The sequence below is a fragment of the Flavobacterium subsaxonicum WB 4.1-42 = DSM 21790 genome (assembly GCF_000422725.1).
GTDB lineage: Bacteria > Bacteroidota > Bacteroidia > Flavobacteriales > Flavobacteriaceae > Flavobacterium > Flavobacterium subsaxonicum.
In genome coordinates this window covers 280573-338243 of record NZ_KE383909.1, presented here as the reverse complement: position 1 = coordinate 338243, position 57671 = coordinate 280573, and the positions used below count along the sequence as shown (strand labels likewise).

The following is a 57671-nucleotide window of genomic DNA, read 5'->3' as shown; positions in this document are numbered from 1 at the left end:
CTAATGGTTCATTTTGCTTTTTTGATTTCTCACGTCTGATTTTTACCAGGCGGTCATATAGATATATACCGGCTAAGATCCCATGGTCAATCTTTCCGTTGTTGCTGCGATACCTGAAATATAGAGAAATAAGGCCATGTAATTTTTCATCAGCACCATCCGGTGCCACATCTAATATGCTGTGCTCAATATTATAATGTGCCAACAAGCCGTTCAGGTCATCAAGCATGGGATGATTTTGCGGGTTGTCTTCGATTTCCATTGCAAAATCATGGAACAGCACTGCCAGAAACCACAGCAATGGAAACAGGGGATAATTTAACTTTGACCTGCGGGCATTTAAAAGATGTGTCTTTAGGATTGTATTTTCCCTTATTAGGATACCAAAAAAGAAAACGGAATTGGTATGGAAAGCCCTTTCATCATAGAGCATACCTGGGCCAAATTGCTGCAGTACCTCATCTTTACCGGAAAGCCGGTAATATCTCTTTATAAAATCCTGATGGGTGTAGGCCGAATTTATGTCCGCTGCAAATGGGCCATTCAGGCCGCCAGGCTGCCTGAAAGCATCATAATAATCCCATACGGAGTTGTCAAGATTCCTGTAAGCGTCTAGTAGAGTTTTCATATCTATTTAAAAAGCCTGTCAATAATTTCTTTTATTTCCTGTGAATCAATTCCACCGTCAGGCTTATCCCTTGTCAGGATAAGCTGTATATCAGCTTGGGGATTTGTAGTATATTCAACAATTCCGGCCCTCTCATACCATTCTTTTTTCCGTTGCCATTTGCTGCGGTAACCATCATCGGTGAGCATCCCCAGATGTTCCCAGTAATAGACAATCCCGCTGTCCTTATCCTCCACAATAAAATCAGGATGTATCATGATACCCCTATCGTCGGTAACCGCTGATTCATAGACATACTGAATGTCATTGTGATATAGTTTATCAGCAATGATGACTTCTGATTTCGAGATCATAAACTCACCCTTTTCAGAAACCTGGACATATCTGGAATCGTAATATTTCTTTTTGATTTCTTTCAGCTTTGGCACCTCAAAAAGGTCGGTCAGCCTTCTGCCCGATTCAGAATATTCACCGGTCGTATACTTTCGGTAATCCTTGAAATCTCCCTGATGAAGTATAACCACACGGCTCTCCTGCCTGGTAAGGGCGGTATAGAAAAGTTCGCGTGATAAAATCGGACAAGGATTGGGAAGTATGAAAAGCACTGTATTGAAACCACTTCCCTGGGATTTATGAACCGTTATGGTATAGGCAAGCTCAAGGTTGAGATCTTTACCTTCACCGAAATCGCTTTCCTGAAACTGGTATGCATAACCTGGCTGTGATGAAAATGCTATGTTGAGGGGCCGTGGGGATTCATAACCCCACTTACCATATTTACCGACATGAATGCCGATCTCCCCGTTAGCAATATATTTTAATGCTTCATCGTTTTTAGGATAGGTTTTGTGCCAGTGTTTGTCAAGACGGATATTTCTGGTGTTGATGACCTTGTCGCCATATACAATCATATCGTCACCTACAGGTTTGTTCATTTTCCTCTGCCAACCCGGATTGATTGCCTTCTCTTTGGTATTGCCACGGAAATAATCCTGAATAATCTGGTTGACTGCCTTGGTACCGTAACCTGTAGTGCGGAGCGGTGAAATAATCTGCCAGTTTTCAATTTTTTTTGCCGACTCGATATCAAATGCCATCCAATCGTTATTTTCATAAGGCTTAGTTCCTCCTAGCGAGAAGTCAAAATTAAGCCTGTCACTGTCCGTCTCGATCCCTTCAACCGTAAGCAGATTGCGGATTTCCGAGTTTGTAACCTCAATAATCATATCCCTGAGATGCTGCGGGCTCTGCCATTCCACAAAGCGGATGTTATCCCACTCGCAAGAGCTGTTCTCCGCTATCTCTTTAAAAATATCATTATCATTTTTCTTGATCTCATCATCGCTGAACCATTTGGCCAGGCGGATATCAAGCCTGTCGGGTTCTTGCTGTGGAATTTCACCATTTTCTGATTGTCTGAAAATAACATCCAGCTCTGCAGTGCCCTTACCTTGAGACCTCAGGTATTCCACAATATCAGCAAATGGGCGCCCCGCTCCTATTGGAGGCAGCTGTCGGTAATCACCAACAAAAATCAGGCGTTCCACCCCGGTCAGTGCATCCAGTACCGCGGCAACCTGCTCTTCGGTCAGCATAGAGGATTCATCAATTATGACGGTCTCATAATGCTGCTGTTCCGCCTTGGGATTTAAATGATACCTGCCGGTGGCAGGATTGTATCGGTCAGCCCTGATAAGGAATTGTGCCAGCGTCTTGGCGTCCTTACCCATTTTTACCCTTGCCTTTCCTGTAGGGGCCAGTTTAAGTACCGCTCCCGATTTTATAAACGGCTGGTCACACAGTACCTTCAGTAGCGTAGTTTTACCTGTACCTGCCGGGCCTATTAGTACAGATACTTTCGAATTGGACAAGACTTCCAATGCAGCGGCTTTTTCACTACGAGCTTTAAGGTCTTTTTCTATATGCCATTTAGGAAGACCTGCATCCGGTCTCTCTATTGCCATGTCTATAATACCTTTCCAGTCCAATACAATTGAAGGATTGATATACCTTCGGATTCTTTTGCTCACAAAACCGCTGATTTTCTGTTTTATTTCAGTCATCCTGGTTAGCTTGAAATAATAACTGGAGCTGTCTTGATCCAAAGTACATCTTTGTATTTCGCCAGCAAGGAATTCCTCCACAGCTTTAAGATTTCTCAGTGACGGATTACAGGCAGGTTTAACGGGCTGTTCATCAAAACGGGTCACCAGCTGCTCATCAGCCAGCAATGTGTGGCCATCCAGACAGGCCTGTTCAAGTATCTTTATTCCATAAGCTCTTATCCTGCGCTGGTCAAGAGGATCAGAAATATCAAAATACTGCGGAACAGGCAATAAACCTGACTCCCCCTGTGTAAAGACAGCTTTGTCAATAATCGATATATCAAATACCATTTCTTCCAGCCTTGATTTCTCGTATAGCAGATAAGGGTTTTTTATGTATTCTCGCTGTTCATGCTCTTTTGCATCAATCACACTGTTTACCTGTCCAGACGAAAGGTTCATCCTGCTGAGCATTTCTAGAAAGTCTTTCTCTTCATGGCTCAATGCCTTATATGTAGCCTTTACGGTTTCGCTCACTATTGGATACCTGTTGAGCCTTAGGAATGATGAGTCTCCGTCAAAAAGTTTTCTCACGTAATCCAATGGATTTTGAACTACTTTCATCTCGCTGTCCCTTACCAGATGGTCTATCTCCCAGGCTATTCCTTGTCCTCCCTGCACTTTTAAGCCTTCAAGCACTTTGCCGAGCCCTGGATAAGGCCCTCTCAACTTCCAAAGCCTGCTGATTTCCTTATCGATCCATTCAAGCTGTCCGCTGTAATCGTTAAATAGAAGAAATGATGCCATCTTTTTCAGTTTTTCCGCCAGAAGAAGCAGGCACTCAATTGCAGAATCGTTGGATACCCATTCTGATCCGTATGAAAACTCCTCGAATGATGGGGCAAAAGCTATGTATTCTGAAACTGAAATTTCCGGATTTCCGGCAGCAGCTGTAAAAAAATCTTGATAAGGCAGCAGAAACCCATTGGCATACCCTTCACGTATCGAGTGGAATACAGGTCTCTCCCACAGGGTGCTCCTGAAACTTTCTGGCAGCAGCTCGCCATACTCATATTCTGTAAGTGAACCTATTTCCGTTACATATCCTACTCCGATAAGAACCCGAGATGTGCTCTCTACAAACGGTATGTTTTTGGCATATATAAAGACAAGCGATTCATTGGGTACAATAGGACTTGCAAATTTATCAAGAAGAGCCCTCTGATTGTCAATATGCTGTACCCAGGTATTCTCAAAACCAAGGGAAGGCTCTTTTTGGGGATCGTACCTCAATCCAAACTCAATTGCTTTTTTTGATGTGTTATCTTCCCTGTTCTTCTGCATCCAGCTATAAGGTATCACCGAAAAACTGTAACCAGGATAACGTAACGCAGTTTCCCTGTAATGCCCGTAAAAAGCAGCATTATTAGGATTGTAGCTATAGGGATGTTTTACTTTTCGCTCTATAGTATGGGCGGACATGAAATGTACTTTTTCAGCCACACACGGAGGAAGCCTGTCCTGGGCAAGTTCATGAATCCACTGACCGGCTATTTCATTTTCAAAATCCGGATCTTTGTTCTCGCTTATTCTTGGAAGAAAGGCGCATGATCCGTTTTCTCGGGGATGACTGCATACGCGTCCGTTCCAGGCGCTGTCATGCCATGGGATCCTAACCGATAGATGCTGTACTGGTATATCCATTACTGTATTTTTTGCTATGTATATTAATTAAAGCTCTGTCCCACCAATTTCACCCGTAAGGTATCGGTCAAGCTGCCTGCGCTCTGCATAATCCAGCGGAAGACCATTAAGAAGGCTGTAAACAAGTTCCGAAGGATAGATAAACCATGTTGGATATCCTGTTGAGCAGGGATTACCTTTGGCTCCCCAGAACCATCGGATCCCAAGGCTTGGTTTGCTATCCCAATCCAAAGCCACAATAGCATAACGTTCCGCCGTGTGTGTAAAAACTACCTTGTAGGGGCCTCCCACAGACCTTCTTGGTGAAGACAGCTTTAAGACTGCACTATCATCTTCTATCGGAAATTTTTCACCTGCCATCTCTTCTTTATTTTATTCGGTTAGTATGCTTCTTCTGTTTGTTCTTCTTCTATCGATACTCCTTCTGTCCACTGTTCTAATATATCTTCATCTACATCAAATTCTCCTGTCCTGTCATCTATATACTGTGGAATGCCTTCCTTTCCGTCGGGGCGCATAGGAAGCGGCTGCATGACCATTTTATAAAAAGGCTTCCTTATGCGCGGCGATTTGGCCTTATCATTGAAATTATCAATCGTTACGCGCTCCCACTGATCAGTTTCAGCCGTCAGATCTTCATGGGTATAAAAAGTCAGTGTACTGATGAATTCATCTGTAACATCCATTCCGAACCTGCTGTAAAACTCTTTTATATCACTGTTTGGATCGTCCAGTTCCGGCTCGTTTGGTGGGTTATTGCCTCCGTTTCCGTCGTTTCTTCTTTTAAACATATGATGCCATGGTTTTCCAGGAGATGGATGGAAATCACTGAAATTGATGGTGCTCTTGGCAAGAATCGCGGCAGGGATTTTTTCAGCAGACAGATAAGAACACCCGTACAAATGTTCTATTTCACCTGCTTCAATGTAGGGGCTGCCAAAAGTGTAATTATACAGCAGGTACAATGGAAGGCGGCTTCTACATTCTACAGCATAGTTATTCAGCAGGTCAATCTGCACTCCGGTTTCGTTTCTATGGTGAAAAGCATTATAGGTGCCATTTAATTCCCGTACATGGGGATCAAGGATCTTCGCCTGCATTGGGATTTTCAGAAAACCTGTCCCAACCTGCAGTCCCATCAGCAGGTCCGCTCCCTTTGTACTTTCGTTTTTTGCTTCATAAATGTCAACCAGTTTCTGTCCTGTCTCTATTTCAAATTTGAGGATTTCATATACCAGGTTTTGTGTAATTGTTACTTCATAAACCCTGAGAAAACTTTTGGTGAAATATTTCTTTACAAATCCAATTCTGTTATAGGTTTCTGTACTGACAAATTTGATAAGTTCCTCTGATGATCTTAGAATACGAGCATTTTTCCGATATTCCACGGCTTCTTTTTCGAACATTAGTAGGTGTGTTTTAGTAATCCGGTAAATATATTAATTGTAAGAATAGGTTCAACAAGTATTTCTACGCATTTAAGAACTTAAACATAACGAAATAATCTTATCCCAATTCGAAAAGGGATAAATGGACAAGCGAAGTTATCGAACGGGCACAAGCTGCGCGCGCATAAAGGCCGTTGGCCACCCTTCGGAACTTATAGCGCTCCGCTTGCCCCCGCACACTTCAGAGCGGCTTTCTTTTTTTCCCTTTTTTCTTTTGAAAAATGCTTTTGCAGGGGTTGAAGAGGATGTAGTAAGATTGTTTCATTTAAAACTTTACATCATGGACATTACCCTAGCCATTTTATTATTTCCTTATTATTCATAATGTTTCAAATACAAATTTGTGCTTATATAAAATTAATTAAACAGTAAAATTAAACCGCTATATTTAATCATACTACAGTACTATTTTAATAAGGCAGAAGGCAAAGTTAAAGTCATAACATAGACCTGGACTTCATACTTAAGTAGAAAAAAAATAAGAATTTGTGAGCAATAATGGTACATTTTCGCTAACTATTTGCTAAAGAAGTATTAGATATAATGCCGAGAATTGCATGAAAATCCTGCCTGATATCCAAAACAAAGCACAAAATCGAAAGTGAAAATTCTGGATTTTATATAGTCGGAAAATAGAGCAACTTTTTCTTTAGTGAAAAATACCTACTATTGGGTATTGCAATCACAAGATAAAAGGATAAATTTCGCGTCCTATATAAATTTATAAGCGTATGATTGTCAATACCGACGCAACCCCCAGTTGGTCAGGATATATATTCCAAGGAGAGGTCGCTTTATGCCGTGCCATTGAATCTATTAATAATATTGTTGGACCTATCCCTGACGATTATTACCTTAGGTTGGAAGAAGATGAAGATTTTTCCCTTCAAACAAATGAAATTGAAGTTTTTCAGGTGAAGGCTTATTTAGATCCCAAGGCAGATAAGATTAGTAAGTATAAAAAAGTTATTGAAGAGCTCATTAATAAATACTATTATCATAAGCGTGTGATAGCGGACCCTTCTGATGGGCGAAAAAGAATACACCAGTACTATCCAAGAATTCGAAAAAAGCCTATTAAATGTACGCTATTGACGGATAAGATCATAGCTGATTTTAATCCGGGGCTATCAAATTTTGAGGCAAAGTATAGTGCAGCCACAAACTTCACATGCATACAGGGAGTATACACTGTTTCCAACATCTATCAAAAACTCAGCGACGCTATTAGGATATCTTGTGCAAATCCTACCCTAACCGATGATGATATAGCAGCTAAAGTTAGCCACTGCTGTCTAAACATTGCAAAGATTGTTAAAGAGCGGCATGCCAGTAAGAGGAAGGAAAAGATAGACTTTAAAGAAATTAAACAATGGATTGATGCACCATTGGCGTTTTCAGAGGATCTATGTTGGTATGAAATTTCTAAACTGTTCTTAAAATTCCTATCTGAAGACTTAGATGCATATGATTTGGATCAGGCGGACCAATTAGCTGAATTTTCTAAAATCCAATCAGCAATAGTAGAACTTGAAAAATTACCTTATAAAGATCTTATATTGTTAATCAAATTTTATACGACACCACATAAGGCACTTGATAAAAATAACCTACGCCAAAGTTTTGGTGGTTTTTTAGAGGGTGCAGCAGTAAAATCTGTTGTCCTCAAAGCCTTAAGAAATTTAATAGAACAACCTTTTTACAAGCACCTTCAATATACCAAAATTAGTGTCAGTGGAGAACAGAATCGATACCAACTGCTCAATCATAACAGTGAGTTTGATAATTCAGCTCCGCAACAAATTAAGTTTCAGCAGCATTGTGAAGAATTTTACAAACACCCTAATACTTTGGATGTAGACCTATATGTTACACGACATCTCACACATACGGAAGAACAAATAAAATCAAAAGTTGTCAATATTTTAGATCCTAATGCAACACCCGAAGAATTAAAAAGACGTTTGTTCGGATTTATAACTATCGATGAAACCATTAATGAAATAAATACATGAAAACCATCATAAATCGCCTAATTAGCGAAGCCGGGCTAGAATTCATTAACGTAGATCCAAAATTAGATTTTGCCTATTATGAGGAAAAGGATGATTTTTTTCTTTTATTGTTTTATAACTACCAAGACATTCTTCAAATTACGGATAATAATATACGAGTTTTGGAATATGCATTAAATACTTTAGTTGTAAATACGAAAGAATCTGAAATACTTTCGCGATTTAAAGAACGGAATATCAATTATAATCTATCAATTATATTATTTGTTGACCTGGATACAGAATATCCTTTACTATTCCAGGAATTTAATAAAGCTGAAGAGAATTATATTAATGCAAAAAAATATATACTTCCCTACCATGGCGACGTGCTGGCCAATTTGAAGGAAAGAATTAGTGAAACAGATAATGTTGCTCAAACATTAAATGAGCTTGCTATTAGTCACAGCGATGCTATATCCCAAATCGAAGAGCAATGGTATGACCTGCTACTTAACCTATTTATCAAAATTCCATTTTTAAACTATAAGCCAGCAGATCACAGCCTTGCTATTGATAGCCTTTCAGATTCGATCAGTGAAACCTTAAGTCAAAGAGAGGCTTCACTCCTTGCAATAATTAATGACTCAAACATTGCAGCTGTTACCGATATAGAAAACTTTGCATTCAACAAAAATATGATTGACAATGGAACAATATAAAATTTCAAGCCTTACAATAAAGAATTTTAAATGTTTTGATGAAATCATTTTCGATTTAGACACTAACAATCTTATTGTACTTGATGGCCCAAACGGATATGGTAAGACTACCGCTTTTGAAGCACTAGAAATATTATTGACCAAGACACCTCGAAGATTGGCAAAAGTTAAGTTGGACAAAAGATATAAGTACAAAAATAGTCCAATTCATAAATTGGAAAATATTCCCATTGAGATATCCGCTGTCTTTTATTCCGAAAATGATCAGCCCCTAGTATTGAAAAGAGTAATTCCGGCGGCAAGCACCACTGAATCAAAAAGAAACAATGTTGGTCAAATATTTACCGATTCAGTATTGTACATAAATGACAAAGAGTCAACCGAGCAAGCACTTGAAGTAGCATTAGGTTTTTCAAACCTACAAAATCTGTTTAATGTTTTAAACTATATTGAGCAGGACGAAAATACTTACTTTCTAAAAGAAGATCCAAAAGATCGCTATAAGGCGCTTATCACGCTACTCGGAGGCAATGAAGAAAGAGTTTTACATGATAAGACCATTGAATTTTGCAGAAAAATCATTGAGAAGATTGGGCAGATTAATAATGAAATTTCGCAAATCAGTATCCGTAATATAGATGTTCTGAATAATGAAATTGCAGAGGTGCAATATAAACTCCTTATAGAATCTTTACCAACTGCTTTGCCATGGGATAACACAAAAGTTAACAATACCGACCTAGACATACACAATTCCTACCTCACAGAAATCTCCAAGATTGAAAATCTATATAAAAGCAGATACAGTGTCGAAGCAGCACTACAACTCCATAGGTTAAACAGATTTCTTAATGATGCTTCAATTCTGCAGTCCATCACTGAAAACTATTGGAGCATTACCAATTTTACAGTCCTTGAAGGGGAAGACACTAAGCGGAAAGATAATCAAACACATATCACAGAGTATTCGTCTATAATTACTCTAATAAATGATAATGATTATTCAGGCCTATTAACAAATAAATATCTTTTTGAATTAGAGACGAAGACTGCTAAGCCCGGAATTGATTTTCCACTTTTCTTGGTAAAACTCAGGCTTATAGTTGCTCAAAAGGATAGCTTAACAGCACAAAATTTAATCTTATCAGATCTAAAAGACAAGCGTGAGAGCCTCAATAAACTAATACATGAACACCGACCTTTAATTAAGCTTGATGATGGTCAATGCCCAACATGTGGATACGACTGGATAAGCAGCCAAGAACTTATAAATCATATCGCAGCTACTGAAGCTAAGATATTTGAATCTTACATAGCAGATAACACAAAGCTGGAGGAGATGAAATCCGAGTTACTCACCGTTTTTTTAAATACGGTAAAATCATTTGCCCAAGATCAGATAGAAAGATTAAACACAGAGAATAGCTCACTTATCGACAGTTCAAGGTTTGCAATTCTTAGTCAAAACTATACAAGATTAAGCAGTCTGATAGGCAATCTAATTTCAACAGTAGCTCCCACAGTACAACAAAATATTGCAAATCTGGTGAATATCCGTGTATTGGAAGACAGTGAGCAGACGGCAGCCCAACTAACTCACCTACTTGAGCGCGAAAAACCTCAAATTGACAGCACTATTAATATCGACGAAATCATTACAGATTTTAATCTTTACTTTTCCGGTAACAAGGAATTACTTGAAAAGCTTACTACTGAAGACTTCATCCATAAACGCCAATATATTCAATTTCAATATTATGATGCTCTCAACAAAAGTCTTCAAAGCCTTCTTCAACGTAAAGATAAGTTAGAAGATCTTTATAATGAAGTAAATGCCATTGTGCAAAAGATAGATGCTAAAATTAGATTATATACAAAAAGTATAGTTGAAAAAATAAGTATTCCTTTCTACATTTATACTGGCAAAATTCTACAAAATCATACTTTGGGTTCTGGTTTACTTCTAATTCTTGATATAAACAAAGAAAGCTCACAGATTTATATAAGGCCAAAATATCGCGATCAGGAAGTTACTTATACATTATCATCCGGGCAATTAGCCGCAACTGTAATTTCATTAATGCTGGTTCTAAATAAAGTTTTTAATAATTCTAAACTGGGCACTATTCTAATTGACGATCCTCTTCAGACATTAGATGAAATAAACTCGCATTCGCTTGTAGAACTACTTAAATACAATTTTAGCAATCAACAAATAATATTATCGACACATGAAGACCGTTACTCTCAATTTATACAATACAAGTTCAACAAATTTAATTTATCAAACAAAAGCCTAAGGCTTAAAGATTTGATATGATTAATTGTAACATTGTAGAAACTTATGATTTTTAGATAACAGCAGAAAACTTGCCCGTATGTAAAGAACTTATACAAAATATTGCCATTGGGGTAGGTAGGAGGTCTAATCAGCATTAAGTGAGATTGACTATATCTAAAACATATCATTTCCAATTTCTAATTTGTCCTGACGTCAAATGAATGTTTGTTTGTGCTACTGTGCGTTATTTGTTCAAAAATTGGTTCGATTCCCGACGAAAATTCACATATATGTACGATTTATTTTTCTCAAAAACGTTAAAAATTTTAACCAGCTGATTTTTAACACCTCTAATTTTTGTCACTTTTGAAATAAACATTTGAATAGCTAGGTTTTAACGGGTTTACTGAAATAAGTTCGAATCCCATCGTTCATAAATTTATTTTTGCCGAAAATAATATTTTCATTATTTTTGCAATCTAATTACATGATTATAACGTTCATATAAAATCAGTTAGCTTCTTAAAACAGGGCTAAAAAGTATAAATAAATCTTCAAAATCAGGGTGCTTTGTTATTGTGGCAAAATCGTGGCACAACCTTGATTAGAGATTTGAAAATGCAGCATTGGCGCGGGTTTCGGGCGTTACGTTCGAATCCTACTCTAAAACCCCACAAGTAAAACCACTGAGAAATCGGTGGTTTTTTTGTTTTATACCTGTTCAGGATATCCAAATTTTTCTGGTAGTGAAACTTAAAACCTTTAGGTTTTGTTTGCTGTGGTAAGTGTATCCATTTCCGGCACTGCCACTTCTTTTTTAAGCTGCTCTATAAAATAAGAATGGGTAAGCCCGGTGCGGTTTACAAAAGCACTTGCAAAATGCTGTGTGGTGCTAAAGCCGGCTTCTTCGGCCAGGGCCTTGTAGGTGTAATTTCTAAAGTGCGGGGCCGTTTTAAGCCGGCCTACAATGTAATCTATCCGCAGGTCGTTAATATAGTCTATGTACTTTTTGTTTTTGTAATGCAGTATAATTTTAGACGTATATTTTGTATTAGAATCTATTAGAGCCGCAAGCTTAACCTGTGTAAGATCTTTATCTAAAAATTTGTGTTCTTTTTCAAACTGTGCCAGGTTATCGAGTACCGCATTTACCACATCCGGATTTATATCGAGCAGGTTTTCTGTTTTTTGCTTCGTTACAGGCTCGTTACCACCACCTGCAGGGTTCATTAACTCGGTAAACTTTTGCCTGTATTTTTTTAAATTTTTAAAGTGACGGTACATTAGGTACACCACTGCAAAAAATAACACAACAATTAACCCTATAAATACAACATCGAGCGCTTTCCTGTTATCTAATGCTACTTCAATTTTTTTCTTATCATACAGCAATTCTTTAGTGTCATATTCTTTATGAATTTTGCCGGATAGATACTTATAATTTGCGTTTAATATGCTATCTGCCTTTAATAACTGCCCAATGTAGTGCAGCTGCAATTCGGGTATCCCGGCATCTTTATAGTAATTAATAAGTATCTCGTAGTTTTCGCGCAGGTCTGGCCTAATGTAGGCTTTAGCATTAAAAATCTCATCAACCCTTCGCAAATACGGCAGGGCCTTTTGCATGCTGTTTAACGCTATATAACATTTAGCAATGTAAAAATTGGTTACTGACACATTACCAAAATCGTCCTGCTGCTCAATTTTCGCCATCACACCCAAAAGCATTTTAAGGGCTGTCTTGTAATTTTTTTCAAAGTATTGATTTACGCCCTCACACTGCTTATAATAAAGGCTCATTTCGGTTATATTAAGCCTTGAACTTTCGGCGAGCCCAAGGTTGTTGGTTTGGGTACAGAGCGAATAATTGCCGGTACGGTTATAACAAAGCGCCAATGAATGCAGGGCATTTAAATATCCCCTGTCATCGGTATCTTTAAAATACGGTAAGCACTCTTTAAACAATGCCATGGCCTCATCATAAAAACCCAGGTAATATTTTATGTGCGCAATAAAATATTTAACCTTGTATTTTAGGTAATCGTCGTTAGTTTTAGCAATAAAATTATTGGCAATAAGATAATTATCAAGCGCCTTAATGTGTTGTTTTTCGGCATAAAAAACAATGCCCCGTGTAAGGTAAGCCGCTCCTATTACATCATTCTGCTTCGATTTTTGCGCTGCATAAACCATACTATCGGCATAGGCAAATCGTAACCTTGCTTCAGATAGGTGTACAAAATACTTATATCCTGCCACCTGCTCCTCCCAGTTATGCTCTGCTTTTGCTTTTGCCACATAAGCACCGGCATAAGTTGTAGCCTTAATGCTATCTTTTGTACTGTCAATTTTTTCGGCAAGGTAGCCGTACCCTTTATTTAAAAGGGTATCCTGTGCTTGCAAAAAAACCGGAAAAAACAACCACAAGGCTGCCCATAAAGTAAGTTGCTTTATCATTTTCTGTCAGAAAAAATAAAAGTATATTCTTTAACTAACCTGTTTTTACATAGTAGTAAAAATCGGGACATTTTAAAACATTTAAATAATAGCTAAGAATGAACTATAGCAAAAATAGCAGAATAAATAGAACTATGCTTGTATAAACAGGCAAATATGGTAAAAAAGCATAGTGGAATTCTGGAATTACACTATCAGAATTCTAAAATTACACCAATAACCGTTTGTAAATAAAGTACACTACCATTAGATTTGTTAACTGAGGCAGTAAGCTAAGGAGGTACCCAGACCTAAGCGCCCAAAGCCTCTAAACTTAAAAATCATCCAACCAACCAATAATTACCTAAGCATGAAAAAACTTTATTTATGGGCATTTGTACTTCCGCTTTTAAATTCCTGTAGTGTCGATTCGCAAACAGATGTTCCTGATCAGGCTACAACAACCACCTCAGCCTCTACCCTTTTTACAAGTAAAATCACGGGGCATTACCCGGAAAATAGCGCCAACGCATTTGATGATACCGGACAGTTGTACTATCAAATTTCTGAAGCTTATTTTGATGCACCGCATGGCAGTTATACTACTTCGCAAATTGTTACTGATGTAGAATCTATTGCTAACGCCAATATTGATTTTTTAGACCTAAAACCAACTAACTATGCGGCAATAACGGTAACAGGGGTAGATGCCATTGCCGATAACAATCTAACATTAACATCTGCCATAAATAATTCGGGCATGTCTCAGCCTGCCAAAAATTCGCTGTTAGCATTTATTAACGGTGTAATGGACCTAAATGACCAGGAAGAGGAATTTGACGACATTTACCAATACACTATTATATACGAAACAGCTGTTATTGCAAACGCTTCATTTAATACTACCGATAAGCAAACCATACTTACCACCACTTCTTTAGTTCGATACGCCTTCTATTTTGCCAGCACACACAAGAAAAAACCACCAAGGGACCGCGACTGGGAAATTGGCGTGGGTAACATAGTGGGTGCCATTAAAGGTGCCGAAGAAAGTACTGCAAAAGCGGTTACTTTATCTGCGGCGGTTGGCATTCGCCACAACAACGATTAAGCGCGATTAAGTATTAAAAGCTATTACATATTACAATGAAAATAAAAAATGCCTACTGTACAGCGGTGCTGCTATTAAACCTGGTTTGCCTGTATTTTATACTGGACCTTGCCAGCTATGATGTTATTATAGGCTACCTGAGAGACGGCAGCGAAAAATTTAGTACACCCCGCAGGCTGGTTTACATTTTTTTATTCAATTGTATTATGAATCTGTTTTTAATAATAGCCCTGCTTATGCGCAACCTGATGTTTACCCCTGCGCTACATAAAGCGCAGCGGTAAACGCATTTCTTTTCTATGATTTATAAGTCCTCCCGCAAAATTAATTTGCCGGGGGCCAGCTTACTACTGTTATGTTTTTCCAACTAATTATTAATAATTTACCAATCACCTTTTATGAAAAAAAATTACCTCTGTACACAAAGGCAGTTGCTTTTCTTTGTGTTTGCCCTCTTTGGGCTCTGTATGGTAACGGGCAGGATGAATGCCCAACAGGCCATTAACATTATTTGGGACAGCGAGACGGGCTGCCTTGTTTATGATGACAAAAAACGGGAATACACCGAAGAAATTGAAGATGGCCCCTGCGTTCGCGTGTGCGAAAACAGTGTGGTTACTTACACCCTTACAGGCGATGCCACCAACTGGGTTACTACCAACTGGAGCATTGCCGGCGGAACCGTTATAGCATCTACCCTAACAACCGTAACGGTACAATGGGGCAGCGCAGGCTGGGCTACAGTGGCAGCTACAGTAACTAAAAATGACGACACCCAGCAAACCGAAGAAATTTGCGTAGAGGTAATACATTCGCCACGAGCGCATTTTGGTGTAATGCCTAACATGAACGCCGACCCAATAAGGGCTTGCGCCGAAGAAACGCTGTTTTTTGTAAACGATTCTGATACCGATGGTGGTACCGCCCTAATAGCCTATTACTGGGATTTTGGAGATGGTACAACATCGCCACAGTTCGAACCTCAGCACGCGTATGCAAGTGCAGGATCATATACAGTTAGCCTTACCGTTACCAACGCATGTAATTGCAGCAATACGTACTATGTAAAAGTAGAGGTTGGCCACGTAGGCTTTGATATTGTTTGCCCCGGCGTGGTTTGCGATAGCGAACGTGCCAGCTACAGCGTACCCGATTTTGTAGCCCAGGGCTGCGCAAATGCCGGTTATAACTGGAGTGTTAGCGGCGGACATATTGTATCGCAACAGCCTTATGGCCCATCTATTATGGTAGACTGGGATAATGTAGACAGCACCGGTTTTGGCTATGTTACGTTTGATGCAAGCGGCTGCGATATAGAATGCGCAGGCGTTACAACCATACAGGTACCTGTTATACAAAGCATTGGTACTATTATTGGCGAGGTTGCCATGTGTACTAACGAGCAAAACATATACAAACTGCCACAATGGCCAAGTACTGTTTTTAACTGGACATTGCTTAGCAACGGCCCGGGTGCTAATCTTATAAATACGTTAAACCCTAACGAGGTTGTTGTAGAAAGTTTTGCAAATCCGGGTACTATTGTGCTGCAGGCTACGTATACCAACACTCTTTTAAATTGCGGTGGTATTGCTACGCTTACCATTAATGTTGCTCCAAGGGCAGAGGTATCTGGCCCTACAACCCTTTGCGCAGATAACACCGGCACCTATACCCTTGCAAACGGCTATGCCGGCGACTGGCAGCTTACAGGCCCTATTGGCACGGTAAACGGCAGCGGACCAACGTTTACGCACCAGTTTACGGTGGCGGGCAACTATACGCTTGTTGTATCGGGTACTACATTTTGCAGGCCTACACAAACAGCTATTGTTGTTAGAGATAAAGAAGTAGCACCTGTGGCTATTACCGGCCCGGCTGTTGCCTGCCCGGGAATATCTGAAACCTATAGCGTAAGCAATACCATTACAGGCACACAAATAGTATGGTCTGTAACAAATGGTACTTTTGATGGCTCTAATACAGGCGATAGCGTTTCTATTGCCTTTGGCCCTACAGGCCCTTACACCATTACGGCATGGCGCGAAAATGTTACAGAGCCTAATTGCCCATCTGATGCTATTACCAAAACGGTAACCCTACCGGTGGTAGATTTAGTTATAGATGGCCCAACACAGGTTTGTGCCAGTACGTATGCCAACTACAGCGTATCGTATGCCGATGGCGAAGTGTACAACTGGTACATAGACAGCCCTCTTAAAGGTAGCGTTAGCAGCGGCCAGGGTACTCAGAACATAGAAGTACTTTGGAATCAGACCAGCGGTTTTGCCGATGTGGTTTTAGAGGTTACAAAATGCGGTGTTGTACAGCCTGAAAAACGCTTTACTGTAGAAATTATTTCTACCCCTAACGTACAGCTTGTAAACCCCGATACGCAAATATGCCGTGGCGAGCCACTTACACTTACCCTTGCCTCTACCCCAACCCTAACATCGGGTACTATAACCTGGGATTTTGGAGATGGTACTGTTTTAAACTCAACAGCTCCGGGTGGGTTAACTATGTCTCACACCTACACTGCTGTAAATACAGGCAGCCTTAATTACAATATTATAATTACAGTAACAAGCCCTAACGGTTGTGTTAACAGTGCCGTAGTAAACCATTCGGTAATAGTATTGCCAGCGCCTGTGGCCAGTATAACCCCGGGTGGTACGTATTCTGTATGCCCTGAATCGGCTTTAAATAACCCAATAACGGTAAATATACAAGGCGGCCTTACAAATATCAGCAGTATTACATGGTATAATGGCGTCAATCCAATATCATTACCCGCTTTCACAACTACCTATAATGTTACATCATACGGTAATTATTATGTAGTTGTTCAAAATTTAGATGGTTGTACCACAACTACCAACCATGTTTATTTTAACGACGATTGTATACCAACACCACCATGCACCATTACACCTACACCGGTAGTGCAAATTACATCGGCACAAAATAACTGTGGCACTATAACGGTTAATGCAAGCGCTTCGGGAAATCCAACTGGTTTCCAATGGATTACCTCATCACCAACAGTATCCCAAAGCACAACTAACACTACTGGTATATTTACTTTTGCAGAATCTGGTTCGTACACGATATACTACAAAGCTATTTATAACGGCAACTGTGCTGTAACAGTTAGCCAGACAGTTATTGTAGAGTATATGCCAGACCTAAGGTACACTATTACGTGCAATGGTAATAGTACATACAATGTTACGCTGTTAGATAACTCCAACTACTTTCCAAGCACACCAATAAACCTTTGGCAGTTTTACGTAGATGGCAGCCCTGTAGGCAATGGGCTTACAACATCGTACCTGGCTAACCTTGCACCGGGTATACATACTATTGGCCTAACTATAGATGGGGCAATAGGATCGCCTTGCAGTGTAACACCAATTACAATTGATTTACCGGCTATGCCAAGTGCCGTTTTTAGCCACGATGCACCAAAATGCGAGGATGCTGTGGTAGATTTTACGGCACCGGTTACAGCGCAAACGGGCCTTTCTTATTTTTGGGATTTTGGAGATTTTTCTTATAATGCACAAAAAGATCCGGAAAAAGTATATACAAATCCCGGTTTTTACGAAGTAATTTTAAAAGTAACCAACCAGTATGGCTGCACTGCTATTTATAGTGAATATATTGAAATTACAGAAAATAGATTGGCAGGTACAATAGAACAAAGTGCAGTTACTGCATGCCAAGGCACTCCTGTAACCTTAACTTACTCACCAGCTCTTAATTCAGACATACCGGATACATACACGTGGATGAATGGTACTACGGTGGTTGGTACAACTACCAATCCTATTAATAATATTAATGTATATACATCTGGTAATTACTGGGTTAAAGTAGAGACTTTGTTAGGATGTTTAGTAACCAATATAGCCCCCGTTAAGGTAACCTTTATAAATGCACCAATAGCTAATATATCAGGGCCAGATGCGGTGTGTATTAGTAATGCGTTTACACTTTCTGTACCAAATGCAGGGGTAGGAGCTATTTACGAGTGGAGCCAACAGGGCGGACCAATAATTTCTACCCTGCAAAGCGTTACCCAGGCAATAAGCTCTTTAGGCACCTATACTTTTAATGTTACCGTAAAAATTCCGGATGGCCTTGGCGGATATTGTACAAGTACAGATAGCCATACGGTAACTGTTAACCCAATGCCGGCTACACCAAGCATAAGCCTTGCAATTGTTGATTGTACTACTTACACGTTTAACCTGCATGCATCAGCACCGGGCCAGGGTACATTTACATGGAGCAATGGTGCCAGCGGCCCAGACATACAGGTAACCCAGGGTGGTGTGTACCAGGTTAGGTTTACCAACCCATCCGGGTGCTATACAACGGCCTCTATAGAAATTCCTAAAGATCCTGCTATTTACCTTTGGGCAGTGCCAGATGGCTGCTACGAATTTTGTAAAGCAGCTTTACAAAACGTTACCATTACAGGTCCGGGTGGCGCAAATATCTTCCCTCAATGGCAATGGCTGGTAAACGGCAACGGCGTTACAGGCGGTAATAACTCTCCGGTAACCCCAATAGACGTTGCTAATTACGGCCCGGGTACCTATCAGTTAGTTCTTGATAATGGCTATTGCCCAAGGATTAGCGACGAGGTACACATTGATAACCTTGGCGATTGTAAATGCGATATAAGGATACGCTTAAAAGAGATAAAACCACAGTTTAAGGAGTTTTGTTTTTACGAGTTTTATTTTGAAATAGATAATCCTTACGGGCCAATGCAAATAACATTAAGCCTGCCTAATGGCGAGGGTGTATTTGTACCAACTACAGTAATGGCGCCATCGGGCACATCATTGCACATGGTTACCATGATACCTTTTGGCAGTTTTGCCGGCGGTACTATAATTGTAAACTTCCAGGGCCTTATAGACGAGGGCAAAACATGCCTTGTTAGCGAACGCTTTGAGTTTCCTGCCTGCGAAGGTAGTGGAGGCCACAGGCTAACGCAGCAGGAAGATGATGCTGCAGCCAGCAAGCTTGTAGTTACACCTAACCCTGCCACAAGTATTGTTAGCCTTAACTATACGTATGCAGGCAGCGTAGATGGAGATACACGCAGCCTGGAAATATTTAGCCCTTGGGGAGTATTGCTGGAAAGCAACAATCCAAAAGAGGCTAATGGAAGCTGGCAGCCCGACTTAAGCCGTTTTCCTGCCGGCCAGTACATTGTTGTTATGAGGCTTAATGGCAGCCTGGTACTGCAAAAAAGCCTTATATTGCAGTAATAGTCCAACTTTATAATTACTAATAGCCGGGGCGCATTGCGCTCTGGCTTTATTACACACAACCCTATGAAAAAACATTACATTTTAAGTTTACTATCCTTTGTTTGCTGCCTTTTTTTTAATACCCTGGCAGCCCAAAGCTGGCAATGGGGCATTAGCGGGGGCAGTTATCAAACGGTACAAAGCGATGAAAAAGCAGAAAGCCTTACAACCGACTCTAATGGTAACGTATACTTTATTTCGCCTGTAGGGGTTAACGGCCTAAAGGTAGCCGGCGTAGAAAAAGAAGCTTTTTTTACAAAAGATTATATGATTGCCAGCATTAGCTGTTCTGGCACCTACCGATGGTCGCGCGTTATAGGTGGCGTATCAGACGATTTAATTAAAACCATTCAGCTTGATGCTAATAATAATGTATATGCAGCAGGGCATGTTTTCCGCACCTCAGCATCGGGTCAGGTACATTTTGGCCAGGAGCAGGAAGGCACGTACGATACCATACTACCCTACTCTGCTTTAACCGTTAATACTAATAAACAAAAATTATTTTTAGTTAAATACAACTCTGAAGGAGAAATGCAATGGCTACGAATGCCCGAAGCTGATGATATAGCATCTACAGAAAGTCAACAATCATATTCTCACGATGTGCAGACAGACCCACAGGGCAACAGCCATTGGCTGGTAACCATACCACCCGGCACCTATGCCAATGGGGCCTTTGTAAATACTTTAGAGGGCTCTAACCTGTTTGTATTTAAGTATGATACCGATGGCAATTTTATATCGGCAACAGCCTTAGATATGCAATTTTCCTCGATATTTCCTTATTTTACAATGGTACGAGACCATACAAACGGTATACTGTATTTTGGCGGCTACACAACATCTCAGGTGGGCCCTGTAGTAATTAATGGTGCTACTGTAGGTAATAGTATGTTTCTGGCTGCTTTTAACGGTGACGGTACATTTTTATGGAAACACGAAAATGCAGAAGGTTACTTAAGCAGCATAAGAAATATGTATATAGATACAGATAGCAGCCTCTATGTTGGGGGCAGTGGATTTAACGGCGATACGTTTATGGGGCATACCTTTACCTCTGCTTACGGTAGTGGTTTTCCTTTTATAACCAAAATCAACGCCTCCGGAACGTTAGACTGGGCTACTAACGCGCAAACTATAAGCAGTGTGTCTGCTGTTGGTGGCATTACCATTAATGGTAACGAGGTGGGCATTACAGCCGGTTTTGGTAGTATGCAATGGGGCGATTTTGCTTTAGAACAGGAGCCTAACGAAGGGTACGATGTTATGCTTGCACGCTTTAATAAAGCCGATGGAGCCATTATAGCCCTTACAGATATTGCCGGCAATCCCGGCTACTGGGATTATGGTACATCTATTACTGCCGACCCGTTTGGTAACTACTACGTGGGTGGCAAATTTGATAATATACTCTACGTTAACGAAGAGACTACCCTTGTTGATGGCGCTCAGGGTACCGACTTTTTTGTAGCCAAATACGGCACAGATAATTGCAGTTGCTTACCTCCTACTGCTAATTACAGCTTTACAACAGGCACGGTAGAAACACTTGCCTATAATTTTACCTATACCGGCGACGCTTATGATACCATTAGCTGGAATTTTGGCGATGGTGTTACTTCGGCAGAGGCCAACCCTATTCATACCTTTACTAATGCGGGTAGCTACAATGTTTGTGTTAGTGTTGCCAATGCATGCGGCACATCCGAATTTTGTCAGGAAATTACTGCAACTCTTAATGTAGAGGATTTTGAGATGGATTTAATTACTGCATACCCAAATCCGGTTACAGATGTGCTTAACTTAACATCCAAAAGTGAAATATCATACACTTTATACTCGGTTTTAGGCACAGAAATAGTAAGCGGAACAGTTAAGCCGGGAACGTCTCAAATAAAATTAGACCACCTTGCTGCAGGCTCGTACCTACTTAAAGTGCAAAACAGCAGTGGCCATCAAAGGGCTATAAAAGTGTTTAAAAAATAACAATTACCTAAATACATAAATACCTAATAATTAGTTATTTAAAAAATAAAAACCACTGATAAATCAGTGGTTTTTATTTATACCTATTTACAAATGCCCTAATTTTGAGCTATCTGTAACCTCCGAAAATTGCTCTAATAATAACTTCAACTTAGGGTTGATGTACGTTTCGCAAAATGGCCTGCCTGGATCGCTAAAATAATAGTTAAGCGAATCTTCGCGGTTGAGCTTAAAGTCGGCATAAGGTAGTACTTTAGTTATAATGGGTTGCTCAAAGTCTTTTTGCAGTTTATTAATAGCCTGTTGAGCAACAGCAATATCTGCATCAGAAAACGTGTAAACTGCCGACCGGTACTTGCCCCGCATCGAATGCTGCGATGTTGCGCTGTGCGTGTGCAGATGGATGGCTATAAGCACCTCATACGAAATTATTTGGGTATCAAATTCGATCATCACACCCTCAGAAAAGAAGTCGTTCTCACCATCAGAAGCTATCCAGCCCTGCTGTACCGATAGTACGCCTTTAAGGGCTGCAAAAACAGCTTCGGTACACCAATGGCAGCCACCCCCAAACCCTGCTTTTTTAATCATTTGCTTGCAAATTAGGTTGTAGCTTATCTTTATAAAGTTCTTTAAACCCTTCAAGCTTAGGTACAATCATTGCCTGGCAATAGCCGGCATCGGGGTTTTTATTAAAATAATCCTGGTGGTAGTCTTCGGCTTTATAAAAATACTCGAACGGTTCCAGTTGCGTTACAACAAGCTGATTATACAATTGTTGCACATCATCCAAAATCTTTAACGCCATAGCTTTTTCTTCTTCAGATCTGTAAAAGATAATGCTTCGATACTGTGTACCAATTTCAGTTCCCTGGTCATTCAGCACCGTAGGGTTGTGTGTACTCAGGTGAACGCGCAACAGTTCATCATAAGATATCTCTGCCGGATTGTACGTTACCTCAATAACCTCGGCATGGCCTGTTTTACCGCTACCCACCTCTTTATAAGTAGGGTTGGCTATTTTGCCACCGCTATAACCGCTCTCTACAGCAACCACACCTTTAAGCAGCTTAAAAATGGCTTCGGTACACCAAAAACAGCCACCGCCAAAAGTAGCTTTCCTTTCGGTGCTCTCTACTTTTTTAAGAGCAACGGCATTCATGCAATACCGTAGCCCGCCCGGTTGTGGCCCATCCGGAAAAACGTGCCCCAAATGTGCATCGCAGGTAGCGCATAAGGCCTCTACACGTACATTGCCAAAACTAATATCTTTATGATAGGCAACAGCATTTTGCTTTACCGGCTGTGTAAACGATGGCCACCCTGTACCGCTTTCAAACTTCTGGGCACTGTCAAACAATAGGGTACCACAGCATATGCAGGCATATTTTCCGGGTTCGAAATACGAACACATCTCCGAACTAAAAGCCCGTTCTGTTCCCTTTTTTCTTGTAACCCTAAACTGCTCAGGTTCTAAGAGCAATACCCACTGGGCATCGGTTTTCTCTACCCGGCGGTCGGGCACAGGGTTACCGTTATTAATAAACTTAACTATGTCTATCCACTTCAGCATTTTACTACCATTTGTTTATTATTACTATTCAAATTTCGTGCTACAAATCCAAGTAAGCCATTTAATGCAAAAACCCGTTTAAAATGCTTCTAAACGGGTTTAATATACTATCTGATTAGTAAAAAACAGGCGGCGGATTTAAAGTTAAATTCTGCCTTTGGTGCCAGTACGGGTATATTGGCGGTATCTCGCTGGCAGCGTCCAGTTTTTTAACCTGCTCTGTAGTAAGGTTCCACCCTACAGCTTCAAGGTTTTGCTTAAGCTGCTCTTCAGTTCTTGCGCCAATAATAATGCTGGAAACCGTTGGCCTTTGTAGCAGCCAGTTTATAGCTACCTGCGGTACGGTTTTGCCGGTTTCTTCGGCTACAGCTTCCAGGGCATCGGTAATTTTAAAAAGATGTTCCTTCTCAACTGCCGATTCCGGTACCGGGCTACCACCGCCAATTACACGGCCACTATCGGGCCAGTCTTTGGTGCGACTAAATTTACCGCCAAGACGGCCGCCGGCAAGCGGACTCCAAACAATAGCACCTATTTTTTTATCAATGCCAAGTGGCATCAGCTCCCACTCATACTCCCTGTTAGTAAGCGAATAATATACCTGGTGGGCTACATAACGGTTCCATCCGTATTTTTCTGATACCGCCTCCGATTTCATTAAATGCCAGCCCGAAAAATTAGAGGCAGCAATGTAGCGTACCTTGCCGCTCTGCACCAAATCATCGAGGGTGCGAAGGGTTTCTTCTACCGGCGTATTGCCATCAAAGCCATGCATGTGATAAATATCTATATAATCGGTACCCAGCCTTTTAAGGCTGCCTTCTATTTGCTTAAGTAAATGATGGCGAGACGATCCCTGGTTGTTAGGGGCATCGCCAAAAGTAAATGTAGCTTTGGTAGAAATTAGCAGTTTATCGCGATTATGCCCTGCAATGGCCTTACCCAAAACCTCTTCGGCCAAACCGTCTGAATAAATATCGGCGGTATCAAAAAGGTTAACGCCGGCCTCCATACATATATCAATCAGTCGCTTGGCTTCTTCAGCCTGCGTACTGCCCCATGCTTTAAAAAATTCGTTGCTACCGCCAAAAGTAGCTGTTCCAAAACTTAACACCGGAACCTGAAGTCCGGATGCGCCCAGTTGTCTGTATTCCATATTATTAAAATTTATTTTTTAAGATATTCAATAATTCCTATTACATCATTTTCGCCAAAGCCTTCCTGGCTTGCTGCGCCATAAGTATCAACAAGAACGCTGGTAAACGGAAAGTTAGCACCGCTGTCTTTTGCCAGCAGTATGTCTTTAAGCATCAGGTTTAATGCAAAAGTGGGACTGTATTTTTCCTGCACCAACAATGGCGTTTTAACTTTAGTTGCCCCGCTGCCACTGGCACTCTCGTTAATAATTTCGAGCATATTTTCTCTCGAAATTCCGTTTGCTTCGGCAAAAAGAATGGTTTCTGCCAGCCCCTGGTATAAAATAGAAATAAAGTAGTTAACTGATAGCTTAGCCGATAGACCCGCGCCATTATCTCCCAGATATTTTACCGATTTACCCAATTTTTCCAGGTAAGGCTTAGCCCTTTCTACATGCTCCCGCTTACCGCCTGCCATGATAATCAGCGTTCCTTCTGCCGCCGGTGTGGTGCTGCCCGCAACAGGAGCATCTATAAGGCCGGCACCTTTTTGCTCTAATGCCTGTGCCGTTTTTACCGATACATCTTTAGATATGGTGCTCATATCTATAAACAGTTTGCCAACAAGGCTTTCTACTAATAGTACTTCATCATATATTGCCTGTACGGCAGCATCGTTAGTAACTATTGTAAATATAATATCCGATGTCTCTACAAGGCTCTTTACATCGGGGCTAACAGGTATGTTATTATCTTTAAAATATTGGGTTTTACTACTGCTCCTATTATAAACGGTTACATCAAAACCTGCTTTAATAAGGTTAAGTACCATAGGTTTACCCATATTACCAAGGCCTATCCAGCCTATTTTTTGTTGTATTGCTGACATGCTAATTGTCTTTTTTAATTTGAAATTATAAACTTGTTTACGCCATTTGTAGGTAAATTACCTCAATAGCGTTACTACAAAGTTGGCTATATATCTGCGATTATAGTTGTAGATTTAAATCAAATACTTGTAAATATTCGACATACCATAAATTCCATCGTTATATATCCCTTAATAAATAATTTATACAATTTTTGTTGCTATTTATCAATTGTACCCGCCTGACTGTCAGTATAACTTTGTATGCTGTTAGCTACATTCAAAATCAAACAGCTATATAAAATTACGGTAATAAATAAACACTTTAGTTATCATGAAAAAAATTATCATACAAATACTGCAATCCGACCTTGGCACGCCACTTTATAACTTTGCTATACTATTTTTCAGGGTTGCCGTTGCAACGGAACTTATTGTAGTACACGGACTTAAAAAACTGGGTATCGGTGTGGCTGTAGCCGAAGTTATACCCAACCCGCTCGGTTTCCCCGAAGCCTTTAACAGCGCCTTTGCCATAGCGGCCAATGTGTTTTTGCCTGTGTTTGTAGTACTTGGGCTATTTACAAGGGCAGCTGCCCTGCCGGCCTTAGCCGTAACCGCAACAGGCTATTTTGTAATGCACGGCAGCGACTCGCTTATTGAGCGCGACATACCTTTTATGTTTAGTGTTTCGATGCTTTTAATTGCACTTTTAGGCGGCGGCAAGTATTCTTTAGATAATTACATAACCTCAAAAATTAAGTAATTATGAAAAGGTTTTGCCTCATATTTTCACTTTTGGTTTTTGTTTTCGCGGTAAAAGCACAGCAGTCGGTTAACTTTCAAAAGTTACGGTATGATGATGACTTTTCGTACTTAAAAAAAGACTCCGCCAAAACCTGGTACAAAAAATTAAAGTACACTCCCCTAAGCAGCGATGGCAGCACTTATATTTCGGCTGGTGGCGAGGTGCGTTACCAGTACCAGTATTTTAAGAACGAAAACTGGGGCGATGCACCTAAAGATAACGATGGGTATGTTTTAACGCGCTACCTTTTCCATACCGATCTTAAGGTGGGTAGCCATTTTAGGGCATTCTTTCAGTTGCAGAGCAGCCTTGCCGATGGCCGTATAGACCCAAGCCCGGTAGACCAAAATGTATTAGATGTGCACCAGCTTTTTTTTGATGCTAACCTGTACGGTAAAGAAAGTGAATCGCTGATTTTAAGGGCAGGCAGGCAGGAGATGCTTTACGGCTCGCAGCGCATAATTGCCGTTCGCGAAGGGCCTAACAACCGTTTAGCTTTTGATGGCGTAAAAGCAATGCTTAAACGCAAAAACTTTAAGACCGATGCTTTTTATACGCACCCCGTAGTTAACAGGCCCGAAATTTTTAACGACCATTTTAATAAAAATACCAAACTGTGGGGTAGTTACAGCACATTTAACGCCGTCCCGGTACTTCATAATATCGACCTGTACTATTTGGGATTATGGAAACGCAACACCGTTTTAGACGATGGACAGGGCAAAGAACGCCGGCACTCTTTGGGTACACGGATTTGGAAAAGCAAAGGCAATTTTACTTATGATTTTGAAGGCTTGTATCAGTTTGGTAAATTAGGTGCGGCAAATATTATGGCGTGGACGGTATCATCTAACACAGCCTACAGGTTTGAGAATATTAAATTTAAACCCACCTTTAGCCTTAAAACAGAGGCAATTTCGGGTAACCGAAACTATGGCGATGGCACTGTTGAGACCTTTAATCCGCTGTTTCCGCGTGGTGCTTACTTTGGTTTGGCGGCGCTTGTTGGTCCCTCGAACATGATCGACCTGCATCCCTCTATCCAGCTTCAGCTACTGCCCGACCTAAGCCTTACAACCGACTGTGATTTCTTTTGGAGAATGAGTAAAAACGACGGTATTTATGCGCCCAATCTTTCGCTAATCTATTATGGTGCAGCTAATAACAATGCTTATACGGGAACGCAACTGGCTGCCAACTTTGATTATACAGCTAATGATTTTCTGTCTTTTACTCTTGAGGGCACCTGGTTTGCCCCCGGCGATTACTTAAAACAGTCAAGCCCAGGTAAAAATGTTTACTTTACTGCCGTTACCGCCCAATTTAAATTCTGACAGCTATATCATGGCATAGGCGGTTTTCTTAAACCCTGAAAAACTTATGCCAGCCGTTTTCTTGAAGAATTTACTAAAGTGGGCAATATCATCATACCCTAAATGGTAGGCAATTTGCTTAAGGCCCATACCCTCCCATTTGGCTTTACGTTTAGCCTCCATTAAAATACATTGCTGTATGTGGTAGCTCGCCGTATGGCCCGATACTTTTTTAACCTTAATATTCAGGTAATTTGGTGCAATGCAAAGCATAGCGGCGTAGTCTGATACTTTTTTCATTTGCAGGAAGTTGTTCTCTACCATTTCCAAAAAAGTATTTACAAAGTCGGCATCATCGTCCTGAACTGTAGCGGCTGTATCAAACAACTCTAAGCTACGGCTTAGCTGAATAATTAAAACCTTTATCAAAGCACGCAGTACTTCTAACTTATATGTGGCATTGCTTCCCGAAAATTCTTTTACAATATCCAGCAATAAATGCTCAAACTGCTTATCATCATCAGATACTATTACCGGGTTAGACCCCTTTACATCAAACAGGCCGGAGTTTTTAAGCAACTGGGTATTCTCGCCTAACGGAAACAAAAAAAACGCACTGAACTCAATTATATAGCCCGATGCATTAAAACCGGCATCAAAGCTGTACAATTGCCCGGGACGAATGCAATATAAGGTATCGTTATTTAAAGAATATTGTTCGGTGTCAACGGTTATGCTGCCAGTACCTTCTTTGCTCCATAGTATTAGGTAAGATGCCGCTTTTACGGGTTGCGAAATACCATAAAAAGATTGCAGGGTATTAATTTCTATTCCGGTTTGTGTTTGTAAGGCTTTCATTGTTTTCTTAGTTAAAGTTCAGTAGTACTACATCAAGCCATGTACCAACCGGCTAAACCGATATATTACAACAACTTACACTAAAAAAGCAATTTAGATAATAACGATATATCGTTACAATTTGCCATAAGCACGAAATAGAGTATTAATAGTATATACCATTTTAGTTGCTAATTGTCTAATTATAATATTGCTTAACTGCCTTAAAACACAAAACCCCAAACCAATCGGTTCGGGGCTTCTGTATATTTTAAGAACTCTAATTAATTCAGCGCAAAGCTTATGTTTACATTGGCAGTAATTTCTATCTCGCCAATAGCAAGCGTTTCCTGTGGCATATCGGCCATTTCGGTTTTAAGCATTGCAGTGCGCATCATCGGCTGTGGGTAATACGTCTGGCTATTATCTGTAACTGTAATCGCTTTACCTAATTTCTGACCCAAAGCAGTAGTATAATCAGTCGCTTTTTTCTGGGCATCGGCAACAGCCTTAACCCTTGCTTCGCTTTCGTACTGCTGCTGTTTAGATGTTTTAAACGCAACACCGTTAATGGTATTTACACCGGCATCGGTAAGGCCCATCATAAGCGCATCATACTTAGCAAGGTCTTTTAAATGGATAACAATGGTTTGCGATGCTACAAAGCTGTATTTCTTTTTAGTGTAGTCGTAGTTTTTGTTAAGGTTTACCCTTTGCGTCTGGTAATCGCTTTGTGCCAGTTTTTGAGCCTTTAAAAACTTTATAACAGCATCTATAGCTGCATCATTTAATTTTTTAACCTCGTTGGCATCGGCGCCGGTGTTGGTAACGCCCACAGTAATATCGGCCTGGTCCGGAGCCACTAAAATTTTGCCCTCTCCGTTAACGGTTATTTGTGGCTGTGGGTTTTGCTGCACCTGTGCGTTTGCCAGGGTGCCAACAAATACTAATACGATTAATGCAATTTTTTTCATCTTGTTTGATTGTTATGATTTTCTGTAAGAAAACCAAATTGCGTGCCAGTTTTTATATTTTAGATCTTATTTGTTTTTGCCAGATAAAACAATATAGCTATCGGTATAACTAACAATATAACCATCAAGGTATTATCCTGAAGCATGTGCGGCTCGCGAGAAAGGGTAATTGCAAACCCGCCAATAGCGCCACCAAAGTGTGCCACGTGGCCAATGTTGTCGTTTTTGGCCTTCATACCATAAATGGAGTACAACATGTACCCAATGCCAAAAACGTAGGCCGGTAATTCTATAAAATAATACAGGTAAATAGTACCATTTGGATCGAGCAATATGGAGCTGTAAAGTACACCCGTTACTGCGCCCGATGCGCCAATAGCACGGTACCAGTAATCGTCTTTATGAAAATACAGCGTTAGCAAACTGCCCGCTATAAGGCTTGTAAAATACACCAGTAAAAAAGTAAGCGGCCCCAAAAAGGCTATTACCACCGGTGCAAAAAAGTAAAGCGTTAGCATATTAAAAATAAAGTGCATTAAATCGGCGTGTAAAAACGCGCTTGTAAACATGCGGTATTGCTCGCCGGCCCTAATGCTGCCCACATGAAATTCGTATTTTTTAAAAAAAGCCCTGTCGTTTAAGCCTTTGTAGCTTACTAAAGCATTTACACCAATTATTGCGTATAAAACAATATCGTTTAAATTCATCATACTGTATAAAATTCGGTCTACAAAGCTAACGTAATACACTTAATCATAGTACTCTTGTTGTACTATTTTATTTGCAATTTTGCTGTGGGGCAACCAACCGCCCATCAAACAATAAATACGTTATCTTTGCATAAAAAAAGAATGCAGCTTTTAGCATATATACTGGCCTACCCATTTATCTGGCTAATCTCTATACTACCGTTCCCTCTGCTCTATTTTTTGTCGGATGTTATGTACTTCATCGTCTACAGGATTGTTGGCTACCGTAAAGCCACAGTAAGGCTTAACCTTAGCCTGGCACTGCCCCACCTTACGGCAAATGAGCAAAAAGATATTGAGAAAAAGTTTTACCGCCATTTTTGCGATAACTTTTTTGAGATGGCTAAAACACTTACTATATCAGACGAGCAAATAAACAAACGTTTTGTATTTACTAATTTTGAAGTGGTACGCGAGCTGGAAAAGCAGCAAAAAAGTGTTGCAATGCTTATGGGGCATTACGGCAGTTATGAGTGGATGCTGGTAATGAACCGTCATCTTAGCTTAAAAGGCTACGGAATATACAAACCTATTAAGAACAAATATTTTGACAGGCTGGTTAAAAAAATGCGTAGCCGTTTTAATGCCGATCTTGTTGGGGTGCGCGATGTTATACCTACCATGCGCAACAACATTAGAAACAATGTACACGCTGTTTATGGTTTTATAACCGATCAGTCGCCTAAACTATCGAGCGCTATACACTGGGCTGATTTTTTTGGGATGGAAGTACCCGTGCATGTTGGTGGCGAGATGCTTGCCAAAAAAATTGGGCTTAACATGATATTTGCCAAAATAGAAAAAACAGGCCGCGGTTATTATAAATGCACCTTTATACCCGTTGAGGAGAATATTAAAGAAGTACCCAATTTTGAAATAAGCGACCGCTTTATGCACATGCTCGAAGAGCAAATTAAAGAGGTGCCACCATATTATTTATGGACACATAAACGCTTTAAACACCGCCGTAACGACCCTGCCGGTTATAAATCAAACCACTGATCTATATTTACACCACTATCGGCTCTTTCGTTTACGTGGGTAAATTCGTTATTTTTATTGTTGTATTTATAGTCTAAAGTCCACTCGGCATGATTTTCGGCCATAGCCTTAATGCTGTCGCATACATACTGTATCTCGGCATTGGTGGTAGTTGGGTGTATAGACATACGTATCCATCCTGGTTTCTGGATAAGGTCGCCTAACGATATTTTATCGGTAAGATAATTAGACTGTTCCTGGTCTACGTGCAACAGGTAATGCCCATAAGTACCGGCACAGCTGCAACCGCCACGCGTCTGGATGCCAAACCTGTCGTTAAGCAGTTTAACGCCAAGGTTAAAGTGCAGGTTATCTATGTAAAAAGATATTACCCCTAACCTGTTTTGCTGCTGTGGTGCCAGTATATTAATGTTAGGCACATTGCCAAGGCTGGCAAAAACATACTCAATAATTTCTTCTTCGCGCTTAAGTATGTTGGCTACACCCATTTGCTCTTTAAGCCTTACGGCAAGTGCAATTTTTATAACCTGAAGAAAACCGGGCGTACCGCCATCTTCTCGCTCTTCTATATTATCAAGGTATTTGTGCTCACCCCACGGGTTGGTCCAGCTAACAGTACCCCCACCCGGGTTATCGGGCACCATGTTTTTGTATAATTTTTTGTTGAAAACCAACACACCGGCAGTACCGGGGCCACCTAAAAATTTGTGCGGCGAAAAGAAAATAGCATCCAGCCACGCATCCGGGTCGGCCGGGTGCATGTCTATATTTACATACGGCGCCGAACAGGCAAAATCAACAAAACAAATTCCGTTATACTGGTGTATCAACTTAGCCACCTCATAATAAGGAGTCTTAATACCTGTAACGTTAGAGCATGCCGTTATAGAGGCTATTTTTAGCGTATGGTCTTTATATTCTTCTAATAAATCTTTAAAGCTGTCAAGGCAAATAAGCCCTTTAGGGCAGGCCGGTATAATAACCACATTGGCAATAGTTTCTAACCATGATGTGTGGTTAGAGTGGTGCTCCATGTGCGATATAAAAACCACCGGTTTTTTCTCGGCAGGCACATTGGTATGTGTACGCAGGTTTTCGGGTACTTTGAGGCCTAATATCCTTTGCAGTTTGTTTACAACGCCCGTCATACCAGAGCCATCGGTAATTAAAATATCATCTGCACCGGCATTAACGTGCTTTTTAATAATGTGGCGCGCCTCGTGGTAGGCATTGGTCATGGCCGTACCGCTTACGGTAGTCTCGGTATGCGTATTGGCTACAAAAGGGCCAAACTGGTTAACAATCTTATCTTCTATAGGGCGGTACAGCCGGCCACTGGCAGTCCAGTCGGTATACACAATTTTTTGCGTACCAAAAGGCGAGGTAAACTCCTGGCCAATGCCAATAATATTTTGCCTGAACTTTGCAAAGTAATCTTCCAGTTCACTCTTTAATATAGTATCTGCAGCCTGTAACATAATATAGTAGATTATTAACTAATGCAAATTTAGAAAAATAAAAATGTTAGCCGTTATAATTGCCCAATACTTGTATGCTGCTCCTAATAATAACTTTACATCATAGTAGATATATAAAAATGTAAAACATTAAATTTTAATTTAATGAATAAAACAGCCATTACAAAATTTCAATATTAACATTTAGTTACCACTGCTTTTCTTCAACATCAATTTAATGTTAACACCATAAGCAGTTAACATTAACTTAACATTGTAAATATACTTTTGCGCAAAATAATTTTTAGATGAATTTTTGTAAAGCGTTCTCTTTTTTGCTATTAGCCTGCACAATTTCAGGATATGCCCAAACTAATACCGATGCTACTACCCCGGTGCCACCGGTAGAAAAAAAGTGGTACGAAAAAATAAACCTGCGTGGCTATGCACAAGTGCGTTACAACAGGTTACTGGAAACTAACGAGAACCTTGGGTGCGAGCAGTGCGACCGCTCATGGGGTGGCGATGGTGGCTTTTTTTTAAGAAGGGCGCGTTTGGTATTTTTTGGACAGGTACATAAAAATGTATATTTTTATTTTCAGCCCGATTTTGCAAGTTCTGCAAGTTCAACGGGGCTTAATTTTGGCCAGATACGAGATTTATATTTTGATATAGGTTTTGATGCTGAAAACGAATACCGTGTGCGTATTGGCCAAAGTAAAATACCTTTTGGCTTTGAAAATATGCAAAGCAGCCAAAACAGGATTCCGTTAGACAGGGCAGATGCAATAAATAGTGCTTTTAGTAACGAGCGCGATTTGGGTGCCTTTTTTTACTGGGCCCCTAAACGCATACGCAAATTATACAGCGAACTGGTTAGCGATAATTATAAGGGATCTGGAGATTATGGCGTTTTTGGATTTGGCGTGTTTAACGGCCAGACCGCCAACCGCCCCGAAGCTAATGACGAGCTGCATGTTGTTGCCAGGGCTACCTACCCTTTTACAATTGGCAACCAGATAATAGAACCCGGTATACAGGGCTATAGTGGTAATTATTACGTTACCGATTCTCAGCTTAGCGAGGGTGTTACTACCAAAGAAGACAGAAATTATACCGACAGGCGCGCAACCGTATCGTTTATACTTTATCCAAAACCTTTTGGCTTTACTGCCGAATATAATATTGGACAAGGCCCTCAGTTTGATAAAGTATCTCAATCTATAAAAGTAAAGTCTTTAGAAGGTGGTTATGCCATGGTAAATTACAGGTTGCCAATTAAAAACATGATGTTTTTTCCTTTTAGCCGATATAACTACTACAGGGGCGGAAAAAAACACGAGCTCGATGCACGCAGCTATGCTGTTAACGAGTTTGAAGTTGGCGTAGAGTGGCAACTTAATAAAAATTTTGAGTTTGTAGCTATGTATACCATATCTGACCGTACTTACGAAGATTTTGCACTACAGGATAATCACCAAAAAGGCAATCTGCTTCGCCTTCAGGCACAAATAAACTTTTAAAGATATTTATACGGGCATTTATAGTGCCCGTTTTTATTGCTACTTATAAATAATTACCTTTGCAAAAATTTTAGTTATGCCAGAATATATTGGATACCATTTTACTGTAGCACCCAAAGAGCCGGGAGCCGAAATACTTATGGCCGAATTGGGCGAAATGCCTTTTGAAAGCTTTGAGGAAACCGAAAATGGCCTTTCGGCATACATACAAAAACAATTATGGACAGAGGATGTTTTAAACGATATCCAGATCTTAGGGTCAGACGAGTTTACAATAACCTATACTATAGAAGAAATTGAACAGGTTAACTGGAATGAGGAGTGGGAAAAGAATTTTGAACCCATAGATGTAGATAACACCTGCCGCGTTCGTGCACCTTTTCATGAAAAGATAGATGTGCAGTATGACATTGTTATAGAGCCTAAAATGAGTTTTGGCACCGGCCACCACGAAACCACGTTTATGATGATTCAGCACTTGCTGGAAACAGATGTTGCCGGTAAAAAAACGCTGGATATGGGCTGCGGTACTGCCATACTTGCCATTTTAGCCGAAATGAAAGGCGCACAGCCAATTGATGCTATAGATATAGACAACTGGTGCTACCTAAACTCTATAGAAAATGCAGAACGCAACAACTGTTCTAACATTACAGTTTATGAGGGCGATGCGGCTTTATTAGCGGGTAAAAAGTATGACGTTATTATTGCTAACATTAACCGTAACATACTTTTAAACGATATGCAGCAGTATGTAGACTGCCTTAACGAGAATGCTATCTTATTATTAAGCGGTTTTTATGAAGAAGATATACCTTTTATAGATGCATCGTGCACAGAAAAAGGGCTTAAGTTTGTAAAAAAGCATCAAAAAAATAATTGGGTGGCGCTAAAATATATAAATTAGCATGTATTAAATTTTTGATTATGAGTACCAAAGAAAAAGTATTAGAAGAAGTACTTACAGAAGAGCAGGTTGGCAACAATAACGAGATTGTGCTGTATAATGATGATGTAAATACTTTTGACCATGTAATAGAAACCTTAATGAGGGTTTGCAAACACACGGCAGAACAGGCAGAGCAATGCTCGCTGCTGGTACACTATAAAGGTAAATGTACCGTTAAAACAGGAGAATATAAAGAGTTAAGGCCACAATGCTCGCAACTACTTGATGCCGGATTAAGTGCAGAGATAATATAAAAAAAGATGCCATGGCATCTTTTTTTACATCTACATGTAATTTTCCTACATATTTTATCTTACAAATAAAAAATTAATTTTTATCATATTTTTCAGGTAATATGCATAAAATCAAAAATTTATCGAACTTATTTTTGAATATGTAATCTTTTACGTGAGTTTTATATGTTAATAATGCATAATACATAGTAATAAATTTGTTAGTCTAAATAAAATTTCACAATTTTGTGATTATCCTTTTCATCGATCAAAAACTGAAAGGAAAAAACTATTTACTTAATAATTACTTATTTAAATCTTTATTTTATGAAGAAGAACTATTTTTTAGCATTAGCCCTGGCTACAGGTTTTATGGCTAACGCACAGTTTACTGACGATTTTGAAAGCTATGAAGACGGTGAAGAAATTGGTAATGCGCACTGGACCAGCTGGTCTGGAGGAGTTCCTGGTGAAAATATCGTTGCAAGCACAGCTGAAGCTTTTAGTGGTACTAAGTCTGGTTACATTGGAAACGATGGACAGGATGCTTTATTACTTTTAGGCGAAAAATCAAGCGGTACTTATACTTTACAGTATAATATGCTTATTCCTACTGCTGATGATTGGGCATTTTACGGAATAATGGATGCAGAAGATACTGAAAGTGAATTTAGCATTAACATGTATGCTAACTATGTAACAATTGATGATGTATTTACTCCTAATCAACTTGCATGGACGTATTCTGACGGAACATCAAACTATGTATTAGAAACTGCTGATTATATTCCGGGTGAGTGGTTTACAATTACACACGTTATTAATCTTGATGACCAGATGATTGAAATTAAATTTAACGGTGAAACTGTTTATTCTGGAGATTTTCACAGTACAGCTGGTACTTTAGGCCAGGTTGACTTTTGGAGTTTAGAAAATAGTACTACAGGCGAAAACAACAATGCTTACTACCTGGACAACATTCAGTATGTTGAAGGTACAGAACTTTCTGTTAACAACCCGGTATTAAATAATGCTTCAGTTGTAGCTTATCCTAACCCTGCTAAAGATGTATTAAACATTGCTTCTCAGGATAACATTTCTGAAGTTACTATGTTTAACGTTGCAGGTCAGCAAGTATTAACTGCTAAACCTAACACTAACTCTGCTCAGGTTAAATTAAACAATCTTTCAGCTGGTATGTACATCGTTAAAATTGTATCTGGTAACCAGACAATTTCTAAAAAAATATCTGTAAACTAATTACACTTATTTCAAATAAAAAAGGCTGTCTATTAATTTAGACAGCCTTCTTTTTTTATATGTGGTTTATGTTATCTTTCAAACACATAAGTAGTACTGCCGCTTGTGTAAATAGCGCCACCTGCATTATTTCTGTCCGGATATCTTGATAAAATATTGTTATCTACCAATGTAAGTTTTTTACCGCTTTTAGCTAAGGTTATAATCTGGTCGTCGCCATTCTGGTCTTTATATGCAGCAGATATAGCAGCATTGTTACCAGTACCGTCAGCTTCCCAAGTACCAGAAGCCTCATAAGATGATGCACAGCCAGATGTGCCTGTAGCCTCGTTTACCAGTATGCCTGTAACAACATAAGTAAATGTGCCATCTTCCCTTAAAGTAATTTTTCCGTTATCATAACAATCAGATTCTTCGGTCTGGTCAACGTGTGGTGTACCATCCAGGTCAAAATCAGTAGCCGCTTCTGTATTTACTTCTTCCAGTTCATACGTACCAGCAATAGTAACATCGCTGTTGTTGTCATCATCTCCGCTGCAAGATGCAAATCCTAAGGCCGCAATAGTTAGTGTGCCCAATAATAAATTAATCCTTTTCATTTTGTTTAAATTAATGTTAGTGTGCCAAAACTATCAAGGTGTTTCTTAATAAAAATTTAAAAACATTAATTTAAAATTTAATTAACAGGCATTTTAACCCCGTAAATTGCTAAAACCTTATATTACAGTATATTTATATATGTACGCATATTAGTTGCATATTTTAAAATTTGCCCAATACTTAACTTTAGTTTATGATGCTTTGAGGCAATAAAATCATAATTAAAAACGTTGAAAAATACAATCTGAAAAAATTTAAATCAAAATTTTTATAATAATGTAATTGTAGTGTTAGTATTTGCACTACAACAAAATAGTACATTCTTACAATGTACCTATACATTGCCTATACAAAACACATAGTTACTACAAGGTTATAGTTATGTCCATAATCTTAATTTGTGCCAAACCAACCGCAAAATGGCAGTTAACAGTATATAAACATTTAAAATTTGCCTGATAATTTTAGTGTATAGTTTGTATATAGGTACATTAATTACATCGTTTTCGCTGAATACATACATTTACATTCATAACCAAAATTAATTTTTATGAAAGTAAAACAATTACTCAAAAGTAAGGCACTTAAAGCATCAGCTTTATTAGGCCTCTCTCTTCTATCATTTAGCGGTAATGCGCAAACCAATGTTACTGTAGATGCAAACGATACGTGGCTATCGGCAATGCTGTGGTTTACCAACAACACGGAGCAGACTTATGAAAACTATGCGGGAGACTGGCCCCTTGCCGACCTAAAAACAACCTTAAACACTACAGATAATACGGTATCGCTTTATCCTAACTATAGCGCCTACACTGCCGGAGATCCAACATGGTCTAATGGAGTGCTTGGCAACAAAATAATGCTTGCTCTTAGCTACGTCCAGGACGATGCACTTGTTGGCCAAAACATAACCTTTAGTGGTACTGTAGTAAGTAATACCCTTGTAGCGGGTTATGAGGTAAAAGCATTTGTAAAGTTATTAGATGCCAACTACTCATCTCCGCCGGTTGCAGAGATAACAGTAGTTTTAGACGAAGAAGGCAATTTTACAGTTCCTGTAAATATCGGGCAATATCCTGCAACAGCACACGTACAGTATGGCTTTATGACACGAGGATTAAATGCCAACCCGGCTAACGAAGCGGCTTATGGCAAAATGGTTATTGGCGGCGGCGAGCCCGAAGAACCAACTGTAGATACTACCGTTTCTATAGACAACGACTCAGAGCTTATTGGCTACGCCAACTGGTTTCAATTAGATGGTACAACCTATATCAATGGTGGTACATGGGGCGTAGACGCCTTAAAAACAGTTGTTAACAGCAATAACACATTAGACCTACACCCTAACTTTAGCGCTTATGGCGATGGTACTGATGCCGAGTGGGCAAACGGCGCTATTGGCACAAGAGTATTTGAAGGTAACACTTATGTACAGGACGATGCCCTTGCAGGCCAAACATTTAGCTACACAGGCCATACGATTAGCAACACGTTAGCTACCGGTTACACGGCTATTGCTTTTGTAAAAATATTTGATGCTAACTACGCTAACCTTGTAATGACTACAGAAGAGCTTGTACCGGGAGAAAATTTTAGCATCGTAGCATCTCCCGCAGCGGGATCTCATGTGCAATATGGCTATTCAGTAACAGGTATTAATGCTAACCCATCTCAGGAGGCTGCACTGGGCTTTGCACGTGTAGGCCAGGCTACGGCTGCAACAGTAGATTTTACAAAACAGGCTGTTAGCGTTTACCCTAACCCTGCTACAAGCGTATTAAACGTAACGGCTCAGGATAATATAGATGGTGTACAGGTATTTAACCTTTTAGGCCAAAAAGTTATCGATGCCACGCCAAACCAAACTACTGCTACAATAAATGTATCTGGCCTAACTGCCGGTGTGTATATTGTAAATACAACAGCAAACGGCAAACAAAACTCTACCCGTTTTATTAAACAGTAAACCTTAAATCAGAATTGTTTTTTAAATTTTCATTGAGATAAGTTTAAACCGCCCCGCCCAAGCGGGGCGGTTTTGTTTATAAACACTTTTCTTTTGTATATTCGTAATAAAACTAAACTCCACAAAGTATTTTGAAAAAAAATATACTTTTTTTTATACTATTCGCCATTACAGCCTTGGGTCAGGATTTGCCACCCATCAATAAATTTAGTTCAGGCACTTACAATGCCGGCAATCAAAACTGGATGATAAGCCAGGACGGTAACAACTACCTGTACTTTGCCAATAATGAGGGGTTGTTAGAGTTTAACGGCAGTGCCTGGACACTCTACCCCACTCCTAATGAAACCATTATGCGATCTGTAAAAGTAATTGGCGACAAAATATACACCGGCTGTTACATGGAGTTTGGCTATTGGAAAAGACAAGCCAACGGCCTTTTAAAATACTACTCTTTAGCCAAGAGCATTAAAAATAAAATTATAGACGATGAGCAGTTCTGGAACATTGCCCAGTACGACCATTGGGTTATATTTCAGTCGCTTAGCCAGATATTTATATATGATTGCGCATCGGGAAAATTCAATATTATATCGTCTGATACAGGTATGAATAAGGTGTTTGCTGTAAACAATACCATTTTGTACCAAACGTTTAGTTCAGGCCTTTTTGAAATTGAAAACGGCAAAAGCAAAATTATAAGCAATGCCCCGCTATTTGCTAACAGCAAGATAGTCAACATTTTTAGTAAAGATGATGGCCTGCTGATACAAACCCAGTACGAAGGTTTTTTTGAACTTAAAAACAACATTGTAACCAAATGGAACATTGAGGCCGATATCGAGCTAAGTTCCACCAGTATATACAGCAGCCAGATGCTTAGCGATGGCAGCTTTGCATTGGGCACGGTATCTAACGGTATTTTTATACTGTCGCCACAGGGGCGTCTAAAATATCATATTACACAAAACAGAGGCCTTAGCAATAACACGGCACTTTCTTTATTTGAAGATGCCGATAAAAACCTTTGGATAGGCCTTGATAATGGCATTAACTGCATTAACATGCAATCGGCGGTGCACAGCCTGGTTGACGATACCGGCTTTTTAGGTACTGTGTATGCCTCTATTTTATACGAAGGCACACTCTATGTGGGCACCAATCAGGGATTGTTCAGCAAGCCGTATGGCACCGATGCCGACTTTAAATTTATACCGGGCACCAAAGGCCAGGTATGGAGCTTATACCATTACGATAGTACACTTTTTTGCGGTCACGATTACGGTACCTACATTATTAAAAATAATACCGCAACCCAAATATATACCGGCATTGGCACCTGGAAATTTGAGCGCCACCCTTACAACAGCAACCAGCTTATACAGGGCAACTACCTGGGGTTATCTATTATAGAGAAAACACCTGCGGGTTGGAAATTCAAGAACCGCATTGAGGGTTTTGATTATTCGAGCCGGTTTTTCGCCGTAAATGGCAACAATTTTTATATAAGCCACGAATATAAAGGCATATTCAGGGTAACGGTAAACAATACCTTTACAAAGGCAACTAAATTTTTTGCCTATAAAAATCCGAAAAAGGGTAAAAATGCGAGCCTTAGCACGCTTAACGGCGAAGTTTTCTATGCCTCTAAAGACGGTATCTTTAAGCTTAACACAAAAAATAACGAGTTTATAAAACAGGATAAGCTTTCCAAAATATTTGGTAATGATGAGTATACATCGGGTAAATTGATACCTGATAACTCCGGTAAGCTGTGGTTTTTTACTAAAAACTACATAAATTATTTTTCATCGGGTAAGCTGAATTCAGATCTTAAGCACAATATTATCCCAATACCCTCATCGTTAACCAATTCCATGCTGGGGTACGAGAATATTACCCAAATTACGGCCAGCACCTACCTAATTGGTACTACAGATGGTTATTACACCATTAATATAAACGATATATCCTTTAAAAATTATAAAGTATTAATCAGTAATATTACCGCTAACGCGCTTAATCAGAATCCGTTTAATTGTGCATTATCAGGCGACAGCAATTTTAAATATTCCGAAAATAACTTAACCTTTTCCTACACAGTTCCTGAATACAGTAAGTATGTAAATGCTGATTTTCACTACAAACTGGAGGGCATGGAAGACGATTGGAGCGACTGGAGCAACAAATCGTTCATTAACTTTAAAAACCTGCCGCCGGGCGATTACACCTTTAAAGTCAGGGCCAAGACGGGTAACTCACTATCTGTAAATACCGCTACGTATGCCTTTACCATTTTAAAACCCTGGTATGCTACTACATTAGCATTAATTATCTATTTGATATTCGCGCTTATTGCTGCCTACATGGTTAACCGTGCTTACAAAAATTACTACTCAAGACAGAAGGAAAAGCTTATTGAAGAAAACAATAGGCTTTTGGAAATTAAAGAACTGGAGAATGAGCAGGAGCTTATGAAAGTTAAAAATGATCAACTGCAGCAGGAATTCGAAAATAAAAACCGTGAATTAGCGGTTTCTACCATGAACCTTATTAAGAAAAATGAGTTGCTATCACTAATTAAAGACGACCTTAAAAAAACCGGCGAAGGTGGCGATAAAAGCCTCAAATCGGTTATTACAACCATTAATAAAAACATTAATGAAGATGATACCTGGGATATGTTTAAAGAGGCCTTTAATAACGCCGATAAAGACTTTTTAAAGAAGATAAAAAAGGCGCATCCGCTATTAACGCCAAACGATTTAAGGCTGTGTGCTTACTTAAGACTTAACCTTTCATCTAAAGAAATTGCGCCCCTGCTCAACATTTCGGTACGAAGCGTAGAGATAAAACGATATCGTTTGCGTAAAAAAATGGACTTACCTCACGAATTAGGCCTTGTTGAGTATATTCTGTCTGTTTAGCAAACCTCAACAAAATGTAAAAACACCTATACATTACCACAACAAAGCCTGTATTTACAAGGTTTTCGTAAGCCGGATATACCATCCGGCTTTTTCATAAAATACTGTTAACAGTGGCTTAACAGCGTGTAATTGCTATTTGCGGCAATTATTTACAGATTGTATATATTTTGTAGAGGTATATTTTGAACATCATAATGTAATGGTATCTAAATTTATAAAATCACAAAAAACCATTTATTTATATGAAGTCAAAATTATTATTAATTGCTTTTATGCTGGTCTCCTCATTTTGCTTTGCGCAGAATGTAGAGATTAGCGGACAAGTAAATGAAGCGGCAACCGGGCTGCCTATTCCCGGCGTTAATGTTGCTGTAAAAAACTCCACATTAGGCACCATAACCGATATTGATGGTAACTACACCCTAACCGTACCCTCAGGATCAACTTTAGTATTTAGCTACATTGGTTTTGATAATTTTGAAAAAGTAGTTACCACCAACGAAAACCTAACCGTAGCACTTAAAGAAAATGCCAAAACCTTAGATGAGGTTGTGGTAATTGGATACGGTACCCAAAGGAAAAAAGAAGTTACCGGTGCCGTTAGTACCGTTAGCGCCCAAACCTTAGAAAAACTTAGGCCTGTAAAAATAGAGCAGGCATTACAAGGAACGGTTTCGGGTGTAAATGTAACCTCTACATCAGGGTCGCCGGGTGCAGGTTTAACCATTAGCATTCGCGGTATTGGTACCAATGGCAACAACAACCCTATTGCCATAATAGATGGTTATCAGGGCGAACTCGGCCTGCTAAACCCCAGCGATATAGAAACTATTACCGTACTTAAAGATGCCCAGGCAGCTATATACGGTACCATAGGTGCCAACGGTATTATATTGGTTACTACCAAAAAAGGCCGTAAAAACCAGAAAACGCAGGTATCTTATAATGTGTATACCGGTTTTCAGGAAACCACACGCACACTGCCTACACTTAATGCTACAGAATATGCTGCCCTGCTTAACGAAAGTTATGCTAACGGCGGGCAGACACTGCCCTACCCTAACCTTAGCGGCCTGGGTACCGGAACCGATTGGCAAGACCAGGTTTTTAGCAAAGGCGTGCCTGTAATAAGCCACGACCTTACCGCAAGCGGCGGGTCAGATAAAATTACGTACTCTATTGGCGCATCGCACGTAGACCAGGATGGTATTGTGGGCGAAGATAAAGCCGACTTTGTAAGGAACACTGCACGTATGGCTTTAGGCGCAGATATTAGCGAGAAACTAAAAATGAACGCCAATATTATTTATACCCAGTTTGACAGGAGAACATTAAGTGAAAACGGACTTGGTTCGGTGCTATTCAACGCACTTAATGTACCGGCTACGTTAACCCCACGCGACGCGACAACAGGCGAATATACCCTTGTACCAAGCACAACGGGCTTTGGTGCAGAGATTATTAACCCGCTGGCCCAAATGGAAAACACCTACAACAAGTACAACTATAAAAAGATAAATGGTACGTTTGGCCTTGATTACGAGCTTATAAAAGGGCTTAAAGTAACGGGGAGGATGGGTTTTAATTCTGCTAACAGCAAGTCTAAATCGTTTGGTAAGCAAGTACAATACGGCCAGACGTTAGGAGATAAAGTGTTCGACGTGCAGCGCAGCAGCGTTACACAGGGCGCAGTTAATGATAATAGCTATACTTTTGACCTTTTTGTAACCTACGTAAAATCGTTTGCCGATGCGCACAACTTTACCTTTACAGCCGGTAACACCATTTATAAAGAATGGGGCAATGGCCTAAGTGCCACAGGTTTTGATGTACCCAACAACGACTGGCATTATGCCGATATAGGCCTTACAACGGGTTTCCAGAACTCTAAAACCAACAGTTCATATACGTATGATGAAAGAAGGCTGTCGTATTTTGCAAGGATGCAGTACGACTACAAAGGCCGCTACCTGCTATCAGGAATGATACGTAGAGATACCTCAACAAAATTCGGACCTGAAAACACTGTGGCTTACTTTCCTTCGGCAACAGCCGGATGGATCATTTCAGATGAGTCGTTCTTTAATAAATCATCGCTGCTAAATTTCGCCAAGCTTAGGGTTAGTTATGGTAGCCTTGGTAACGACCAGATTCGTTCTAATGGCTATGTATCGCTTTTAGGCGGAGAATCTACCTACGTGTTTAACAACACCCTTGTTAACGGTACAGCAACAGGCCAGGTGGCCAACCCCAACCTTAAGTGGGAAGAAGCCAAGAAATTTGACGTAGGTGCCGACCTTAACTTTTTTAACGATAAGCTAACCCTGGTTGCCGATTATTTTGTAGACACAAGGGAAGACCTGCTTATTGATGCCATTCCGGTTTCGGGTATTATTGGTATTGGCGCACCGGGCGCCAGCCCTCCTACTGCAAATGCCGGTAGCGTTAAAAACTATGGTTTTGAGCTTGCTGTAGGCTACAAAACAGCAGTGTCAGAAAACTTTAATATTGAGGCCAACTACAATGTAACCTTCTTAAAAAATAAGGTAACACAGGTAAATAACGGTACCGGTTTTGTACCGGGCGGCAGCTTTGGCCTTAACGAGCAACCATCGAGAATGGAAGTTGGCAAGCCAATGGGCTACTTTTACGGCTACCAGATGGAAGGTATTTTCCAGAACCAGGCCGAGATAGATGCAGCACCATCTCAGGTGGGCTTAGGGTCTACCAGCGTTTCTCCGGGCGATATCCGCTTTAAAGATGTTAACGGCGATAACCAGATTACCGCCGCTGATAAGACCGATCTTGGCAACGCAATACCCAACGCGGTAATGGGCTTTAACCTTACCCTAAACTACAAAGGTTTCGACTTTACAAGCTATGTGTTTGCCTCTCTTGGCAACGATATGATAAGGGCTTACGAAAGAAACGTACCCAACGGTAACCGCCTTAACTACGTACTGGACAGATGGACAGGCGAAGGCACAAGCAACAGCGTGCCAAGGGTAACAACAGGTGCTACAAACAATGCCCTGTTCTCATCCTACTATGTAGAAGATGCCTCGTACTGCAGGATACAAAACGTGCAGCTGGGCTACTCTATTAAACCGGAACTTTTAGGCAATGCAGTTTCAAGAGCAAGATTATATATTGGCGTAAACAACCTGTACACCTTTACCAAATACAGGGGTTACGATCCAAGTGCATCATCCGGCGCACCTATCGGCAGCGGTATCGACTACGGTTTTTATCCGGTACCAAGAACGTATATGATAGGAGCAAACATTAATTTTTAACTTTTGGATACAATGAAAAAGAAGATAATAATAGCCATTGCGGCTTTCAGCATACTTTCACTTAACCTGTCCTGCGGAGACGATTTTGTAGATCGCGAGCAGCCCTACAGTATAGACGGAGAGAACTATTTTAACTCGGCACAGGATTACGAAAACGCCCTTATAGGTGTGTACGATGTACTGCAAAGCACTTATGTAAATGTACTTTTGGGTGAAATAGCATCAGATAATACCCTGAGTGGTGGCGAGAGCGCTACCGACGTTCCGGGTTTCCAACAGGTAGACGATATGTCTCACACACCTGTAAACTCTAACATCAAAAATGTTTGGGACTGGATGTTTGGCGGTGTAAACAGGGCCAATTACATTTTAGAATTTCAGGATAAAATGGATTTTGAGGGCAAGACCAACATAATAGCACAAACCCGTTTTTTAAGGGCGTACTTTCATTTTGAGTTGGTCAAATGGTTTGGTGCCCTGCCTTTAAAAGGCGATGTTCGCTTTGCATTGGGAGACGAAACCAGTATTCCGCGTTCTGCACCGCAGGAAGTGTATGCCACCATAGAGGCCGATTTGCTTTATGCCATCGAAAATCTTGATGATGTTAAAAACCAGGAAAAAGGCAGGGTAACCGTTGGGGCTGCACAGGCTTTGTTGGGTAAAGCTTACCTGTACCAGCAAAAATATGCCCAGGCTGCCGCTATGTTGCAAACGGTAATATCATCTAACAAATACAGTCTTGTTACCGATTACAATACCATTTTTGAAAATGATGGCGAGAACGGCGCTGAGTCGGTTTTCGAGATCCAGTATACCGATCAGGAAGGTGCCGGTTTTGGCTGCCTGCAATGCAGCGAGGGTAACGTAGCCGTAGGTTTTAACGGGCCAAGAAACTTTAACGGCCCATTGTTCGATTCGGGTTATAGCTTTAATATCCCTACACAAGAGGCATACGAGGCTTTTGAGGAAGGCGACCTACGACGCGATGTTGCCATACTTAACATTCAGGCTTTTGCCGATGCCAACCCTACCTGGGATAATGGTACCGATACGCCCGGTGTACTTTTTGGAGAAGGTTACGAGCATACCGGATATTTTAATAAAAAATACATACCAAGGCAGGGCGACCTTAACCTGGGCGATAGTAAGCTAACCAACCCTAACAACTACAGGGCCATACGCTATGCCGATGTACTGCTGATGGCTGCCGAGGCTTACGCCCATAATGGCGATGATGTTAATGCGCTATTGTATCTAAACATGGTTAGGCAGCGTGCTTTTGGCGATGCTAACCACAACATTGCGGCAACAGGCGCAGGATTATACACTGCTATAGAACTGGAAAGAAGAAGGGAACTTATGGGCGAAGGCCACCGCTTTTTTGACCTTGTAAGAACCGGAAGGGCCGCATCTGTAATAGAAGGTTTTACCGCAGGTAAGAACGAAGTTTTCCCGATACCGTACGAAGAGATCCAGTTTGCTAACGGTAACTGGTCGCAAAATCCGCTATATCAATAAAATTATAACTATGAAAAAACTTAACTATATAATTGGTATCCTGTTTATTGCCTTAATGGCGGGCTGCCAGGACGAAGACGGCGATATAACCTTTGTGGACGACGCATCGGCACCGCAAAACCTTTCGGCACTGTTTACCATCACACAGGATAATACAGGCCTTGTTACCCTTAAGCCCAATGGCGAAAATGTTATTAGTTTCGAACTGTTTTATGGGCATGGCGAATCTGCCGACCCTGTATCGTTAGCAATAGGCGAATATACCACGCACATTTATCCGGAAGGAATCTACGATGTAAGGATCATCGCCACTGGTATTAACGGTAAAACATCAGAAATTACCCTGCCCCTAACCGTAACGTTCAGGGCGCCGGAAAACCTTGATGTAGATGTTACCTACGTTACCGGTAACCCTTACCTTATAAACGTTACTGCCAAGGCAGATTACGAAACGTACTTCGAAATTACCTACGGTGATGATTTAAGTGCCGCTCCCGCGCAGTTTAACGAGGGTACACCGCAGTCGCATACCTATACGGCATCGGGCACGTATACTGTTACGGTAACGGCTTTTAGCGGTGGTGCTGCAACAACCGTATATACCGAAGATGTTTTAATATCTAACCCACTGGCCCTGCCAATTACCTTTCAGGATGCAGGCTTAAACTACAGCTTTGGCAACTTTGGCAACGCTATAAGCACCGTGGTAGACAACCCCGATACTAATGGTATAAACACCAGCTCTAAAGTAGCCATGCAGGTTAAAAACCCTGGGGCAGAAGTTTGGGCCGGGTCGTTACTAACGTTAGATACCCCTATTACCAACCTGGGCAGCATGCACATGTTCAAAGTAAAAGTATGGTCTCCGGCGGCTGGTGTAACCTTCCTTCTTAAGTTAGAAAATCTTGCCGATGCTACCATTAACCACGAGGTTGCTGCCGTTACAACTGTAGCCAACCAGTGGGAAGAACTAACGTACGATTTTAGCGGAGCCAATGCGGCCCAATCGTATTCTAACGTAATAATGTTCTGCAACTTTGGTGTTGTGGGTGGTGGCGAAACCTACTATTTTGATGACATCATGCAATATGCTGGCGCACCCAACTCAATATTCCCAATCACATTCGAAAATGCTTCTATAGACTATGCGTTTAATGATTTTCAGGGTGCGGTAACATCGGTAGAAAACAACCCTGCCGTGGGCGGAATCAACACCAGCAACAAGATTATGAGAATGTTTAAGCCAGTGGGCGGTCAGCAATGGGCGGGTTCTTACAAGATATTCAGCGCGCCGTTTGATTTTTCATCGCAGCACATCTTTAAAATGAAGGTCTACAGCCCTGCCGCAGGTAAACAGGTAATCTTTAAGCTGGAAAATGGTGTGGCGGCTAATAACATCGAAAAATCTGCTAACACAACCGTTGCCAACCAGTGGGAAGAACTGACTTTTGATTTTAGCGATGTGGTTAACGCTAACAACTACAACACGATAACGCTTTTCTTTAATGCCGGTGTATTAGGCACAGACGATGTATATTATTTTGATGATATCCAACTTACAAATTAAAACTATGAAAGAGACTTTAAAAAATTTAGCAAAATTTGTGCTGCTGCTGGTGTTGGTTACCGGCTGCCAGGACGATGATAAGAGCTTTGGCACGCTTGATGCCCCTACCAACTTAGAGATTGGCTACACCATTGTGGGCCAGGATACCGAAAACCCTAACGGAGACGGCAGCGGGCAAACTACCATTACCGCACACGCCGATGGCGCTATGACTTACAAGTTTGTATACCCTGACGGTACCAGCGATTATAACGATGAGGGCTTTATTGCCAAGCGTTTTTCTACCAATGGTGTCAATTCGTATATTGTAACTGTTATAGCAACCGGTAAAGGTGGGGTATCTACCACGGGTAGTATCGAAATTAAAGACTTGCTGAGTGTATTTAACGATCCTATAACTACCCAGTTGCTTACCAACAACAGCACTAAAACCTGGTACTTTGCAAAAATGGAACAGGGCCACCTTGGTGTGGGTCCTAACACGCCAACGGGCAACAACTACTGGCCGGAATATTACAGTGCGGCACCAAACGAAAAAGCAGGCTCTGAAACCAGCAGCTGCCTGTATGGCAACAAACTAAAGTTTACTTCAGACAACGGACTTATAAAATACGAGCTTGACAACGGCGGTAACACATTCTTTAATAAAGATTTTACCTACCTGGTTGAGACTAAAAACGAAGATTTTTGCCTTCCGTACAATACAACGGGCCAGAAAACAGTATTGTTAGAACCTTCTAACTCGTTTGTTCCGGAAGAATTTACAACCGGCACCCAAATGACGTTTACCAACAATGGCTTTATGGGCTACTACATTGGCACCAGCACCTACGAGATTCTGGAACTTACCTCTACCCGCATGGTAGTAAGGGCAGTAATGGGCGGTAACCCGGCACTGGCCTGGTACCACACCTTTACGTCTATAGATCCGGATGGTGTTCCTGCAGCCGATTATACCAACCTTGTATGGGCCGATGAGTTTGATATAGACGGTGCACCTAACCCTGCCAACTGGAACATGGAAATTGGTAACGGACAAAACGGTTGGGGTAATCAGGAAAAACAATATTACCGTGCCGAGAATGCTGTTGTTAGCAACGGTTCGTTAAAAATTACGGCTAAAAAAGAAAACTTTGGCGGTTTTCAGTACACTTCTGCCCGTATGAATACGCACAACCACAAAGATTTTACTTATGGTAAAGTAGAGATCAAAGCCAAATTGCCCGGAGGCGACGGCTGTTGGTCGGCGTTGTGGATGCTGGGCTCAAATTATGCGAGCATGCCGTGGCCGGCCTGCGGCGAGATCGATATTATGGAGCACGTGGCCGGCGATACAGAGAACCATATATTGGGCACGCTGCATTATCCGGGCAACTCTGGCGGTAATGCCAGCTCAGGCTCTACAGATGCCTATACCGATGTTACCAGTGCTTTCCATATCTACACCCTTATCTGGAGCCCCGAAACTATTACATGGCTTATAGACGGCACACCATACAGAACGGCAGCCAACCCGGGCCAGCCTTTTAAATGGGACTATTTTTTAATATTTAACGTAGCTATGGGTGGTACCCTTGGTGGTAGTATAGACCCTAACTTTACCCAAAGTACTATGGAGGTAGAGTATGTAAGGCTATACCAATAAGCAGTTCTTTTCCAAAACAACATCTATTATATCCACTTTACCCAATTAGCAGGGAGGCCGGCACGAGCGCTGGCTTTCCTGCCAATTGGTTTTTACAATTAAATAACGAATGAAATATACTTTACCAAAATACATACTGGCCGCATGCCTTGCCATAGCACTGGGGTGCAGCAGCACAAAACACAATGCTATTGCCACTAAAAACAGCCTGCAGCTGCCCATAGACCGCAAGGTAGACAGCGTGCTTGCGTTAATGACCCTCGAAGAAAAAGTGGGCCAGATGAACCAGTATAACGGATTTTGGGATGTTACCGGCCCTGTCCCCAAAAATGGTGCGGCGGCCTTAAAATACGACCATTTAAAAAAAGGTTGGGTGGGCTCTATGCTTAACGTTAAAGGCGTTAAAGATGTAAAGGCCCTGCAAAAAATTGCTGTGGAAGAAACCCGACTGGGCATACCTTTAATTTTTGGTTTTGATGTTATACACGGCTATAAAACAATCAGCCCCATACCCCTTGCCGAAGCCGCAAGCTGGGATTTGGAGGCCATAGAAAAATCAGCGCAGATTGCTGCGGCAGAGGCTGCTGCGAGTGGCCTTAACTGGACGTTTGCCCCTATGGTAGATGTTAGCCGCGATGCCCGCTGGGGCCGCGTTATGGAGGGCGCCGGCGAAGACCCTTACCTAAACAGCCGTATCGCAGTGGCCCGGGTAAAGGGCTTTCAGGGCGATTTGGGCGAACTGAGCGTTGCGGCATGCGTAAAGCACTTTGCAGGCTATTCTTTTGCCGAAGCCGGTAAAGACTACAATACCGTAGAGGTAAGCAATAACACACTCCACAACATTATTTTACCGCCGTTTAAGGCTGCTGCCGATGCGGGTGCGCTTACATTTATGAACTCCTTTAACGAGCTGGATGGTATCCCGGCAACGGGAAATATCCATCTGCAAAGGCAGATTTTAAAAGGCGACTGGGGCTTTAAAGGCTTTGTAGTGTCAGACTGGGGCTCCATCGGCGAAATGATAGCTCACGGCTACTCTAAAGACCTTAAGGAAGCTGCCATGCAGGCTGCCAACGCAGGCAGCGATATGGATATGGAATCGCATGGCTATATAGAGCATCTGGCAGCGCTGGTGCGCGAAGGCAAAGTACCTCAGGATAACATTGATGATGCCGTTAGGCGCATCCTTCACGTTAAGTTTATACTGGGCCTTTTTGATGATCCGTACAAATATTGTAATGAGGTGCGCGAGCAGCAAACCATTGGCAAACAGGAATTTCAGGATGGCGTGCTTGATGTGGCTAAGAAATCTATCGTATTATTAAAGAACGAAAAGAATTTGCTTCCCCTAAAAAAAACAGGCCAGAAAATAGCCGTAATTGGCGCATTGGCAAACGATAAAACGAGTCCGCTTGGCAGTTGGCGCATAGCGGCTGATGATGGTACGGCGGTATCGGTTTTAGAGGGTTTAAAGCAGTATAGCGGCAATACCATAACCTATGCAAAGGGTGCCGATGTTGCTGTGGGCACCGTAGCTTTTGGCTCTGAAACAAAAATAAACACCACCGATAAAAGCGGTTTTGCCGAGGCGGTTAACGCTGCCAAAGGCGCCGATGTGGTTATTATGGTATTGGGCGAACACGGCCTGCAAACCGGCGAAGGCCGCAGCCGTAGCGACCTGAACCTGCCCGGCGTACAACAGGAGCTGCTGCAAACTATTTACAAAGTTAACCCTAATATAGTGCTGGTACTCAACAACGGCAGGCCGCTAACCATACCGTGGGCGGCGCAAAACATTCCGTCTATTGTAGAGGCATGGCAGCTGGGCACACAAAGCGGCAACGCCATTGCGCAGGTGCTGTATGGCGATTATAACCCAAGTGGCAAACTGCCTATGAGCTTTCCGCGCAGCGTGGGCCAGGTACCGCTGTATTACAACCACAAAAGTACCGGCAGGCCGGGTAACGGGCAGCCAACCGAGAGTGTTTTCTGGTCGCATTATATAGATGTTGAGAGTAGCCCCCTCTACCCTTTCGGTCATGGGTTGAGCTATTCTAAATTCGAATACAGCAACCTTAAATTAAGCAATACTACCTTTGCCAAAGATGGTAAAATTACGGTAAGTGTCGATGTAAAAAATAGCAGTAAAGTTGATGGTAAAGAGGTGGTTCAGTTGTATTTGCACGATCTGTTTGCATCGGTAACGCGCCCGGTAAAAGAGCTTAAAGGCTTTGAACTGACCGAAATTAAAGCAGGCCAGACCAAAACCATTACCTTTGCTATAAACCAAAAAACTATAGAATTTTATACCGCCAACAATAAATGGGAAGCTGAGGCGGGCGACTTTAAAGTTATGGTGGGCGGCAGCTCGGCCACATCGTTAGAGGCGCCCTTCAGTTACACCAATTAACACAAATAAACCAATGAAAAATCTATCTGTATTACTACTTTTAACCGGCCTTGTTGCCACGGCGCAGGTAAAAAAAGGCAAACTTATCTGGGAAGAAAACTTTGATGGCAAAGCACTTAACGAAAAGGTATGGAACTTTGAACTGGGCAACGGCTGCCCCAATAACTGCGGTTTTGGCAATGCCGAAAAACAAACCTACACCAACAGCAACCATAAGGTTGAAGGTGGTTTTTTAACCATTACCACCAAAAAAGAAGGCGATGGCTACACAAGCACCCGTATTACTACCGAGGGTAAAAAAGAGTTTAAATACGGTTATATGGAGGCGCGCCTTAAGCTGCCCGTGGGTAAAGGTATATGGCCGGCTTTCTGGATGTTAGGCGGCAATATAGACCAGGTAGGATGGCCGTTAGCCGGAGAGATTGATATTATGGAATACGTGGGCCGCGAACCGCATATGGCTTATGCAACGCTGCACACTACCGAAACACACGGCGAACATGCCAACGGTGAGAAAACCGAATTCAAAAATTTAGAAGAGGGTTTCCATTTGTATGGCGTAAACTGGACAAAGGATAAGATTACATTTTACGTAGATGATAAAGAGGTACATAGCTTTGCGCCACAGGATAAAAGCGACCCAAAAGTGTGGCCTTTTAACCAGCCCTTTTACTTTATATTAAACTGTGCCGTAGGCGGCTACTTTGGCGGCATGGAGGTAGATAACGGCATCTTTCCGCAGCAGTACGTAATAGATTATGTAAAGGTTTTTGCTAATTAGTCTTTATAAATGGTTTTCAATATGTTAGTTATGCAGGGGCCGTTTACAAGCGGCTCCTGTTTTTATTTGAAAGCCATTATTTTACAGTGACTAAAGCCCCGGCGGGGCGGCATATTTATAGTATTTAGGAAATGAGATATTTCAGAGCTCCGGAGGAGCGGTATATAAATTTATATGCCGCTCCTCCGGAGCTCAACTGTTATGTACCTATAATTAAAGCTATAGACATAGCGCTCCTCCGGAGCTCACTTAGTGAGAACAACCGCTATTAATAATCAACCAATTATACACATCAGGATTATCGCGTAGCGATTTAATTTCGGTAGAAATAACAGGTAATAAACTGCTTTTTTCCCGTAGGGAATTAATACATATTTACACCAATGCAACATATCCACCTAACACAACGGCTACAGCAAACAGGTAATAAAAATACGATTTTTGATTCAGCAATATAGCTATTGCGCTTAGCAGCGCCAACAGCATCATTACCCCTAAAAGGCCGCTGCAAATAGAGCGTACAATGCCAAAAAGGCCATTATCCTGAGGTAACAGGCTAAAAACAAAGAGTAATGATACTGCCTGCGCAAGGCTTGCAAAAAGTATAATTGCCAGTACAATTATACAGGCCAGTTTTAGCCAGTATTTAGGTTTGCTTTCCATTAATGAGGCAGCTTGTTTCTAAGCAATCCGTAAAGGTACGTACCTACTAACGAGCCCAGTAAAATTACGCCAACAGCCCAAAAACCGGCGCCAATTAGTATAAAAATAGGTCCCGGGCAGGTACCAATAAGTCCCCAGCCAAGGCCAAAAAGCAGTCCGCCCACAAAGTAGTTGGTAAAGCCTTTATCCTTATCAGCAATTTTAATCGGTTCGCCGTGAATGTCTTTAACATTACCTCGCTTAAATAACTGTATACCAATGGTTCCTACCACAACGGCAGTCATTATTATCCCAAACATGTGGAACGACTGAAAGTGGAACATCTCGTAAATGCGGTACCACGATACGGCCTCCGATTTTGTAAGCACCACCCCGAACAGGATTCCGACCAGTAAATATTTTATGAATTTCATCTTCGTCTAAAAATTAAAAAATTAGCGGCAGCAACAGCCACGACATAATCAGTCCACCAATAAAAAAGCCTATAACCGCAATTAACGATGGCAGTTGCAAATTGCTCAAGCCACTAATAGCATGGCCAGATGTACACCCACCGGCATAGCGTGTACCAAAGCCTACTAAAATGCCGCCAATCAATAAAATAGCCAGTATTTTAGGGTCCTTTAAAGCATCAGCACTTGTAAAAGCATCGGGTAGCAGTTTACCATTAGGTTCGTCTATATGTAGCTGCTGAAGCTCGATAACAGTCTGTGGGTTAAGCACTACGGTATCAGCTTTGGTGGGGTCGGTCAAAAAAGTAACCGCCAGCCAGCCGCCTATCATCGCGCCAAGCACCACGGTAAGGTTCCAGCGCTGGGCTTTCCAGTCAAATTTAAAAAAGTCGGCTGTTTTACCTGCGCCAAGCATGCTGCACATGGTGCGCAGGTTGCTGGACATACCAAAAGTTTTACCAAAATATATAAGCAAAAGCATTACCGTGCCTATTAAAAAGCCCGATATGTACCAGGGCCAGGTACCATAAATGTTAAACATGGTGTATGTATTTTGGTACAAAAATATAAATAAATGGAACGCGGATAACACAGATGCTGCTCAAACGCAGATTTACACAAATAGACACTTACAATCAAATACTTACACAATAACATTGAGTATTATTTAGCTTTAGGAAATTAGATCTTCGTTAATCTGTTAAATCTGCGTTATTCGCGTTCCCTAAAAATCATTAACTTTGTTTTACAATTAACCACCACTATGAAAAAATACCTGCTACTCTCTTGTTTACTGCTTGTTTTGGGTTCGGCCTGCACCAGCACGCGCAATACCATTAAAAATATAGACGATACCGTGCTTATGCCGGCATTATCTAAAGAAAAAACGTTTGTTATTACAGAGGTTAGCACTAACAAAAAATATGGTTACGACCAGGATTACCCTGTAAACCTGGGCTTTACGCCGTACCAGACGGCCGAAATTAATGTCAAACGTTATTTTGGTGCGCTTAGTGGCCCCAATGGCGAAAAACTGACTTATAATAAGGTAGATAGCTGCTGCCCTTTCCCTTCCAAAAAAAATGATATGGGTGCCGGAATTTTAGATATTTATGAAGTAAAATGGGAAGGACTTGCCGAACCTAAGCGTATTTATGTTAATCTTTACGAAAAAGGCCAAATTGTTGCCCCAATGGGGTTTGGCATCAGGAAGATTTAATTGCGTTACTATACTAAATGATACCATGGCCTTCTGTACATAGAAGGCTTTTTCTTTTTATCTTTGCACCATATTTTAAAATATAAGTATGAACTTACAAAATATCTCCCAGATAAAAAATACCGATAGCGGCAACTTTTTTCTTCTTGCAGGCCCTTGTGCCATTGAAGGCGAAGAAATGGCCATGCGTATTGCCGAAACTATTGTTAAGGTAACCGACAGGCTACAAATTCCGTACGTATTTAAGGGGTCGTTTAAAAAAGCTAACCGCTCTCGTATTGACAGCTTTAGCGGCATTGGCGATGAGAAAGCACTTAAAATACTTCGCAAAGTATCGGAAACTTTTGGCGTGCCTACTGTTACTGATATTCACACTAATGAAGATGCCGATATGGCTGCCCAGTACGTTGATATCCTGCAGATTCCGGCGTTTTTGGTTAGGCAAACCGACCTGGTTGTGGCTGCTGCCCAAACCGGCAGGACAGTTAACCTTAAAAAAGGCCAGTTTATGAGTCCTGAGAGTATGAAACATGCCGTACAAAAGGTGTTGGACAGTAATAATGAGAACGTTATGGTTACCGACAGGGGCACTATGTTTGGCTACCAGGACATGATTGTTGATTTTAGGGGCATACCTACTATGAGGCAGTTTGCTACCACGGTTTTAGATGTTACCCACTCGTTACAGCAGCCTAACCAGGTAGCAGGTGTTACCGGCGGAAGGCCCGATATGATTGAGACTATTGCCAAGGCAGGTATTGTTACCGGTGCCGACGGTATTTTTATCGAAACCCATTTTGACCCTGCTAATGCTAAAAGCGATGGTGCTAACATGCTGCACCTTAACTACTTTGAAGGCCTCATGGAAAAACTTACTGCCATTAGAAAAACCATAAACCAATTTTAATATAATACCCCCCACATTAACCTAATGATCAAGCCTTTAGCAAAGGTTCTACTATCTTTTATTATTTTTTCACAGTACGCCTTCGCACAAGATGCGGTAACAGAGCCTGAAAAATATACAGCGCACAACAAAGGAAAATTCTTTTTTTACTGGGGTGGCAATCGCGACTCGTACACAAAATCTGACATTAACTTTAGCGGAAACGGGTACAATTTTACCCTGTATGATGTTAAAGCACACGATAAGCCAAAGGGTTGGAACATCGATTATGTTAACCCAAGCCGCATGACAATACCCCAGACTAATTTTAAGGTAGGGTATTTTATATCAGACCATTACAATATTTCTATTGGTGTAGACCACATGAAATATGTTATGAATACTGATCAGGTGGTTAACATGAATGGTTACATACAGCTGCCGCAAGACCAGGCCGGATCTGTGTTTAACGGCATATATAATAATGTGCCTAAGCAGCTTAGCCCCGATTTTTTAGAGTACGAGCATACCGATGGTCTTAACTACGTTCACCTGGAAATAGCCCGCGTAGACGATTTATTAAAGCTGCTAAAAGTAGCTAACAACTCTGATATCTTTCAACTTAACCTTACAGAGGGCCTTGGCGGCGGTATCTTATACCCCCGCACCAACACCACCCTTATGGGCATGAAACGCCACGACGAGTTCCACGTTTCGGGCTACGGGGTATCTGCAAAAGCAGGGCTTAACCTTACCTTTTTTAAGCACTATTTTATACAGGGCGAGCTAAAAGGCGGTTACATTAACATGCCCGATGTGCAAACCACTTACGATGGTAACGGCCGTGCCTCTCAGCACTTTATGTTTTTTCAACGAATAATAACCTTTGGCGGTATCTTTAAGATATAGTCAACATTATTACATACTTACACTACTAACGCTCCTTTTTAAGGGGCGTTTTTTTTGTTGTAAACACTTGTTAATCAATTCTTAAAGTATATTAAATAAAACCTAAACCCTTTAGTTTGTTTTTTACTGAATTGTATATGCTGTAAATTGTTGCTTCAAACAGAAACAGCACACATAATCATACTATTATGAATGAAATTACTAACAAAATAAGGGCAACCGTAATAACCGGTGGCATGTCTCGCAAGCAATTTTTAAGTTTAACAGGCAGGTCGGTTGCGGCAGCGGCAGTAGCCAGTGTAGCTTCGGCATGTGCCACTAAAGGCCCTGTATCACAGGCAGATAACCTACAGGCAGTATCGCCACCGGCCCGTGTTCCGGCAGCACCTATGGAGCCTATTATTTTGGAAGAATGGAAAGGCGAAGCCGATGCCAAAGCGGCCCCTACGC

The 57671-nt window shown here is 41.0% G+C and carries 43 protein-coding genes (2 of these 43 only partly in view); 26 read left to right on the top strand and 17 right to left on the bottom strand.

Annotated elements, in window-relative coordinates; translation table 11 throughout:
* The 4 genes from G509_RS0111920 to G509_RS0111905 form a co-directional block, all read right to left on the bottom strand.
* Positions 1-628 carry the 5' portion of a hypothetical protein gene (locus tag G509_RS0111920; RefSeq protein WP_026991737.1) on the bottom strand. It extends 422 nt beyond the left edge of the window, so 628 of the gene's 1050 nt are visible here — the first part of the coding sequence; it begins with the start codon at positions 626-628; its stop codon lies beyond the left edge, outside the window.
* A gap of 2 nt (positions 629-630) precedes the next feature.
* Positions 631-4377 carry an ATP-dependent DNA helicase gene (locus G509_RS0111915; protein WP_026991736.1) on the bottom strand — a complete coding sequence of 1249 codons (3747 nt, stop codon included), beginning with the start codon at positions 4375-4377 and terminating at the stop codon, positions 631-633.
* A gap of 27 nt (positions 4378-4404) precedes the next feature.
* Positions 4405-4668, bottom strand: coding sequence for a hypothetical protein (locus G509_RS0111910; protein WP_131450716.1), 264 nt, complete (start codon positions 4666-4668; stop codon positions 4405-4407).
* Positions 4669-4757: 89 nt separating this feature from the next.
* Positions 4758-5783, bottom strand: a complete 1026-nt coding sequence (locus tag G509_RS0111905) for a DUF6615 family protein (RefSeq protein WP_026991734.1) — start codon at positions 5781-5783, stop codon at positions 4758-4760.
* Between the two features lie 773 nt (positions 5784-6556).
* Here G509_RS0111905 and G509_RS0111900 point away from each other — a divergent pair.
* Genes G509_RS0111900 through G509_RS0111890 form a run of 3 tightly spaced genes read left to right on the top strand, consistent with a single transcriptional unit; the run spans position 6557 to position 10861 of the window.
* Positions 6557-7840: a hypothetical protein gene (locus tag G509_RS0111900; protein WP_026991733.1), complete on the top strand. Its 1284-nt coding sequence runs from the start codon at positions 6557-6559 to the stop codon at positions 7838-7840.
* Positions 7837-8541 (top strand): hypothetical protein, encoded by a 705-nt coding sequence (locus G509_RS0111895; protein ID WP_026991732.1) that lies wholly within the window; start codon positions 7837-7839, stop codon positions 8539-8541. Before G509_RS0111900 ends, G509_RS0111895 begins: the two co-directional genes overlap by 4 nt.
* The gene (locus G509_RS0111890) at positions 8528-10861 is read left to right on the top strand and encodes an AAA family ATPase (RefSeq protein WP_026991731.1); all 2334 of its coding nucleotides are present in this window, start codon (positions 8528-8530) and stop codon (positions 10859-10861) included. The genes G509_RS0111895 and G509_RS0111890 overlap by 14 nt, the downstream gene beginning before the upstream one ends.
* Before the next feature lie 723 nt (positions 10862-11584).
* Here the strand turns inward: G509_RS0111890 and G509_RS22010 are convergent.
* Positions 11585-13279 (bottom strand): AraC family transcriptional regulator, encoded by a 1695-nt coding sequence (locus G509_RS22010; protein ID WP_051200180.1) that lies wholly within the window; start codon positions 13277-13279, stop codon positions 11585-11587.
* 349 nt (positions 13280-13628) lie between these two features.
* On the opposite strand from G509_RS22010, the gene G509_RS0111880 reads away from it, so the two are divergent.
* From G509_RS0111880 to G509_RS0111865, 4 genes are all read left to right on the top strand, one after another.
* Positions 13629-14369, top strand: a complete 741-nt coding sequence (locus G509_RS0111880; RefSeq protein ID WP_026991730.1) for a hypothetical protein — start codon at positions 13629-13631, stop codon at positions 14367-14369.
* 35 nt (positions 14370-14404) lie between these two features.
* Complete coding sequence (locus G509_RS0111875; protein ID WP_026991729.1) at positions 14405-14653, top strand: hypothetical protein; 249 nt, start codon at positions 14405-14407, stop codon at positions 14651-14653.
* A 114-nt stretch (positions 14654-14767) separates the two neighbouring features.
* The gene (locus tag G509_RS0111870; RefSeq protein WP_026991728.1) at positions 14768-19660 is read left to right on the top strand and encodes a PKD domain-containing protein; all 4893 of its coding nucleotides are present in this window, start codon (positions 14768-14770) and stop codon (positions 19658-19660) included.
* 66 nt (positions 19661-19726) lie between these two features.
* Entirely contained in the window at positions 19727-21691 is a 1965-nt protein-coding gene (locus tag G509_RS0111865; protein WP_026991727.1) for a PKD domain-containing protein, read from the top strand.
* A gap of 87 nt (positions 21692-21778) precedes the next feature.
* On the opposite strand, the gene G509_RS22005 is transcribed toward G509_RS0111865, so the two are convergent.
* The 4 genes from G509_RS22005 to G509_RS0111845 all read right to left on the bottom strand — a co-directional run bounded on the left by G509_RS22005 (position 21779) and on the right by G509_RS0111845 (position 25295).
* On the bottom strand, positions 21779-22282 hold the full coding sequence (locus G509_RS22005; protein WP_035738909.1) for a peptide-methionine (S)-S-oxide reductase: 504 nt from the start codon (positions 22280-22282) through the stop codon (positions 21779-21781).
* A complete protein-coding gene (gene msrA / locus G509_RS23835) occupies positions 22275-23264 on the bottom strand; it encodes a peptide-methionine (S)-S-oxide reductase MsrA (protein ID WP_026991726.1) in 990 nt (329 codons plus the stop codon). The genes G509_RS22005 and msrA overlap by 8 nt, the downstream gene beginning before the upstream one ends.
* A gap of 115 nt (positions 23265-23379) precedes the next feature.
* Positions 23380-24420 carry an aldo/keto reductase gene (locus G509_RS0111850; RefSeq protein ID WP_026991725.1) on the bottom strand — a complete coding sequence of 347 codons (1041 nt, stop codon included), beginning with the start codon at positions 24418-24420 and terminating at the stop codon, positions 23380-23382.
* An 11-nt stretch (positions 24421-24431) separates the two neighbouring features.
* The gene (locus G509_RS0111845) at positions 24432-25295 is read right to left on the bottom strand and encodes an NAD(P)-dependent oxidoreductase (RefSeq protein ID WP_026991724.1); all 864 of its coding nucleotides are present in this window, start codon (positions 25293-25295) and stop codon (positions 24432-24434) included.
* 307 nt (positions 25296-25602) lie between these two features.
* On the opposite strand from G509_RS0111845, the gene G509_RS0111840 reads away from it, so the two are divergent.
* Both G509_RS0111840 and G509_RS0111835 read left to right on the top strand, forming a co-directional pair.
* Positions 25603-26034: a DoxX family protein gene (locus G509_RS0111840; protein WP_026991723.1), complete on the top strand. Its 432-nt coding sequence runs from the start codon at positions 25603-25605 to the stop codon at positions 26032-26034.
* A gap of 2 nt (positions 26035-26036) precedes the next feature.
* Positions 26037-27410, top strand: a complete 1374-nt coding sequence (locus G509_RS0111835; RefSeq protein ID WP_026991722.1) for an alginate export family protein — start codon at positions 26037-26039, stop codon at positions 27408-27410.
* Positions 27411-27413: 3 nt separating this feature from the next.
* On the opposite strand, the gene G509_RS22000 is transcribed toward G509_RS0111835, so the two are convergent.
* The 3 genes from G509_RS22000 to G509_RS0111820 form a co-directional block, all read right to left on the bottom strand.
* Positions 27414-28247: a helix-turn-helix domain-containing protein gene (locus G509_RS22000; protein ID WP_051200178.1), complete on the bottom strand. Its 834-nt coding sequence runs from the start codon at positions 28245-28247 to the stop codon at positions 27414-27416.
* Between the two features lie 263 nt (positions 28248-28510).
* The gene (locus G509_RS0111825; RefSeq protein WP_026991721.1) at positions 28511-29200 is read right to left on the bottom strand and encodes an SIMPL domain-containing protein; all 690 of its coding nucleotides are present in this window, start codon (positions 29198-29200) and stop codon (positions 28511-28513) included.
* 59 nt (positions 29201-29259) lie between these two features.
* Positions 29260-29907: a rhomboid family intramembrane serine protease gene (locus G509_RS0111820; RefSeq protein ID WP_026991720.1), complete on the bottom strand. Its 648-nt coding sequence runs from the start codon at positions 29905-29907 to the stop codon at positions 29260-29262.
* A gap of 144 nt (positions 29908-30051) precedes the next feature.
* On the opposite strand from G509_RS0111820, the gene G509_RS0111815 reads away from it, so the two are divergent.
* Positions 30052-30951 (top strand): lysophospholipid acyltransferase family protein, encoded by a 900-nt coding sequence (locus G509_RS0111815; RefSeq protein WP_026991719.1) that lies wholly within the window; start codon positions 30052-30054, stop codon positions 30949-30951.
* On the opposite strand, the gene G509_RS21995 is transcribed toward G509_RS0111815, so the two are convergent.
* Entirely contained in the window at positions 30933-32429 is a 1497-nt protein-coding gene (locus G509_RS21995; RefSeq protein ID WP_035738906.1) for an aminotransferase class V-fold PLP-dependent enzyme, read from the bottom strand. The genes G509_RS0111815 and G509_RS21995 overlap by 19 nt on opposite strands.
* Positions 32430-32716: 287 nt before the next feature.
* Here G509_RS21995 and G509_RS0111805 point away from each other — a divergent pair, with 287 nt between their 5' ends.
* The 4 genes from G509_RS0111805 to G509_RS0111790 all read left to right on the top strand — a co-directional run bounded on the left by G509_RS0111805 (position 32717) and on the right by G509_RS0111790 (position 36373).
* Positions 32717-33931, top strand: coding sequence for a porin (locus G509_RS0111805; protein WP_035738905.1), 1215 nt, complete (start codon positions 32717-32719; stop codon positions 33929-33931).
* Between the two features lie 76 nt (positions 33932-34007).
* Entirely contained in the window at positions 34008-34838 is an 831-nt protein-coding gene (gene prmA / locus G509_RS0111800) for a 50S ribosomal protein L11 methyltransferase (RefSeq protein WP_026991717.1), read from the top strand.
* 20 nt (positions 34839-34858) lie between these two features.
* Positions 34859-35134: an ATP-dependent Clp protease adaptor ClpS gene (locus G509_RS0111795; RefSeq protein WP_026991716.1), complete on the top strand. Its 276-nt coding sequence runs from the start codon at positions 34859-34861 to the stop codon at positions 35132-35134.
* 306 nt (positions 35135-35440) lie between these two features.
* Positions 35441-36373 (top strand): T9SS type A sorting domain-containing protein, encoded by a 933-nt coding sequence (locus G509_RS0111790; RefSeq protein ID WP_026991715.1) that lies wholly within the window; start codon positions 35441-35443, stop codon positions 36371-36373.
* A 71-nt stretch (positions 36374-36444) separates the two neighbouring features.
* On the opposite strand, the gene G509_RS0111785 is transcribed toward G509_RS0111790, so the two are convergent.
* Positions 36445-36972: a lipocalin family protein gene (locus G509_RS0111785; RefSeq protein WP_026991714.1), complete on the bottom strand. Its 528-nt coding sequence runs from the start codon at positions 36970-36972 to the stop codon at positions 36445-36447.
* 551 nt (positions 36973-37523) lie between these two features.
* Here G509_RS0111785 and G509_RS0111775 point away from each other — a divergent pair.
* The 8 genes from G509_RS0111775 to G509_RS0111740 all read left to right on the top strand — a co-directional run bounded on the left by G509_RS0111775 (position 37524) and on the right by G509_RS0111740 (position 53092).
* Positions 37524-38945 carry a T9SS type A sorting domain-containing protein gene (locus G509_RS0111775; RefSeq protein WP_026991713.1) on the top strand — a complete coding sequence of 474 codons (1422 nt, stop codon included), beginning with the start codon at positions 37524-37526 and terminating at the stop codon, positions 38943-38945.
* Between the two features lie 131 nt (positions 38946-39076).
* The gene (locus G509_RS0111770) at positions 39077-41872 is read left to right on the top strand and encodes a triple tyrosine motif-containing protein (protein WP_280512619.1); all 2796 of its coding nucleotides are present in this window, start codon (positions 39077-39079) and stop codon (positions 41870-41872) included.
* Positions 41873-42117: 245 nt separating this feature from the next.
* Positions 42118-45171, top strand: coding sequence for a SusC/RagA family TonB-linked outer membrane protein (locus G509_RS0111765; RefSeq protein WP_026991711.1), 3054 nt, complete (start codon positions 42118-42120; stop codon positions 45169-45171).
* Positions 45172-45183: 12 nt separating this feature from the next.
* Entirely contained in the window at positions 45184-46689 is a 1506-nt protein-coding gene (locus G509_RS0111760) for a RagB/SusD family nutrient uptake outer membrane protein (RefSeq protein ID WP_035738904.1), read from the top strand.
* Between the two features lie 10 nt (positions 46690-46699).
* Complete coding sequence (locus G509_RS22920) at positions 46700-48256, top strand: PKD domain-containing protein (protein ID WP_051200176.1); 1557 nt, start codon at positions 46700-46702, stop codon at positions 48254-48256.
* 4 nt (positions 48257-48260) lie between these two features.
* Positions 48261-49901: a glycoside hydrolase family 16 protein gene (locus G509_RS0111750; protein ID WP_026991709.1), complete on the top strand. Its 1641-nt coding sequence runs from the start codon at positions 48261-48263 to the stop codon at positions 49899-49901.
* A gap of 109 nt (positions 49902-50010) precedes the next feature.
* Positions 50011-52311 carry a beta-glucosidase BglX gene (gene bglX, locus G509_RS0111745; RefSeq protein ID WP_026991708.1) on the top strand — a complete coding sequence of 767 codons (2301 nt, stop codon included), beginning with the start codon at positions 50011-50013 and terminating at the stop codon, positions 52309-52311.
* Between the two features lie 13 nt (positions 52312-52324).
* A complete protein-coding gene (locus G509_RS0111740; protein WP_026991707.1) occupies positions 52325-53092 on the top strand; it encodes a glycoside hydrolase family 16 protein in 768 nt (255 codons plus the stop codon).
* Between the two features lie 375 nt (positions 53093-53467).
* On the opposite strand, the gene G509_RS0111735 is transcribed toward G509_RS0111740, so the two are convergent.
* The 3 genes from G509_RS0111735 to G509_RS0111725 are packed head-to-tail and all read right to left on the bottom strand — an operon-like array spanning position 53468 to position 54748.
* Complete coding sequence (locus G509_RS0111735) at positions 53468-53755, bottom strand: hypothetical protein (protein ID WP_026991706.1); 288 nt, start codon at positions 53753-53755, stop codon at positions 53468-53470.
* Positions 53755-54168, bottom strand: coding sequence for a DUF6691 family protein (locus G509_RS0111730; RefSeq protein WP_026991705.1), 414 nt, complete (start codon positions 54166-54168; stop codon positions 53755-53757). Before G509_RS0111730 ends, G509_RS0111735 begins: the two co-directional genes overlap by 1 nt.
* Positions 54169-54181: 13 nt before the next feature.
* A complete protein-coding gene (locus G509_RS0111725; protein WP_026991704.1) occupies positions 54182-54748 on the bottom strand; it encodes a YeeE/YedE family protein in 567 nt (188 codons plus the stop codon).
* 222 nt (positions 54749-54970) lie between these two features.
* Between G509_RS0111725 and G509_RS0111720 the strand changes: the two genes are divergently transcribed.
* The 4 genes from G509_RS0111720 to G509_RS0111705 form a co-directional block, all read left to right on the top strand.
* A complete protein-coding gene (locus G509_RS0111720; protein ID WP_026991703.1) occupies positions 54971-55426 on the top strand; it encodes a hypothetical protein in 456 nt (151 codons plus the stop codon).
* An 88-nt stretch (positions 55427-55514) separates the two neighbouring features.
* Positions 55515-56333 carry a 3-deoxy-8-phosphooctulonate synthase gene (gene kdsA, locus G509_RS0111715; protein ID WP_026991702.1) on the top strand — a complete coding sequence of 273 codons (819 nt, stop codon included), beginning with the start codon at positions 55515-55517 and terminating at the stop codon, positions 56331-56333.
* Between the two features lie 24 nt (positions 56334-56357).
* The gene (locus G509_RS0111710) at positions 56358-57221 is read left to right on the top strand and encodes a hypothetical protein (protein WP_026991701.1); all 864 of its coding nucleotides are present in this window, start codon (positions 56358-56360) and stop codon (positions 57219-57221) included.
* 188 nt (positions 57222-57409) lie between these two features.
* Positions 57410-57671: the 5' portion of a Gfo/Idh/MocA family protein gene (locus tag G509_RS0111705; protein ID WP_051200174.1), read on the top strand. It continues 1082 nt past the right edge of the window; 262 of the gene's 1344 nt are visible here — the first part of the coding sequence; it begins with the start codon at positions 57410-57412; its stop codon lies off the right edge, out of view.

Bases quoted from the DNA above. Each gene is read 5' to 3' on its own strand.
- G509_RS0111765 (WP_026991711.1), top strand. From the start codon at position 42,118: ATGAAGTCAAAATTATTATTAATTGCTTTTATGCTGGTCTCCTCATTT.
- G509_RS0111820 (WP_026991720.1), bottom strand. From the start codon at position 29,907: ATGAATTTAAACGATATTGTTTTATACGCAATAATTGGTGTAAATGCT.
- G509_RS0111905 (WP_026991734.1), bottom strand. From the start codon at position 5,783: ATGTTCGAAAAAGAAGCCGTGGAATATCGGAAAAATGCTCGTATTCTA.
- G509_RS0111875 (WP_026991729.1), top strand. From the start codon at position 14,405: ATGAAAATAAAAAATGCCTACTGTACAGCGGTGCTGCTATTAAACCTG.
- kdsA (WP_026991702.1), top strand. From the start codon at position 55,515: ATGAACTTACAAAATATCTCCCAGATAAAAAATACCGATAGCGGCAAC.
- G509_RS0111735 (WP_026991706.1), bottom strand. From the start codon at position 53,755: ATGGAAAGCAAACCTAAATACTGGCTAAAACTGGCCTGTATAATTGTA.
- msrA (WP_026991726.1), bottom strand. From the start codon at position 23,264: ATGCTGAAGTGGATAGACATAGTTAAGTTTATTAATAACGGTAACCCT.
- G509_RS0111760 (WP_035738904.1), top strand. From the start codon at position 45,184: ATGAAAAAGAAGATAATAATAGCCATTGCGGCTTTCAGCATACTTTCA.
- G509_RS0111895 (WP_026991732.1), top strand. From the start codon at position 7,837: ATGAAAACCATCATAAATCGCCTAATTAGCGAAGCCGGGCTAGAATTC.
- G509_RS22920 (WP_051200176.1), top strand. From the start codon at position 46,700: ATGAAAAAACTTAACTATATAATTGGTATCCTGTTTATTGCCTTAATG.
- G509_RS0111805 (WP_035738905.1), top strand. From the start codon at position 32,717: ATGAATTTTTGTAAAGCGTTCTCTTTTTTGCTATTAGCCTGCACAATT.
- G509_RS0111710 (WP_026991701.1), top strand. From the start codon at position 56,358: ATGATCAAGCCTTTAGCAAAGGTTCTACTATCTTTTATTATTTTTTCA.
- G509_RS0111865 (WP_026991727.1), top strand. From the start codon at position 19,727: ATGAAAAAACATTACATTTTAAGTTTACTATCCTTTGTTTGCTGCCTT.
- G509_RS0111880 (WP_026991730.1), top strand. From the start codon at position 13,629: ATGAAAAAACTTTATTTATGGGCATTTGTACTTCCGCTTTTAAATTCC.
- G509_RS0111740 (WP_026991707.1), top strand. From the start codon at position 52,325: ATGAAAAATCTATCTGTATTACTACTTTTAACCGGCCTTGTTGCCACG.
- G509_RS0111725 (WP_026991704.1), bottom strand. From the start codon at position 54,748: ATGTTTAACATTTATGGTACCTGGCCCTGGTACATATCGGGCTTTTTA.
- G509_RS0111890 (WP_026991731.1), top strand. From the start codon at position 8,528: ATGGAACAATATAAAATTTCAAGCCTTACAATAAAGAATTTTAAATGT.
- G509_RS0111790 (WP_026991715.1), top strand. From the start codon at position 35,441: ATGAAGAAGAACTATTTTTTAGCATTAGCCCTGGCTACAGGTTTTATG.
- G509_RS0111900 (WP_026991733.1), top strand. From the start codon at position 6,557: ATGATTGTCAATACCGACGCAACCCCCAGTTGGTCAGGATATATATTC.
- G509_RS0111840 (WP_026991723.1), top strand. From the start codon at position 25,603: ATGAAAAAAATTATCATACAAATACTGCAATCCGACCTTGGCACGCCA.
- G509_RS0111825 (WP_026991721.1), bottom strand. From the start codon at position 29,200: ATGAAAAAAATTGCATTAATCGTATTAGTATTTGTTGGCACCCTGGCA.
- G509_RS0111815 (WP_026991719.1), top strand. From the start codon at position 30,052: ATGCAGCTTTTAGCATATATACTGGCCTACCCATTTATCTGGCTAATC.
- G509_RS0111850 (WP_026991725.1), bottom strand. From the start codon at position 24,420: ATGGAATACAGACAACTGGGCGCATCCGGACTTCAGGTTCCGGTGTTA.
- G509_RS21995 (WP_035738906.1), bottom strand. From the start codon at position 32,429: ATGTTACAGGCTGCAGATACTATATTAAAGAGTGAACTGGAAGATTAC.
- G509_RS22000 (WP_051200178.1), bottom strand. From the start codon at position 28,247: ATGAAAGCCTTACAAACACAAACCGGAATAGAAATTAATACCCTGCAA.
- G509_RS0111730 (WP_026991705.1), bottom strand. From the start codon at position 54,168: ATGAAATTCATAAAATATTTACTGGTCGGAATCCTGTTCGGGGTGGTG.
- bglX (WP_026991708.1), top strand. From the start codon at position 50,011: ATGAAATATACTTTACCAAAATACATACTGGCCGCATGCCTTGCCATA.
- prmA (WP_026991717.1), top strand. From the start codon at position 34,008: ATGCCAGAATATATTGGATACCATTTTACTGTAGCACCCAAAGAGCCG.
- G509_RS0111785 (WP_026991714.1), bottom strand. From the start codon at position 36,972: ATGAAAAGGATTAATTTATTATTGGGCACACTAACTATTGCGGCCTTA.
- G509_RS0111915 (WP_026991736.1), bottom strand. From the start codon at position 4,377: ATGGATATACCAGTACAGCATCTATCGGTTAGGATCCCATGGCATGAC.
- G509_RS0111870 (WP_026991728.1), top strand. From the start codon at position 14,768: ATGAAAAAAAATTACCTCTGTACACAAAGGCAGTTGCTTTTCTTTGTG.
- G509_RS0111750 (WP_026991709.1), top strand. From the start codon at position 48,261: ATGAAAGAGACTTTAAAAAATTTAGCAAAATTTGTGCTGCTGCTGGTG.
- G509_RS0111720 (WP_026991703.1), top strand. From the start codon at position 54,971: ATGAAAAAATACCTGCTACTCTCTTGTTTACTGCTTGTTTTGGGTTCG.
- G509_RS0111795 (WP_026991716.1), top strand. From the start codon at position 34,859: ATGAGTACCAAAGAAAAAGTATTAGAAGAAGTACTTACAGAAGAGCAG.
- G509_RS22010 (WP_051200180.1), bottom strand. From the start codon at position 13,279: ATGATAAAGCAACTTACTTTATGGGCAGCCTTGTGGTTGTTTTTTCCG.
- G509_RS0111775 (WP_026991713.1), top strand. From the start codon at position 37,524: ATGAAAGTAAAACAATTACTCAAAAGTAAGGCACTTAAAGCATCAGCT.
- G509_RS22005 (WP_035738909.1), bottom strand. From the start codon at position 22,282: ATGATTAAAAAAGCAGGGTTTGGGGGTGGCTGCCATTGGTGTACCGAA.
- G509_RS0111835 (WP_026991722.1), top strand. From the start codon at position 26,037: ATGAAAAGGTTTTGCCTCATATTTTCACTTTTGGTTTTTGTTTTCGCG.